A 54,498-nucleotide genomic window follows, 5' to 3' on the forward strand; every position below is an offset into this window, starting at 1 on the left:
CGCGCCATACACAAATCCCCCCAGCGACGAAGCTCAAATGTGGGAGCTGTCGAGCCCCAGCGAGGCTGCGAAGGCGGCGGCACAGGCGAGATATAAGTTGCTTGACCCACCGCTTTCGCAGCCTCGCTAAAGCTCGACAGCTCCCACAGAGGATCTGCTTTGTTGGTTAGATCTCAGTTCGCAGGGCCATCGCGCCATACACAAATCCGCCCAGCAACAAAGATCCAATGTGGGAGCTGTCGAGCCCCAGCGAGGCTGCGAAGGCGGCGGCACAGGCGAGATATAAGTTGCCTGACCCACCTTTTACAGCCTCGCTGGAGTTCGACAGCTCCCACATCGAATTGCTGGGGTTTGAAGTGCGCACTCCCTATTCAGGCAGTACCCGAGGAAACACCAGGCGAAACAAGGTAAAGCCGCCGGGCAGGCTGCGTACGTCAGCCTGCCCCTGGTGCAGGGCCATGATGGATTGCACGATGGCCAGGCCCAACCCGGTGCCGCCTTCGGTGCGGGCGCGGCTGCTGTCGACGCGGTAGAAACGTTCGAACAGGTGCGGCAGGTGCTGCGCCTCGATTCCGGGGCCGGGGTTGCTGACCGACAGCGCAACCTGATTGCCATAGACCTCCACCAGCAGCGAAATATGCGAGGCCGCCGGGCTGTGGCGAATGGCATTGGACAGCAGGTTGGACAGCGCACGTTGAATCATCAGGCGGTCGCCCTGCACCTGGGCATCGCCGCTGAGGGTCAGGGTCAGTTGTTTGTCTTCGGCACTTAAGGCAAACAAATCCATCACGCGATGGGCCTCGTCCGCCAGCGACACGTGGGTAAATGAGCCCCGCGCGGCCGGATGGCTGACCTGGGCCAGAAACAGCATGTCGGAGACGATGCGCGCCAGGCGTTCGAGCTCTTCGGTGTTGGATTCCAGCACCGCTTTGTATTCCTCCGGTGGCCGCTGGCGGGACAGTGTCAGTTGGGCCTTGCCCATCAGGTTGGTCAGTGGCGCACGCATTTCATGGGCAAGGTCATCGGAGAATTGCGACAGCTGTTGCACCCCCGCGTCCAGACGGTCGAGCATCACGTTAAAGCCATGGGCCAATTCGCCCAGCTCATGGGGCAGGTTGTCGATGGATAAACGGTGGGTCAGGTCCTGGGTGGTGACTTTGGCCGCCACATGGCTGAACTGCTTCAACGGCGCGAGCCCGCGTTGCACCAGCCACCAGGCGCCCATGCCGATCAGGATCAGCAGCATCGGCAAGGCAATCAAGGTGGCGCGCAGGTAGGCACTGAGCAACGCTTGATCGTCCATGCGGTCCAGCGACAGCAGCACGCGCACCCGTTCGCCATTGGCCAGGCGCATCAGGCTGGAGGCGCTGAGCACCTGGTTGTCATTGCTGTCGGCCCAATTGAGGTAGCCGAGGGTTTGCCTGGGGGCGAAGTCCGTCAGCAAAGGCTCCTGGGGCTTGGCGCCAATGCTCAGCAGTACGCTTTCATCCGGCGCGGTGCCGACGATGGTCAGGTAGAAATTGTCGTGGCCGATCACCAGGTCCATCAATGAGTGCGGGCGAGCGCGGATGCGGTTGGCATCCAGGCCTTGGGCCAGGCTGTGCTGGATCTGCTCCATCTTGCTTTCCAGGTTCTTGCGCGCCAGCTTTTCCAGCTCGTGGGTCAGCGCCACGTACGCCAGGGTCGCCAGCAACAGCACCAGGCCCGCGCCCATCAGGCTGACGGTCAAGCCCAGGCGCATCGACAAACTGCCGGCTTTCATCCGCGCGCCTCCAGCACATAACCCACGCCGCGAATGGTGTGGATCAGTTTCACCTCGCTCTGGTCATCGACCTTGGCCCGCAAGCGGCTGATGGAGACTTCCACCACATTGGTGTCGCAGTCGAAATTCATGTCCCACACCAGCGAAATAATCTGCGTACGGGTCAGTACTTCGCCGGTCTGGCGCATCAGCACCTGCAGCAGCGCAAACTCCTTGGTGGTCAGGTCGATACGCCGGGTGCCGCGATAGGCTCGATGGCGGCGCGGGTCCAGTTCCAGGTCCGATACGCGGAACACGTCCGGCTGCGGGATATGCTCACTGCGCCGCAACAGGGTACGCACCCGCGCCAGCAGCTCGGGAAACTCGAAGGGCTTGACCAGGTAATCATCGGCGCCCATGTCCAGGCCCTTGATCTTGTCGGCCAGGCGGCCACGGGCAGTCAGCATCATCACCCGTTGCGTGCCATTGCGGCGAAGCTGCTCCAACACCTCCCAGCCATCCTTGCCCGGCAGGTTGACGTCGAGGATAACCAGCTCATAGGCGTGCTGCCCGGCCAGGTGCAGGCCGTCGATGCCATTGGACGCGCAGTCCACTACATAGCCGCTTTCATTCAGGCCCTGTTGCAGGTAGTCGGCGGTTTTTTGCTCGTCCTCAACCACAAGGATACGCATGGGGATTTACCTTTTACTGAGGGAGAAGGGCTCCATTTCCTTATGGAATCAGGTGTTTTGTGAGTAGGAAAAGTCTGAACTGTGAAGTAGCTTCAGGGTCAACTGCGACCATTGGTCGCTGCTAAACCTGCCCGCAAAAAAAAACGCCCCGAGGGGCGTTAAAAATTCATCTCTTTCCAAAGGAGCTACAAAAAAGCTTCTAGAGATGAATGTTGCTCGGTGCAAATAAGTTGATGCGAGTATAGGAACTTCAACTTAACGGGAAGCTGAGCTCAATATTACAGTTTTGATAACTGGCTATTTGTGAACAGATGTTAGTTAACGGCAAGCGAATGTAAGGGGTCACAGTGCAACCAGTGGGTACTCGGCAATCAAGCGAACTTCCTCCAGGTCTGACTCGAACGCACTGGAGCGCACCGTGGCCTGGCGTAAACGCAAGGACAAATCCTTGAGGCTGCCGCTTTGCACCACGTATTTGGCCTCGATATCCCGTTCCCACCGGCGTTGATCGGTCAGCGGGTTACCGGCGGCGTCGCGGCGCATGTATACCGCGTTGGCGTTGCTGTAGTCGGCGCCGGTGCCTTTGGCATAGCGGGTCATGAATGACAGGCCGGGAATACCGAAGGCCTGCATGTCGAGGTCGTAGCGCGCCATCCACGAGCGCTCCTTGGGCGAGTTGAAGTCGCTGTACTGGATCGAGTTATTGAGGAAGATAGAGTCCGACTGGCGCAGGTAGTCGAAGTCGTCATTGCCATTGTTGCGCTGGTGCGAGAGGGCCAGGCTGTGGGCGCCAACCTTGACCCCGAGCCTGGCGCTCCAGATGTTGTTGTTGAATTCGCCGAGCAGTTTTTTGCCTTCGTCCACGGCCTTGTAATAGTTGACGTCGCCGAACAAGGACACGTCGTCGCTCAGCGGGTAACTGGCGTTGGTGCCGACGTAGTACTGGTCCCAGGCGTCCTTCAGGCGGCTGCTATACGCACTGACACTGAGGTGTTTGTTCACCGTGTAGTCGCCGCCGAAATAGCCGATCCAGGGTGAGTCGACCTTGCCTGCATAGAAGGTCGCAAAGCCTTTGTTCATGCCGCTTTCGCTCGGCTGGCTCATGCCGCTCAAGCGCCCGCCTTGCAGGCTTAAGCCCTCAAGGCTGGTGTTCTGCGCGGTGACGCCGCGAAAGCTTTGCGGCAACAAGCGCGAATCGCCAGCGGCAACCACTGGCGTGGCGGGGAACACATCGCCAGCCTTTATCACCGTGTCCAGTACCCGCAGTTTGGCCGCACCGCCGAATTTGCTGTAGCTGCTTTCGGGGTGGTTGTCGCTGTCTACCGGCAACACCGCGAACGAACCCTTGCCGCCGCTGCGACCGGTGCCCGAGTCGAGCTTGAGGCCGTACATGACAAACGCATCCAGGCCAAACCCTACAGTGCCTTGGGTAAACCCGGATTCGAATTTGCCGGTCAAGCCTTGCGCCAGGGCCTCGGAGTAACCGTTACCGGTAGGGCTTGACTGGCCCTTGCGATCATCGCGGTTGAAGTAAAACGTGCGCGCCAGCACGTTCACGCGGCTGCCTTCGATAAAACCTTCGGGCTTGGTCTCTACGGCTACGGCCGCCAGGGGCAGTGCGGCGAGCAAGGAAAAGGGAAGGATATGGTTAGTAATGCGCATGGTTCGCTCCTGGTTATTGGCAGTTTTCAGCTTCTTATAGAGTCGGGCGTTCTTATTGATCTGGCCCGGGCCGATAGTTGCAAACCGTGGATAACGAACTCATTGCGTGAATATTACAATTCTGGAAACTTACGGCCACCTAACAAATAAGTAATGTTTTGGTGAACATTGCGTCAGGGTTGGTTGATTAATCTCGTCACTGAACTTTTCAGACGAGGAACTAATAATGAATGCTTTTAAAGTTGCCCTGGGTGTCTTGGTCGCTGCCCTGTCTTTTGGCGCGTTGGCCGAAGGCGGCGGGGACCGCACTTTTGCCCTGATGATGGAGCGCAATGAAAAGGCCATGGCCGCTTACGCCGAAAAGAAGGGCAAACCCGCGCCCGAGGTGCAGACCTATCGCTATGGCATGGAGTTGGACATTGAGAAGGTAGTCAACGTGACGCCGCCGATCCGCGCCTGCGAGGCGGTGCCGTCGCGCATGACCTATGAAGACTCCACCGGCAAGCTCAATACCCTGGAGTATCAAGTGATGGGCGTGTGTCGAAACAACGGCGGTTAATGGATCCAAAAAACAGTGGGGTGCGGCGAAAAAAAGCGCTTCAGAAAACGCCGGCAGCGCCGATGCAGGTCAGATCCACCTCACCCAATGCCCACCGGTGCCCCATGTTCAATACCCGCCTCAAGCAAGAGCTGTCTGCTCTTCGCGAAGAATTGTCGAGCTTGCAGCAGGTCAAGGAGAGCCTGGAAAGTGAAATGCTGTGCCTGACGCTGGACGCCGACGGCCGGGTGGAGTGGGCCAATGCCAACTTCCTGCAAGAACTGGTTTACCAGGCCAGCAACATCGTGGGGCGTCACATTGATGAGCTGGTGCCGCCGCATGTGCGTCAGGACGAATTCCAGCTGCGCTTTAAAAATGCCTTGGTGCGCGGCGAACACTTCGCCGGCGCCGTGCGCCTGATACGCGGCAACGGCAAGGAAGCGTGGCTGCGCTCGATCGTGCAGCCGGTGCGCAACTCGCAGGGGCACATCAAGCATTTTTCGATTTACTCAAGCGACCTCACCCGCACCATCGAGGCGTCGCGCGAGCACGAAAACCTGATCACTGCGCTGGTGCGTTCTACGGCGGTGATCGAATTCGACCTCGACGGGCATGTACTCACGGCCAATGACCGCTTTCTCGGTGGCATGGGCTACAGCCTGGCGCAGATCCAGGGCAAACATCACCGCATGTTCTGCGAACCGCAGGAGTACAACAGCGCCGAATACCAACAGTTCTGGAAGCGCCTGAACGCCGGTGAGTTTGTTGCCGCACGCTTCAAGCGTATCGATAGCCACGGCCGCACGGTTTGGCTGGAAGCCACGTACAACCCGGTGCTGGACGCCAATGACCGGCTGTACAAAGTGGTCAAGTTCGCTACGGTGATTACCGATCAGGTCAATCGGGAACAAGCCGTGGCCGAAGCTGCCAACATCGCCTACAGCACCTCGCTGCAAACCGACAACAGCGCCCAGCGCGGCACCACTGTAGTGACCCAGGCGGTGGATGTGATGCGTGATCTGGCCAAGCACATGCAACAGGCCGGTGACGGCATCGAGGCGTTGAATGCGCAATCCCAAGTGATCGGCACCATCGTCAAGACCATCAGCGGCATCGCCGAACAGACCAACCTGCTGGCGCTCAACGCAGCCATTGAAGCGGCGCGTGCCGGTGAGCAGGGCCGTGGTTTTGCGGTGGTGGCCGATGAGGTGCGTCAGTTGGCCTCGCGTACCAGCAAAGCCACCGAAGAGATTGTCGGCGTGGTGCGCCAGAACCAGGACATGGCCCGCGATGCGGTCACCTTGATGAACGACGGTCGCCTGCAGGCCGAGCAAGGCCTGGCCCTGGCGGCCGAGGCGGGCACGGTGATTGTGGAGATTCAGGACGGCGCGCAAAAAGTCGTCAGCGCGGTGGGGCAGTTCGCCAATCAGCTGTCGAGCTGACCCGTAGGGCTTATGCTTGAGGTATCGTAGGTTTTTTCTTGCTTGAAGAGCCGACCCTCCATGAGCCCGACCCACCGTCGCCCCGTTCCGCTGTCCAAGGCCTACCGCTTGCTCAACCATGGGCCGACGGTGCTGGTGAGTGCCGCCCACGACGGCAAACGCAATATCATGGCTGCCGCCTGGGCCATGCCGCTGGATTTTGAACCGCCCAAAGTCGCCTTGGTGTTGGACAAGTCCACCTGGACCCGGCAGCTGCTGGAAGGCGCCGGCACCTTCGTGTTGCAGGTGCCCTGTGTGGCCCAGGCCGATCTGGTGCAGACGGTCGGCAATACCAGCGGTTCGGAAACGGATAAGTTCGCCGCCTACGGCCTGCACACCTTCAGTGGCGAACACACCCAGGCACCGCTGCTGGAAGGCTGCGTGGCCTGGCTGGAGTGCCGCTTGCTGCCCGAGCCGCACAACCAGCAGACCTACGACCTGTTCCTCGGCGAAGTGGTCGCCGCCTACGCCGACGAGCGCGTGTTCAGCGACGGGCATTGGCACTTCGAAGGGCATGACGAATTGCGCACCTTGCACCATATCGCCGGCGGCAATTTCCTCAGCATCGGCGCGCCGGTTGTCGGGCGCCAGTTGTAAGCCACGGCTGCAGCGTGCTGCAAGCCAGCTCCCACAGGTTTAATCGCATTTCAGATGGGCCAATCAGCGCCCGAGCATCTTCACCCACCGCGACGGCGGCATGCCGTAGGTGCTGCGAAATTGCCGGGTCATATGGCTCTGGTCGGTGAATCCCGCCGTCAGGGCCGCGTCCACCAGCGATTGGCCTTGGGCCAGCAAGCTGCGCACCAAATCCAGCCGCCGCATGGTCAGGTAGCGGTAGGGGCTGGTGCCGAACAACAAACGAAAGTCTCGCGACAGCGCCCAGCGATCGCGGCCGCAATGGTCGGCCATTTCATCCAGGGTGATGCTGCGGCCCAGGGCGCTGTGGATAAACTCACGGGCGCGCTCGGCGGCCACGTAATCGAAGGATTTGCGGCTGATGATTGCGCCGGATGCCGCGTTCAGCGCGTGTGCCAGGTCGAACAGGGCGTCCTGTTCCTGCATCGGGTCGATCGGGCAGTCCAGGCTTTGCAGCAACACTTCGCTGGCGCGAAACAGGCGCGGGTCAGTCGACAAACCGTTGTGGATAAACGGCAATGGCCGACCACCGAGAATCTGTTGGATCAACGCCGGCTCCACATAAATCATGCGGTACTTGAAACCCTCCACACTGCTGGCGCGGCCATCATGGGATTCATCGGGGTGAATCACCATAGTCCGGCCCGGCAGGCTGTGGGTCATGCAACCGCGGTAGTGATAGCTCTGCACGCCAAACAAGGTGCGCCCGATGGCGTAGGTGTCGTGGCGATGCGGATCGAACGCAAAACCGGCAAAGTACGCCTCGATACGGTCCAGGCCGCTGGCGTGCGGGGCGCGGTGCAGCCAGTCGAGGGTGGAAGTGGGTTGGCCCATGATGACTTGTCACATGTAGTGGTGGAAACACGTTAACCGAGTCTGCAGCGGTTGTCTGCCGGGGTCTTGTACGATTGTGCAAGCGTGAGTCGAGGCCTATGATCCGGGTTCGTGCACTGCGCTGACGGAGCTGGCCCATGGATTTTTTCAACCCCGCCTATGTGGCCCCGTTGGTCTCGCTGGCACTGCTGTGGACGGTTGCTGTGGTGACGCCTGGGCCAAACTTTTTCAACACCGCGCAGTTGGCTGCCAGCTGCTCCAGGCGCCATGGCGTTGTGGCCTCGGCGGGCGTGGCCAGCGGCACGATCATTTGGGGCTTGGCGGGCGGCCTGGGCATCAAGTCGCTGTTTACTGCTGCGCCGATGCTCTACCTGGCGTTCAAGATCATCGGCGGTTGTTACCTGATCTACCTCGGGCTCAAATTGTTCAAACGCTCGGCTCCGGCTGCGGGCCAGGCGGTTCTGCCCGACGCGCCGCGCCGCTCATTGTTCTCTGCGTGGCGGTTCGGGTTACTGGGCAATTTGTCCAACCCCAAGGCTGCGCTGTTCGTCGCCACGGCCTTTGCCTCGACCATGCCGCCATCCCCTTCGCCAGCGCTGCTTACCCTGGCGGTCATCACCATGGCCACCTTGTCGTTCAGTTGGTATTCCAGCGTTGCCCTGGTGTTTTCCAGCGAACGCATGGCCAACCTTTACGCGCGTTCACGCAAATGGCTCGACCGCTTTGCCGGGGGTTGCTACCTGCTGTTCGGCGCACATCTGGTAGCGAATCGCTGACCGCTCATGGTAAGAAGCCTTACTTTCAACAGTGAGGCCGGGTCATGAGCAAGGTGCGGGTAGGTATTATTTTTGGTGGCCGTTCGGCCGAGCATGAAGTCTCGTTGCAGTCGGCGCGCAATATCGTCGATGCGCTGGACCGTTCGCGCTTTGAACCCATCTTGATCGGCATCGACAAGGCCGGCCACTGGCACCTCAACGACACGTCGAACTTTCTGATCAACCAGGAAAACCCGGCGCTCATCGCTCTCAACCACTCCAACCGCGAACTGGCAGTAGTACCGGGCAAGGCCAATCAGCAAGTGGTGGAAACCTCCGGGCAAGGCCTGCTGGAACACATCGACGTAATCTTCCCGATCGTCCACGGCACCCTTGGCGAAGACGGCTGCCTGCAAGGCCTGCTGCGCATGGCCGACCTGCCTTTCGTCGGCTCCGACGTGCTGGGCTCAGCGGTCTGCATGGACAAAGACGTCAGCAAGCGTCTGCTACGCGATGCCGGTATTGCTGTCACACCGTTTATCACCCTGACCCGACGCAATGCAGCGCGTACTTCGTTCGAAACGGCTGTGAATAAGCTCGGTTTGCCAATGTTTATCAAACCCGCCAACCAGGGTTCCTCGGTGGGCGTGAGCAAGGTAGGTAACGAAGCCGAGTACCAGGCCGCCGTAGAGCTGGCCTTGGGCTTCGATGAAAAAGTGCTGGTGGAATCTGCGGTCCAGGGCCGTGAAATCGAATGCGCCGTATTGGGCAATGACAACCCCATCGCCAGCGGCTGTGGCGAGATTGTGGTGAGCAACGGCTTCTATTCCTACGACAGCAAATACATCGACGGGCAGGCGGCCCAAGTGGTGGTGCCGGCCGATATCAGCGTCCAAGCCAGCGAGCGCATTCGCCACCTGGCTATCGAAGCGTTTGAGGTATTGGGTTGCGCGGGTCTGGCACGGGTTGATGTGTTCCTCACCGATGACGGTGAAGTGCTGATCAACGAGATCAACTCATTGCCAGGCTTCACACGTATCAGCATGTACCCGAAGCTGTGGCAGGCGGCGGGGATGAGTTACAGCGAGCTGGTGAGCCGGTTGATTGAGCTGGCGCTGGAGCGGCATGCGGGGCGTAAGGGGCTTAAGATCAGCCGATAATGACCCGACAGCGGACTAGTAACGCCATCAGGCGTTACTAAGCACCTCGCGAAACACGTCTGGTCTTATGGTTGCAATGTGCAACAGTGAACGCGCCGCGCCTGAGGGCGCGCGACGGCCTTGTTCCCACTCTTGAAGCGTTCTTACCGAAACCCCCAAAAGCTCAGCAAATTTGGGTTGCGACAGTCCTGTCTTACTTCTTGCCTCCGCTGCTTGAGTGGTTTCAACGTGATGTACGGCGCCATAGTGTCCCGCTTTCACATCCTGAATGGCAGCCAGCAACTCTTCGCCAATGTTGCGTTTGGCGTCACGTTCCTTCAGTTGTTTCTCAGTGAGTGGCATGGTTCATGTCCTTCGCGATTTTGTTCAGGATGTGCGCTGGAATATTCTCGGTAGCGCCCTTTCCGTAGATCAGTAGAGCTACCAGGGCGCCGCAAGCCAATTGTGTGGTGTAGATGATTCGCACCGCTCCACTTTTTCCACGGCCGTCCTGGCTCCAACGAACCTTGCGGCAGCCAACCGAACCAGGCACAACCGCTCCGACTTCAGGATGGCTGGCTAGAAAAGCCATGAAAACGCCTCTTTCCTCTTCGGTCCAATAGTCGGGCCATAGCTTGCTGAAAAGCGGAGACTCTATGATCGTTAACACGCGAAATACTACGTCTTTGACGTAGCTTCTGGCAAGAAGGAACGAGCCAGAAAATCGCAGGGGAGGGGCGTCTGCTCAAGGGGCTTTTTACCGCAAAAAATGACATGGCACTTTGCGCAGCAACCCTTGAGCGGAATTTGAGAATAGAGGTTGTAGGTTATCTTTCACCGGTCTGTGCGAGCAATCCACGAATAGATCAACGTCTTCGCTTCTTCAGGGTGATGCGTGCGCCTGCGATAGCTGGCGAAAGTGGAGGATGTGCAATACGTACACACTTCACTGACGTCGATCTGCTCACGCTTGAATCCTGCTGCTTGCAGCAACATCACCCCGTAGCCGCTCAAATCAAACCAGGCACTTCCCGTTTGCCTGGCATAGGGCGGGGCAATTTCGGGGTGCAGCAATGGCGCCGGTTGTACGAAGCTCCACGGCGCCCGACCGTCACGCCACAGGTGGCCTTGGTCGGCCTGAAACTGCGCTATAAAGTCCTCGCTCACTTCATAGCAACACGCTTTGATCGACGGTCCGATAGCCACCTGCAACTGCTCCACGGCGATGCCTTCGTCGGCAAATTGCTGCACGGCATTGGCGATGATCCCACCCTGCAACCCCTTCCAACCGCCATGCACCGCAGCGACCCTCGCACCGTCTTCAGCCGCGATGAGAATGGGCAGGCAATCGGCTGTGATCACCGCAATCGGTTGATGCTTGCGCGTAAACACGCCATCGGCCGCCACGCTGTTGGTCGCCAGCTGCGCCTGCCATTCAACCACCGTCGCGCTGTGCACCTGCTTGCAGATGAACACTGCGTCCGGGCGCGCCGGGTCATTGATTGAACAAAAACCATGGTCGACGCCGGGGAGGGCGCCGAGATTATCAGCCTGCTGCACGGCACTCTCTCCGTTCGTAGAACATTCAGTCGCCGACTGCTTCGCCTTCGCGCCGAGGGTCGGCGCCGCCGCTCAGTGTGACCTTGCCTTGAGCATCGCGCGTGCGAACAATGGCCTGGATGCCGCTGGTCATATCGATTTCGCTCAACGCGTGGCCCTTGTCGCGCAGCGCCTGTTTCAACGCAGGGCTGAACAGGCCGGCCTCCAATTCGGTCGCGCCATTGCGGCTGCCGAAGTTGGGCAGGCTGATGGCGGCTTGCGGGTCGAGGTTCCAGTCGAGCATCGCCACCAGGGATTTGCTCACGTACTCGATGATTTGCGAACCGCCTGGAGAGCCTACCGTCGCCAGCAGCTCGCCGCTCTGGCGGTTGAACACCAGGGTCGGGGCCATGGCCGAGCGCGGACGTTTGCCGGGCTCGACGCGATTGGCCACCGGCTGGCCGTTTTCTTGCGGGATAAACGAAAAGTCGGTCATCTGGTTGTTGAGCAAAAAGCCCTGAACCATCACGTGGGAACCGAACGCCGCTTCTACCGTGGTGGTCATCGACACAGCGCCGCCCTGGTCATCCACCGCCACCACTTGCGAAGTGGAGATGCGCAGCGGCGAGCGGTCCGGCGCGTAGGCCACCTGGATGCCCGCCGGCGTGCCCGGCTTGGCAATGCCCATGCTGCGTTCGCCGATCAGGGCGGCGCGCTGTGCCAGGTAGTTGGGTGCGACAAGGCCCGCGACCGGTACCGGGGTGAAGTCCGAGTCGGCCACATACAGCGCGCGGTCGGCAAAAGCCAGGCGGCCCGCCTCGGCGATCAGGTGCACGGCTTCGGGCGTAGGCTCAAGGCCCGCAGGCGATGCACTCTTCACCGGTTTCATCGGCGCGATGGCCTGGCGCGGGTCACGGGCCTCCACCGCCTGCAAGGTGCCGAGGATCTGCGCGACGGCTATCCCGCCCGACGACGGCGGCGGCATGCCGCACACCCGGTATTGCTTGTAATCGGTGCACAGCGGCGTGCGTTCCTTGGCGGTGTAGCCTCGAAGGTCGGCCTGCGAGAGACTGCCCGCATTGCGATTGCCCTGGACCTTGCGCGCGATTTCATCGGCAATCGGCCCCTGGTACAGCGCGTCTGGCCCTTCCTTGGCGATGCGCTTGAACACCGCAGCCAGTGCCGGGTTTTTCAGCAGTGTACCGGTGGCTTTAGGCGAGCCATCGGCGTTCAGAAAGTAGGCCGCCATTTCCGGCGACTGGGGAATGTAGCGGTCGGCAGCAATCAGCGCGTGCAAACGTGGGGAAATTGCAAAGCCTTGCTCCGACAGTCGAATCGCCGGTTCAAACAGCTTGGCCCATTGCAGGTGCCCGGTCTTCTGGTGCGCCATCTGCAGTGCCCGCAAGACGCCCGGCGTGCCGACCGAGCGCCCGCCAATCTGCGCCTCGGGAAACGCCATGGGTGTGCCGTCGGCCTTCAGGAACAAGCGCTCAGTCGCGCCGGCGGGTGCTGTTTCACGGCCGTCATAGGCGTGCACATTTTTGCCATCCCACAGCATGATGAACGCGCCACCGCCGATGCCGGATGACTGCGGCTCCACCAGGGTCAGCACTGCCTGCATCGCAATCGCCGCATCAATCGCCGAACCGCCCTGGCGCAACATCTCGCGCCCGGCTTCAGCCGCCAGCGGGTTGGCGGCGGCGGCCATATGGCGTTCGGCGTGGCGGGTGGTGAGGTCGGTGCGGTAACCCGAGCCCAATTCCGGTGCCGGAGGCTGTTCGTTGACGGGGGTGTGACAGCCGGCCAGCGCGAGCGCTGCGGCAATCATCGACAGTTGACGGCGGGAAATCGAAAACACGCGCTGAACTCCGTTCATTTTGAGAATGATCTGTTGTCCTTGGGTGGTCCTTTTTACAGGTAAATCGTGCCTTGCAGGTAGAGTGCGGCATGGCCTGAAATGATCACGCGGTCGCCATTGAGTTCACACCGCAGTTGCCCACGGCGCTTACCGCCCTGTTCGGCGCTCAACTGCGACTTGCCCAGGCGCTCGGCCCAGAACGGCGCCAGCGAGGTGTGGGCCGAGCCGGTCACCGGGTCTTCATTGACGCCCACGTTCGGGCCAAACCAACGGGAAATAAAATCAAAGCGTGTACTTTTGGCTGTCACGGCTATCCCGCGTTTGGGCAGGCCCTTGAGGCGTGCAAAATCTGGCGCGAGGGCCGCGACCTGGGCTTCGTCTTCAACGAGAACGATATAGTCATCAGTGGCATACACCTCGGCGTGTTCGAGCCCCAGCGCGCTCAACAGGCCGGCTGGCGGCTCGCAACGCTCGGGCTGTTTGGCCGGGAAGTCCATTGCCAGTTCGTCGCCATTGCGCGTCACACGAAGCTCACCGCTGCGGGTGGCAAAGCGCAAGACTTCAGGCGCATTCGGCAGCTTGTGAATCAACACCCAGGCGGCAGCCAATGTCGCATGGCCACACAGGTCCACTTCGACTTCGGGGGTGAGCCAGCGCAACTCATAGATCTCGCCACGGGGCACGAAAAAGGCGGTTTCCGAAAGGTTGTTTTCGGCGGCGATGTGGTGCAGTTGCTCGGTGGGCAACCACTCGGTCAGCGGGCACACGGCCGCGGGGTTACCACCGAACACCTGTTGGCTGAACGCGTCGACTTGATAGATATCCAGTTTCATCACAGGTGCTCCATGTAGGGAAGCAGGACACTAGCAGCGGGTTACCTGGAGCGTCAAAGTACAGATCCTCAGTTTTTTTGTGCGCATGTGTCCTGGTCAGCCCAGGCGCAACACCATCGCCCCGACGGCAATCATGCCGGCGGCAATGATGCGAGTCCGCGTGAGATGCTCTTTGAGCACCCAGGCCGAAATCACTACGCCGAACAGGATTGAGGTCTCACGCAAGGCCGAAACCGTCGCGATAGGGGCGTGTGTCATCGCCCACAGCGCCAGACCGTATGACGCCACAGTGCCTGCGCCCCCGACGGCGCCAAGCCGCCAGTGGTGGGCGACGCAGTGACAGAACGCTGCACGCCGGGCGGCTAAACCCCACGCGGCAAGCGGGATGCCCGTCAGCAAAAATATCCACAGCGTGTAAGCCGCGGGTGCGCCGGACTTGCGCACGCCAAGGCCATCGATCAGCGTATAGCCGGCGATCACCAGAGCGTTTATCAGCGCCAGCACCAGCCCTTTGTTATGCCCGGCCGAGGGCGCTGCGGCCATGCTCAAGATACCCAGGCAGATCACGCCAATGCCAAGCCAGGCATATGCCGACAGCGGCTCGTGCAACACCAGCACACTGACCAGCGCCACCAGCAGCGGCGCCGTGCCGCGCATGATCGGGTAGGTCTGGCTCATGTCGGCAATGCGGTAGGTCGAGGCCACCAGCACGAAATACAGCACCTGCAATACCACCGATGCGCCGATGAAGGGCCAGCTTTCTCTGGCCGGCAGCGCCAGAAACGGGATGGCCGCCAGCGCAATCAAAGAAGCGGCGGAGGCGATCATGCAGGTAGTCAGCAGCTTGTCGACGCCGCCTTTGACCACCGCATTCCAGGTGGCGTGAAGGGCGGCGCCCAGCATGATGATTGCGAATACGCTGAGGCTCATGCGTCACCGTTCACGGGGTTGATCAGCGACGTCAATACATGGTCCGCCCACGCGCCATTGATCTTCAAGTAGGCCCGCGCGTACCCCTCTCGCTCAAAGCCCAACCGCTCAAGCAGGCGTGCACTGCGTTGGTTTTCCGGCCTGTAGTTGGCCATGATTCGATGCAGTTTCATCTCAGCGAACACATAGTCAATCGCAGCGCTCAGTGCCTGGCGCATCAACCCTTGGCCTTGGGCCGTTTCATCAAGTGCGTAGCCAAGATGGCAGGCCTCGAACGCGCCGCGCACGATGTTGTTGAAGTTGCAGCTGCCGATTATCCGGCGGTCGCGCAGTATCAGCAGATGCAAGGCTTCACCGTTGGCGGTTTTCTCGGCCATGGCTTCGAGGCGCTGGGTAATGGCGCTAAGTTCGAAGAAGCCATCATCGCGAGCCGGCTCCCAGGGTTGAAGGTAGGCGCGGTTTTGCACCAGGTGCGCTTGCAAGGCCAAGGCGTGACGAGGGTGAGCGGCGTGCAGTGTCAGCCGTTCGGTGGTGATGCCATTGGTGGGGAAGAGGGGGTTCACGTATCGCCTCCTTGTGGTTGGGGGCGAGTATGCCTGAGGGCTTTTCTGCAGGCATAAAAAAACGGCCTACCTTTCGGTAAGCCGTTTTTAGTACTTGGTGGCTACGCAGGGACTTGAACCCCGGACCCCAGCATTATGAATGCTATGCTCTAACCAACTGAGCTACGTAGCCAAGTGGCGCGCATTATTCGCGTAGAACGCATATGCGTCAAGCGTTTATTTTAAAAATTTATCTACGCTTTCAACTGTTTAAACAGAATAAGGCCAAACGGCGACGAGTGGTGTGGCGAATACGGGTATTTCAACCACGAAGATCCAAGGTGGGGCTTGCTCCCACATGGGCTTTGCGGTGTTGTGCTGACTGTATTGAATGCGTGGTCGCAAGGGTGTGGCGCTGCAGGCCATTTGAGGATGATCTCCAAGGTGCCATCAGGCGCGGCTTGTGATCCGATTTCAGCGTACGAAAAAAGTGTAGTTCGGTTGGGCAGATATCCCTGCCGCCCAACGCTTGCCCCCCAGGGCCAGCTTACGGTTGCGACGGTTTGTGCGTGACGCGTTTCAAGTGTTCGCGCGCACGTGACAGGCGTGAGCGAACGGTGCCGATAGGGATGTCCAGCACGTCGGCGGTGTCTTGGTAACTACCATCGGTTTCCAACGAAGCGTAGAGCGTCTTGCGCATTTCCGCCGGTAAGTGATCGATGGCGCTCAAGGTATTCTCCAGTCGGCGGTTGATCTCGAATTCCCAATCCAGATTCTTGTTTTCCTCTTGACCATGCCACAACGATTCATCGAATTCGCAATGCACCGGTTTGGCATACAGGCGCCGGAAATGGTTGCGCACCAGATTCTGCGCAATGCCGCACATCCAGGTACTGAGGGTGGCCTGGCCACTAAACCGCTCTCGGTTGCGCCAAGCCTCCAGGTAGGTCAGTTGCAGGATATCGTCAGCGTCTTCGGGGTTGAGTACGCGTTTATGAATAAAACGCCGGAGTTTTTTCTGCTGGTCGTCCGTCAGTTGGAGCATGAATTGAGGCGAGTCGCCGACAAGCTGCGCTAAAGCTTCAATAGGGATATTCACGATTTTTTCCTCAGGGTAGACGCTATCGAAATAAGTTCGACGTGAACCCTTTAGCACTGGCTGTGCCAAATGAAAAAATCGCTTAACTTGCTGATTTATATATATAAATATATTGAAATAGTGTGATTTTGCGCAGGTATTTGCAAAGCGGCAGGTGATTTTGTGCGGGTATTTTCAAAGCAGAGAGCGTTTGTGGTTTTGATGGAACTGTATGGCTCGGGGTTGCCACATAGAGACACAAACTCCCTGTCCTGGCATGCCCATGAAAGTCGAATTCAACCCCGATCTGAACCGAATCCAGCGCCTGGAGCCGTCCGTTGCCGAGAAGGTCGCCCCGGCCCGATCGCCGGATGTCGCGCCAGGTCTGGATGCGCTCGCCGGTATTTTCAGCCAGGAAGCCGCCGCTCACAGCACCGCGTTGACCCGACGCGCCATTAGCGGGCCTGTCACACCTGTCGAGCAGCTCGCGCAGATCTATGATCGACTCGGCCATCCCGCCCAGAAAAGCCTGGCAAAGATGGTCATCGTGGCCAGGCAGTATCTGGAGCGCCAGCAGAGTCTCGAAAAGTTAGTCGACCTCACGGGTGGAGACCCTGCACGTACCTATGTCGTGCTTCGTCAGCTGACGGCGCAAGCCGAAGCACTCGTGCGCCAGACCCAGGCAGCGTCGACGCGTGACGCGCAAGTCAAAAGCGAGGCAGCGCTGGCACGTGCTGCGCTGGCCAAGCTGGAGATTCAGTACAAGAGGGAGATCCAGGCGGGCCTCAATATTGCCCTGGCCTTGCAGTCAGGCAGTGATGATCCTGCGCAATGCCAGGCAATACGTACGCTCTACTACGCCAATGTGGTATTGCGCCAATCCCTGGCCAGCATGATGCAGGCGCTTTTGAAAGAGTACGGTGGCGAGCAGTTTGAGGTCGGGCTCAATCTCATGCGCCGGGCGCTGGCGGATGATATTGCGGCGTACGTTTCATCGATTCCCACCGCTAAATTGCGCACGCTTTTGTTGGGGTTACAGAGCTGTGGTCAGTTGGGCGGGGTACTGTCTAATTGCCAAGAACTGGTTCAACGTTTGAACGTTGAACACGACGCCGTTGACCTGTTGCAGCGTCTATTGGGTTATGCCGGCAATGGCATTGCCCCCTCCGAGGTTCAACTGCTGGCGGATGAATTGGCTGGGGATGCGGCGGCTCGCCAGTTGGCCTCGCTCAATGCGCTCTATCCCGTGATCAAGGGTTTGCCTGCGGCCTTATGGCGCGATTCGCGTGGGCGCGAGGAGGCTTTGCATAACTTCCTGCTCGTGATGGATGAGTTCACGCGCCTGGAGAAGGGCCAGGCTGAGCCGAGGGCGTTGATGTGACGGCGCTGGCGTTTATCAACCACTGGCTGCTCAAGGTCGCACAACGTGCTGAAGTCCTTGGTGCTGTAGTGGTACTGGCCATTGTCTTTATCTTCATCGTGCCGCTGCCGACCTGGCTGGTGGATATCCTCATCGCGCTCAACATCTGTATTGCCTGCTTGTTGATCGTTCTGGCGCTTTACCTGCCCGGGCCTTTGGCGTTTTCGTCGTTCCCCTCGATTCTGTTGCTCACCACGATGTTTCGTCTGGCACTGTCGATTGCGACCACGCGGTTGATCCTGCTGGAGCAGGATGCCGGCGACATCGTCGAGGCGTTCGGCAACTTTGTGGTGGGTGGCAACCTGGCGGTAGGATTGGTGATCTTCATGATCCTCACCCTGGTCAACTTTCTGGTCATCACCAAGGGTTCCGAGCGGGTTGCCGAAGTGGCCGCACGCTTCAGCCTGGACGCGATGCCTGGCAAGCAAATGTCTATCGACAGCGACTTGCGTGCAGGGCTGATCGACGGCAATCAGGCGCGGGACAAGCGCGATCAGTTGTCCCGCGAGAGCCAGCTGTTCGGGGCGATGGACGGCGCCATGAAGTTCGTCAAGGGCGATGCTGTTGCAGGTCTGGTGATCGTGCTGATCAACCTGTTGGGTGGCTTTTCCACGGGTATGTTCCAGCATGGCATGAGCGCCAGCGAATCCATTGCGTTGTATTCGGTGCTGACCATCGGTGATGGTTTGATTGCACAGATCCCCGCGCTGCTGATCTCGCTGACGGCGGGGATGATCATCACCCGCGCCGCGCCGGACGGGCGCCGGGGCGTCACTAACATGGGCGCAGAAATCGCTCGTCAGATGACCAGCGAACCCAAGAGCTGGATGATTGCGTCGGTGGGCATGCTCGCGTTTGCGGCGTTGCCCGGTATGCCGACCCTGGTATTTATTCTTATCTCACTGATGACGGGCTCCCTGGGCTATTACCTTGCTCGTCAGCGTCAACGGCAAGAGGCTCCCGCGGCCGAGGTCAAGCAGGCCGTGCGCCCGGAAGAAAACGGTGAAGAGGACTTGCGCGGGTTTGACCCGTCTCGCCCCTATCTCCTGCAGTTTTCTCCCGTATTGCGTGGAACGCCTGAGGTGGTTGATCTGGTTCATGGCCTTCGTCAAACCCGAAATGCACTCGTTGCGAATATCGGGCTGACGCTGCCGCCGTTCGAAGTCGAACTCGACGACTCGTTGGCAGACGACGAAATGCGCTTCTGCGTACACGAAGTGCCGATGATCAAGGCTTCGGTCGTTAAGCAGGTGGCCGTGGAGCGTACAGCCTTGGCGCAGGTACCGGAGCACGCGATACCGGGCCTGGTTGAGCGCGAAGAGCAGGATTGGGTGTGGTTGGCGCCAGATGATCCTCTGCTTGATGATCCCACGCTTGAGCGCTTCACTTCGACGAACCTGATCGTCGAGCGCATGAAGCAGGCGATGATGCTTTCCGGTCCCCAGTTCCTGGGGATCCAGGAGAGCAAGTCGATTCTCAGCTGGCTTGAGCACAACCAGCCGGAACTGGTGCAGGAGCTACAGCGAATCATGCCGCTGTCGCGTTTCTCGGCTGTCCTGCAACGCTTGGCTGGCGAAGGGGTACCGCTGCGTGCCGTGAGGTTGATTGTTGAGTCGCTGATTGAATACGGCCAGCATGAACGAGAGCCGGACGCTTTGGCGGACTATGCGCGTATTGCGCTCAAATCGCAGATTTTCCACCAGTACAGTGAGGACGACGGCCTGCATGCGTGGCTACTGTCTCCACAGACCGAAAACGTGCTGCGCGAATCGCTGCGCCAGACTCAGACCGGGGTGTTCTTCGCCCTTGATAATGACAGCAGCGCGTCACTGATCAACCTGCTCAACCAAGCCTTCGTGACTCGCCCCAAAACCAAGAGCGTGATGCTGGTTGCGCAGGATTTGCGCAGCCCCTTGCGCACTCTTTTGCTCGAAGAGTTCAACCATGTACCCGTGATGTCATTTGCCGAATTGGGAAGCACCTCAAAGGTGAAAGTATTGGGCCGATTTGATCTCGGCCAGACCGATCTGATGCGTGGTACGGCGGCATGAAGACTGCGCCGGTTTCAGCACAGCGGAGCGACCAATAATGTTCGAGCTGCGTGTTCTCGATGGTCTGCACCAAGGCGCTGCGCTGCCGCTGTTCGGTGAGCAGTGGAGCATCGGTGCTCATGCTGAGGCTGACTTGGTGCTGAGTGATCCGGGGATCGCCGAGCAGCATGCGTTGTTGCGGCTGGTCGGTTCCACATGGTCGGTGCAGGCCCAGGCGGGGTTGTTGCAGGGTGAAAAAGGGCAGGTAGTGGCGCAGATCACGCCTCTGGAGTTGGGCGAACAATTTGGTATGGGCGCCATTCGGCTGTATGTCGCCTTGGCCGATCAGCCCTGGCCAGAAACGCCCGCCCCGGCAACGTCAGCCACGGTTATGGCCAAAGAAGCGCCCCGGACGTTCAAATTGTCGGCCCTTGGACACGCGCAGCAAAAGCGCTTGATCAGTGTGGTGCTGGTGGTTGCAGTCATCATCATGTTGGCGGGCATCGCTTCCACCGGGGAGCGTGATCCCCAGGCCTCGCTGATGCCGGCAGTGCCGCAGAAAGTCGAATTGGCCTCACCGTTCGAGGTGCGCCAGCAGTTGCTGAATATGCTCAGTGAGCGTGATTTGATCCAGCGGGTCAGTTTGCAGGTCATCAATGGCCAGGTTGCGCTTAACGGCGATGTTTCCGAGGAGGATCTGGCGTTGGTGACACGCATGCTCGGCCGTTTCGGTGAGCAGTTCGACAGCGTGGTGCCAGTGATCAGCCGAGTGCGTGCGCACGACAACGAGCTGCCGTTCAAGATCGTTCAGATCATTGGAGGGGCGAACGGTCACGTCGTACTGGAGGATGGCACCCGACTGTTTGTGGGCGACCAAGTGGACGACTTGCGCCTGGTGATGATTGACAACAGCAAGGTGGTTTTCGAGGGTGCGCAGCGCTATGAGGTGCGCTGGTGATTACGGACTTGCAGGCGCGCCTCGACACATGGCAACGGCAACAGACCCGGACGCTGGCAGGTTTTGCGCCTGTGACGATGCGCGGGCGCGTGCAGCGTGTGAACGGCATGTTATTGCAATGTCGACTGCCTCAGGCACGCATAGGCGACTTGTGCCAGGTGGAAAAGCAGGGCGATTACATGCTCGCCGAGATTATCGGTTTCGACCAGCAGGACGCGGTACTCAGTGCGCTGGGTAACCTGGAAGGTGTGCGCGTGGGGGCCAGCGTAGAGCGCTTGGGCATCTCCCATCAGGTACAGGTCAGCGAGAAGTTGCTGGGCCAGGTGCTGGATGGATTTGGGCGGCCAATTACCGGAGAAGGCGCCAGCGCTTTTGCGCTGGTCGACTCGCCGGATACCAGTGCGGTCTTGTGCGAAGCGCCGTTGCCCACCGAAAGGCCGCGCATCAACCGCGCGCTGGCCACCGGTGTGCGTTCGATCGATGGTCTGTTGACGCTGGGGGAGGGGCAGCGCGTCGGCCTGTTTGCCGGGGCTGGCTGCGGCAAGACTACGCTGCTGGCGGAGATTGCCCGTAACGTTGAGTGTGACGTGATTGTGTTCGGCCTGATCGGCGAACGAGGCCGAGAACTGCGCGAGTTTCTTGATCATGAGCTCGATGATCAACTGCGCGCCAAAGCAGTATTGGTGTGTGCCACGTCTGATCGTTCGAGCATGGAGCGGGCACGCGCAGCCTTCACGGCGACAGCCTTGGCCGAAGGCTTCCGACGCCAGGGCAAGCGCGTGCTGCTTTTGATCGATTCCCTCACGCGGTTCGCCAGGGCCCAGCGTGAAATTGGCCTCGCCGCCGGCGAGCCTCTGGGCCGTGGTGGCCTGCCACCTTCGGTATACAGCCTGTTGCCGCGGTTGGTCGAGCGCGCCGGGTTGACGCGCGAAGGTGTGATCACGGCGATCTATACGGTGCTGATCGAGCAGGACTCCATGAGCGACCCGGTGGCCGATGAAGTGCGCTCGCTGCTGGACGGCCATATCGTGCTGTCTCGCAAGCTGGCCGAGCGTGGGCACTATCCGGCAGTGGACGTATTGGCCAGTCTTTCGAGGATCTTGAGTAACGTCGCCGAGCCTGGGGATATCCAGGCCGGCACGGCGCTACGACGGCTGTTATCGGCGTACCAGCAGATCGAGCTGATGCTCAAGCTGGGCGAGTACCAGCCGGGTAGCGATGCATTGACCGACTTGGCGGTAGACAGCCGCAGCGCAGTGGACAGTTTCCTGCGCCAGGATTTGCGTGAACCCTCGCCGATGGCGGCAACACTGGAACAACTCAAGGAGCTGACGGCCTATGTCCCATTCTGACGTGTCGATGGCTGAAATCGAGACCCTGCGGCGCCTGCGCCGTCATCGGGCCGACCGTGCTGAACGGGCCTTGCGTGAGGCCAAACGAGCGCGGCAAACCCTGCTGGCACATATCCAGGATGCCCAGCAAACCCTTGAGCAAACCCGTCAGGAGGAGGTTCGGCAAAGTGCGCAGTTGCTCAGCCAGCATCAGGGCCAGGTGCTGACGCTCAAAGCGCTGAAGTCCTGGGGAGTACAAGAACGGTCGTTGTCGGCAAGCACTCAGCGGGACGAAGGCCAGGTGCAGGCACTGCAAGCGCAGCACAAGGACAGGGACATCCAGGTGGACAGTGCCCAGAAACACGCCACGGAATGTTTGCGCCAGGTCGAAAAACTTCAGGAACTGTCCAATTTACTCGCTCAGGATTCGCTATGACACAGGTTTCAAATACCACGCCTGAGCACCGCCGCACGCGTGAGCTACGGCAGGAACGCGAGCCTGGCGTTGGCGGCTACGTTCCCTTGGAGCAAGGGCGACTGTTTGCGCATCTGCTTGCAGGCGGTGCTGCAGAGAAACGTTTTGGGCATTTGCGCCTGGATATCAAGGCCTCAGTCGAGGCAGCCAGGGCCGATGTGTTGATCGAGCAATTAGTGGCACCTATTCAGGCGGGTGCGCAGTGGCCGCTGCAGTTCGTGCTGTGCTTGCCACGCCAAGGCCGGATCAACGCCTTGGTACACCGTGATCAGAACGCCTGGGCCATAGAGTTGGATGCGCAAGACGATGCCACCAACCATTGGCTGCGTGGCGTGCGGCAGCAGTGCCAGGAACGGTGTACGCAAGCCTTGGGGCAAACGGTCAGGTTGTACCTGCCAGGTGACCGTTCGTGATGAAGGTGCCCTTTTTGGCGTTGCCTGTAGTCAAGCAAGACACGGTGGCTGCGCGCCGCAGGCTGGGGCGCGGGCTGCGTTTGCCGTTTCAGGTGGCAGGGCAAGAGGGTGAGTTGCTGATCGAGCCCGGGCGTACGCCTGTTGGCGGGGAAGCACTGTGCTTTGAAACCGCCCTCGGCGTGCTGGCGTTCGCTGAGGCGGGGCCTTTGTTAAGCCTGCTGGGTGAATGCCCTGTGCCATTGGCCAAGGCTGGAAACGACCCTCACTCGTGGTTCTGGGCGCTGTTTGAACACCACCTTAGCCCCCAAGTGAAAGCGCTGTTTGGCTATATGCGATTGCGGGTGACTGCGCGTCCAGTGGGTTTCGGCTGCCGATTCAGCGTGACATTGGGGGACTCTCGGGTCGTGGGCTACATGTGGCTGGCCCACCAGAGCTTTCTGGCGATGTGTGAGGCCGCACCTTGGCGCTCTATCGCCGCGCCGATGCCGGCGCAGTTCAAATTGGCAATTGCCGTGCCCCTTGGGACCGTGCAGCTACCCATCGCACACGTGCGCAGCCTGCGGGTGGGTGATGTGCTGGTGCTCGAACAGGCTTTTTTTCAAGCCCAGGGCAATGGCTACGTGCAGGTTGGCAGGCAGCGCCTGCACGGCTGCATTGACGATGAAACCGGGCCGCTGTGCCTGACCCTGACTTCTATAGAGGACACGAGTGTGGACGAGGACTTTTCAGCATCCTATTACGCTGAGCCGGAAGATGAACCTGTGGCGGAAGTATTCGGGCACGAACCGTTCGATGACTTGAGCATGGCGTTAAGCGTGCGTTGTGGAATGCTGAACCTGACGCTGGGCGAGCTGCGCAATCTGGTTGAGGGTTCAGTATTAGGTATAACCGGTTATGCGCCGGGAATGGCCGGCCTCTATTACGGAGATCGGCCGATCGGCCAGGGGCAGTTGGTGGAAGTGGATGGGCGCCTGGGCCTGCAGGTGACGCGAGTGGTTTTTTCTCGATGAGCATTCAGGGCATAGACCCCTTCGTACTTGCACTCTTCCTGGGGGCATTGTCGCTGATGCCCATGCTGTTGATTGTGTGTACGGCGTTTTTGAAAATTGTCATTGTGCTGATGATTACCCGCAACGCGATAGGCGTGCAGCAAGTACCCCCCAGCATGGCCATCAATGGCATCGCACTGGCGGCGACGCTGTTCATCATGGCGCCGGTGGGTTACGAGATCGCCGAAACCATCAAGGTATCGCCGCTGGATTTGAGCAGTGTGCAGATGGCCCTGCACACCGGCGGGGAGGCGATCAAACCCTTGCGCGAATTCATGCTGCGCAATATTGACCCGGATGTGTTGACGCACTTGCTGGAGAACACTGGGCGCCTATGGCCGGCAGCCATGGCCCAGGAAGTTCAGCGAGAAGACCTGATTCTGTTGGTGCCTGCCTTTGTGCTGTCGCAATTGCAGGCAGGGTTCGAGATCGGCTTCCTCATCTATATTCCGTTCATTGTGATCGACCTGATTGTCTCCAATTTGCTCCTGGCACTGGGCATGCAAATGGTCTCGCCGATGACCATTTCTCTGCCGCTCAAACTGTTGTTGTTCGTGATGGTTTCCGGGTGGTCACGGCTGCTCGACAGCCTCTTCTTTTCTTATCTCTGAGTGGCGTATGGAACCGATCGTGCTGTTCAAGCAGGGCATGCTACTGGTCGTAGTGTTGTCGGCACCGCCGTTGATTGTGGCGGTGGTAGTCGGTGTACTGACCTCTCTTGTACAGGCGCTGATGCAGGTACAGGACCAGACCTTGCCGTTTGGCATAAAGCTGGTGGCAGTGGGGATCACGCTGGTTATGACGGGGCGCTGGATCGGTGTGGAGTTGATTCAACTGATCAATCTGACATTCGAGATGATCTCTCGCTCCGCGCTGAACTGAGGTCTTGCCTGTGCTGCAGTATTTTGACTACCTGCCCAGCCTGTTGATCGGCATGGCGCGAATCTACCCGTGTGCCTTCCTGGTCGCGGCGTTTTGTTTTCAACATATCCGTGGCATGCCGCGTCATACCATTGTGGCGGCACTGGCGCTGCTGCCTGCACCGGGCATCCATGCAACCTTCGCCGACCAGGAATTCTCTACGCTGATGCTCAGCGCGTTAGTGCTCAAGGAGGCGGCCCTGGGGACCTTGCTGGGCGTATTACTGTCGATGCCGTTCTGGTTGTTCGAGGCGGTGGGGGCACTGCTGGATAACCAGCGGGGAGCCTTGGCCGGTGGTCAGCTCAACCCTTCGCTTGGTCCGGATGCGACACCCATCGGGCATTTGTTCAAGGAACTGACGATTTTTTTGTTGATGGCCACCCTGGGGCTTGGGGCACTGACGCAGGTGATCTGGGACAGTTACTCGATCTGGCCGCCAACCGTATGGTTTCCACTTCCGCATGCCAATGGGTTTGGCGTGTTTCTCAACCTGCTCGGCGACACGTTCACCCACATGATGCTCTACGCCGCACCTTTTATTGCGGTACTGCTGTTGCTGGAGTTTGGCATTGCACTGTTGGGGCTTTATAGCCCGCAGTTGCAGGTGAGTACGCTGGCTCCGCCGGTCAAATGCCTGGCGGGTATTGGCATTTTGCTGTTGTACTTTGAATTGTTGCAGGACCTGATCGTCGGCCGCTTAAGCCTGCTGACAGAACTCAGGCACGCCCTTGGGTTGATGTTCAAGGTGGGGATGCCATGAGTGATTCCGGTGAGAAAAAACACCCGGCCAGTGCCAAGAAACTGCGTGATCAACGCAAGAAAGGCCAGGTTGCCCAAAGCCAGGATGTCGGCAAGCTTATGGTGCTGACGGCCATCAGCGAGATCGCGCTATGGACCGCTGACCGCAGCCTGCAGCGGTTTCAGGAAATGCTGCTGTTGCCGATATCGCGCCTCAGCCGTCCCTTTGTGGCAGCCTTGGAAGAAGTGCTGCTCGACGCCATGGTGGTGTTTTTTTCCTTTGCGTTGCTGATGGCTTCAGTGGCGATCGCCGTCAAGCTGATCAGCAGCTGGATGCAGTTCGGCTTGCTGTTCGCGCCAGAAATTCTGAAGTTGGATTTCAAGCGTCTTAACCCCCTTAATCAGCTCAAGCAGATGTTCTCCGCGCAGTCGCTGATGAACCTGCTGATGGGGGTCGCCAAGGCCGTGCTGATAGGTGTGGTGTTGTACTCGGTGATCGGTCCCTCCCTTGGGGCTTTGATCAATTTGGCCAACAGCGACCTGCCCTCCTATATCCTGGCGCTGATCGAGCTGTTTCGCGACCTGCTGCATGCGTGCCTGGGCCTGTTGCTGGTGCTGGCACTTATCGACCTGACGCTGCAGAAGCACTTCTTTGCCAAGCGCATGCGCATGACCCAGGTCGAAGTCGTCAAGGAATACAAGGACATGGAGGGCGACCCCCATGTGAAGGGCCAACGCCGTTCGCTGGCGCAGCAATTGGCTCAGGAAGAGCCGAAGGTCAAGCTGCCCAAGCTGGAAGAGTCCGACATGCTGGTGGTCAACCCAACGCACTTTGCCGTCGCGTTGTATTACCGCCCCGGCACGACGCCGCTGCCTTTGCTGGTGGACAAAGGCACGGATGGCGACGCGCGTGAGCTGATCAAAAGGGCTAAAGCGGCTGACGTGCCGGTCATCCAGTGTGTATGGCTGGCCCGCACGCTCTACACCCATAAGCTGGGTGCCAGTATCCCCCGTGAAACCCTGCAGGCCGTCGCGCTGATCTACCGCACCTTGCGTGAGTTGGATGATGAGGCCAAGCGTGAAACCCTGGAATTGCCCGAGTTGGAACAGCGCTGATCAACGCGTGGCGTGAGCATCCAATGCATCAAGGTTGGCCAGTGACAGCAGGCGGCTGATGGCACTATCAAGCGCGTCGTGTTGAGCTGGCAGCGGGCGCCAGATGAGCAAATTGCCCTGCGCATCGAGATAGACAAAGCAGCCGTCATACCTCACGGCTTGTTCAAAACGTCGTTCCAGTGCCCGTTGCACCTGCCCGGCTTGCAGCGCTTCGCGCGCCACCTGCAAGGCCAACCCCGGGCGGGTGCCGGCTTGCAGCGTACACAGGTGGATACCAGGGAGCAGCTGCAGGTGAGCCGCAACGCCACTGCGCACGTCGGCCAAAAAAGCCTGACGATGCGGTGCATCGTCAGGCTGTGTCGTGAGGCTCATCGTTCCAGGGAAATGGTCTGGTGGTCTGCCCGCTCCCCAGAGGGGCCGGAGTCTACGCGCATCTCTGGCGGCCACCAGACCACCATTTTGTCACGGCTCGATTGCGGGCGCGTGCAGGAGTCGCCCTTGCAGGTTGGCGTGCAACCCGCGGCGCTGAGTGCTGCGCCGATCAGGATAATGCTCAAGATTGCGTGCTTCATGGCTTGGTCTTCAAGGGGGCGGTGAGGAGGGAAGGGCGGGGTACGCCGATGTGTTCATCTTTCACGACGGGCCGCATGGCAATAAACACTTCAGCTTCTTCACCCGGCTTGAGCCAGGCGCGCGGCCAGACAGTGACCGCCAGCGTTTGTGAGTTACTGCATTCTTTTTCATCGATGCGCACGTTGCGTTTGATCTGGTTGCGCAGGACTACCACCGCCACATTGAAGTGTGGGCCGGTGTACCACTGGCTGCGCTCGCTGTTGAGCGCCAACAGATCGCGCGTGGCGCACAGGGTGTTCAACTGCAGAGGCATTGGCCCTGCCTTGAAGCCGTCGGGCACTTCGCCGCTGACCAGGTGCGCCAGGGCGCTGGTGATATCGCTGCGGTTTATGGGCGGCTGATGGGCGGCTTGCCGGCGCGCCAGGGGTTTGAGGGCTGCCTGCAACTGGGCCTGGTCCTCCTGAGGCAAGTAACGCGAAGGGTCAGACTGGTCGCCGATGACCCGTGGGGTGAGGATGAACAGCCGCTCGCGTCGACTGTTCTGTCGTTCTGTCGAGGAGAACAATGCCTTGCCCAGCAACGGAATATCGCCCAGCAGCGGCACCTTGCTTTTTTTGTCCTTGTTGTCTGTGACATGGAAGCCACCGACCACCAGTGAGCGCTTTTCCGCCATCACGGCCTGGGTACTGACCTTGCCGCGACGAACATCGAGGTCATTGGGCTCTGTGCGGGAGTCGTCGAAGTTACCGTCTTCAATATCCACCACCAAATGGATCTGGTGGCCACCACGGCTGGTGATCACCCGTGGCACCACCTGAAAGCTGGTGCCGACGGTCACGGGTAAAATGCTTGGGTTGTCCCGCCCGGCCGTCAGGTACCGCGTACGGTTGAAGTCGATGACCGCCGGCTGGTTTTCCAGGGTGAGCACCGAAGGGTTGGAGACCAGGGTTGCCAGCCCTTGGGCTTCCAGGGCACGTATGTGCGCGTAGAAGCGCCCTGGGTTGCCAATCGACAACTGAGAGGTCGTGCCCGGCGCCACATTGACACCGCCGCGCCAACGGCTGTTTTGAAAACCCCATTCAATCCCGAACTCTTGCAACTTTGTGCGTTCGATGTCGAGGATGATTGCGTCGATCTCCACCAGCTTGCGCGCAACGTCGAGTTGGGTGATCAACTCGCGGTACATCGTTTGGCGCTCAGGCAGGTCGTAGATCAGAATTGCGTTATTGCGCACGTCGGCTTCAACCCGGATTCGGCTGGTAGGGCGTGGGGCGCGGGGGCCAAGTGAGGCGCCCGTCGAAAGAGCATCTGAGTTCCCCGGGTTGGCGAACATCTGCTCCAGCAGCGGATTGTTCAGCCGCGGGACGTTAGGCGTTATCAGGCCTGGCTGTGAGGACGTGCCGGCAGATTGGGTGGCGCTGGCGACTGCGGAGGAACGGGGCTCCAGCAACCCACGCAGCACGCTGGCCACCCCCGCGATGGTCAGCTTCTCCCCGCGATAATCAACGATGCGATCCGCCGCGTTGGCGTACTTGAGCGGGTACGTCAGTACGCTCTGTTTTTCATCCGGGGATCTGCGCTGGCTGCTGAATTGTTTGATCTGCTCGATATAGCGTTTAGGGCCGGAGACGAGTACGACGCCCTCATCCAGTAATTCACCCCAGCCAAATCGGCTGTCGAGCAGGCCGATATCGGTCAGGGCCTTTTTGAGGTCGGGGATCGATTCCGCCGAAACCTCCAGCCGTGCAGACTCTTGTTGATCCAGTGTGCTGATGTACAGGGTGTTGTTGTACAGATACCACTGGAAGCGGTGTTCGACTCCCAGCCTGTCGAGCATGGACTGGGGCGTGTTAGCGCGTATTTTGCCATTGACGACGCCCTCCAGCAGGCCTTCGATTTGCAGTTGGGTGCCGAAGGTCTGGGCGAAGTCTTCAAGCACTTCGCGCACGGGCTTGTACTGGGTCTCATAGGCATATGCCGTGTTTCGCCATTCCGAGGGAATGGCGGCAAGGAGGCTTTGCAGAGGCATCAGCAGGCACGTCAAAACCACTGGAAGACGCCAACCGGCGTGTTTGAATCGCGCACAGGCCGAGCTGATAGACAAGCGTAAACGCTTGTAAACGGGGTTGTTCATACAGGGTTCTCTAGTTAATAAAACTGCGCACGCAGCGGAGTGGGCCCAAGCCTTGGGGGCGTTCCGGCCAGCCGCTTGGCCGTGGAACGCCAGGTGTCGCGCTGATTGAGGAGGGATTCGAGTTGGTTAAAAAGAGCCGCCTGATTGGCTTCTTGCCAGGCGCATTGAAGTAGCCAGAGCTGCCCAGTGGAGGGCTCGACCGAAAGCGCTCCCTGAAAATGCGCAAGGCTTGCCCCACCCAGTCGTAGCCATGTTTCCATTGCTGATTGAGTGGGCGGTGGCTGATGGGTAAGTTGAGCGCATAGCAAAAAACACTGAGGGTAACGACGCAGGGTTATGGCGTCGTCGCCCTCCAGCAGTGTGATGTCTTGCTCTGTCCCCATCAGCCACTGAGTGAGCTGCGCGGTGAAACTCTCAGGTCCCATTGAAAATGATTTTTCCCATCTCGGCCCGATGACCGAGAACCGCTCCGGCGGCCGTTGTCTGTAGCATCAAGTCTTGTTTGAGCCTCAAGTGCTCACCCATCAGCGATGAAAACTCTTTCGAAGATAATTCGTCAGGCACGTCCTGACCGAGCTGTTCGAACTGCCGGTTGTTTTTGCTTAAATCCCTGAAGATTTGCCCGCCCTCGCGTGCGTCGAGTTTCATATGCTGATCTCCGTTGAACGTGTAATTTTTATGTGGTTTGCACTTGGGATCCGTTCCACGATTTTTTAAATATTCGGTAAAAAAATGCAGCAGGTCGGTGGCGAGTTCATTCCTCAGAAGCAAAGTCCGAGTGAGGCACCAACAGCGCATTGATCGAAGATGCCCAGTCGATACGGAAGCTGCCTTCCTCCGCCTCCAGGATCAGCACCTGTGGCTCAATGGACTCGTCACACTGCAGGCGCCAGGGCGCCTCGGTATGTTGAGCCAGCCAATGCTCTACATCGGCCTGATCCTGTGGGTTGCATACCAACTTTGCGCGGATCGCCGGGGCCTGGGCTACGAGCATTTGCTTGAGCATGGCTGACACCCGCTGCGTCGTCGTAGTGTCCTCGAGCAAACTGCGAATTGCGCTGTGGGTGACTGATGTGGCGATGCGTTCGATGTTGTCGAGGATCGCCTGCTGTTGCGCGTGCCACAGGTGCAATTGGCGATTGGCGCGTTGCCAGAACTCATGTTGTGCCTGCAGCAGCAATTGGTCGCGTTGCAAATGGGTCTGGCGCAGGATTTCATCGGCCTGATCCCGGGCACTGTTTAACAATTCAGTATCGCGTGCGCAGTCCGCCAAAGTTTCCAAAGGAATCAACGAACGGGTTTGTGAAGAAAGCGGCTTGCGTAGCTCAATCGTGCGTTTGCACAGCATCGTCCTGGGACTCCTCTGCAAAGGAAAACACCGGCTCATTGTGTGACGCACCGGTGCGCCATATAGCGGCCTTCCAAATAGTTTCGAGCTTGTCGTGGGTATCACCCAGTTGAGGGGTCTGCTCAAGGGCGAGCACCCGGTGGCGGTCAAAGCTCAAACGCAGCCGCTGCCATACGGAGGGTTCTACCCAGGCGCGTAAATAGTGCAGGGGGTCTTCCGTGCTGATTTGCAGGGTGTTGGGCATCAGTGCCTTTGAAAGGCGTACGCACCAGAGTTGCAGGTCCTGGCTCAATGGCGTGGGGGTCTTGATCTGGTAAACACCGCCGACCAGCGCGAGGATGAGATCTCTGCGTTGCGCAGGTTCAAGTACCAGCTGCAACAGTGCTGCAGACGGTTCGACAGGCAGACACGGGTCAATTCCCAATGACGTTGCCATTGCCGCATGCTGGCTCTGGCAGAGTGTTTTCGAATAGGGCAATGAAGGGGGGAAGGGCGGCCAATCGTGCGGCGAGTCGAGCCAGGGGCAGGCCCACCACTTGGCCCAGGTGAGGCTGTCATGCGTCATTTGCATTCGGCTCGGCTTGTTGGGCTGCGCGCACCTTTTTCAGCCAGAACACCGCAGCTGCGCACCCCGCTATCAGGACAATAACGAATAATGTAAGCAGGGTGTGCCAAAAAGCGAGATCACCCGACTTAATCAGAAATGGCCCGAAGTAGGCGAGTTGCTGCTTCTCCTTATAGGCGGTAGCCGGTACGAAGATCACGGTCAATTTTTGCGAGTTTGCAAGGGCCGTTGTCATGCCCGGTATGCTACTGGCGACCATCCGCCGAATGCGCGGCAGCAGGCTGTCAGGTTCCAGCCGTGGATCATGCTTGATGAAGACCGATGCCGAGGCCGGTTGTACCGGCTCTCCCGGTGCGACCCGCTCAGGCAATACCACGTGTACCCTGGCCACGAGAACCCCGTCGATATTGGACAAGGTCGCTTCCAGCTCCTGGGATAACGCATAGATATAGCGGGCACGTTCCTCAAGTGGTGTAGAAATGACACCTTCCTTGCGAAAGACGTCACCCAACGTGGACCGTGCAGTCTTTGGCAACCCGGCGGCCGCAAGCGTGTGGACGGCGGCAGCAATATCTGCTGTGCGCACGCGAACGACCACGCCGTCTTTCTCCAGCTGTTTTTGTGCCCGAATGTGCTTGTCTGCCAATTCAGCGATCACCTCATTGGCTTCCTGCTCGGATAACTTGCGGTGCAGTTCGACGCTTTCACCGCATCCGCTCAGTACCGATAAGAGGGTGAGCCATAAGAGAATAAAGCGGCAGCGGCGCATGGTTTACCTATTGCAGGTTAGTGGCTTTCTCAACGAACGAAGCGCAGTGTTTTATGACCTTGACGCCGATGTTGAGGATTTCTTTTGATTCAATAATGGTCTGTGTGGCATTCGCAATTTTCAGCTCGTTATGGGTCTTGGAATATTCACGCAGCAGCTTGGGGATTTTTTCGTTGTTGGATTTCAACCGCTCTGATTGGTCCACCAGCGACCGACTGTTTCCTGGGGTGGGGGGAACCGACGGGTAAGTGATGTTCTGCTCCAGTGCCGCGTTGAAGAAATGCGCGTCGTGGGCACTATCGATGCTTCTTTCGGCGGGAACCCCAGGGGCACCTGAATAGATTTCCCGCTCTTTTCCAAGCGTTGTGCGCATATACATCTCCCTCAGAAAAATAGGGAGGCTTTCTCGAGTTAATAAACAGGAGAAAGCCTGTGCTACTTATTGTACTTTGTTAATTATCTGGCCCCACTTACTGGCAATCGAGGCGTCTTTATCCAGCTTTGCCATTTCCAGTGTTTCTTTGTTTTTTTCCTCAGTCAGGGCTTTCATTTGACCAAAAAGCTCTTTGCTGCTCATGCCGCCACCGCCGCCGATTGGAGAACTCATACTTTCACCTTTGGTTTCATAAGTTGGTAGGTATTTGCAATAAGCCTTTCGATTAATCGTGCTACATCATTATTCGATAATCGACGCTCGTACACTAAGTGGCGAAGCCTGTGGAAACAGTTCCAACGGCTGATGGTTACTTGTTTCAATGTGTTTCATGGCTTACTGGGCTCCCTGAAACGGTGCGCATGCATTGAGTGCAACACCCAGCTGCTTCATTCGATAATAGAGGGTGCGTTTGGCAACCCCCAACTCCGACGCTACACAATCCACGCTGTAAGTGTGACGATGTAGAGACTCTTCAATGAGTGTTTTCTCAATACGCTGCAGACGGTCTTTCAGGCTCAGTTCCAAAGGTTGGCCAGTCGATGCCGATAAAGGCGGTAGCCCAAGGACAAAACGCTTGGCCGTGGAGCGTAGCTCGCGGACATTGCCCCGCCACGGATGGCACAGCAACTGCTGGAGCAGTTCGCTGGTGGGGTGAGGGACTGTGCAGTTGAAGTGCTCTGCCTCTTGTTTAATCATCTCCAGAAACAACGGTACGATGCGCTCACGTCTGTCACGCAGCGGTGGCAGCTTGATGTTGATCACGTTCAGGCGAAAATACAGGTCCCGCCTGAAGCTGCCTTGCTCAACCATGTCATGCAGCGATTGTTGAGCGGATGCGATGACGCGCATGTCGACCGGGATGAAGCGTGTTGAGCCGAGCCGTTCAACGCCGCGTGATTCGAGCATTCGCAATAGCTTGGCTTGAAGCGAAAGCGGCATGCTGTCGATTTCGTCCAAATACAACGTACCCAGGTGAGCCGCTTCGATAAACCCTGCGCGTGACTGCACAGCCCCGGTATAAGCACCACTGTTAACGCCGAACAATTGGCTTTCGGCGAGGCTTTCCGGGATGGCGGCGCAATTGACAGCAACAAAGTTGCCTCGACGGCCCGACAGGCGATGCACGCGTTGTGCCAGGGTATCTTTGCCGGTGCCGGTTTCCCCGAGCAACAAGATGTCAACATTAAGTGTCGCTGTGCTATTGATCGTATTTTCAATGTCCGAGCCATCAATGAATGGCGTATCGGTTTCGCGTTCTTCGTGATCGGCGGCCGACATCGGATGGGTGCTCCACTCTCGTGATTATTTACGATTAAAAGGCTGTTATTCAGAACGTGCTTGGGCAGAGCGTAAAGTATAAGATTTCTCGTCGAGTATGCAGGTAAGAGTAAGCCAGGCATGCGTAGGAAAAGTCATTAACTTGTCGCTTAACATCATTCGAAACGGTTGAGCTGCTGTTTGCGCAATAAATAGGAAATATCTTAAGTTTTCAAATAAACAACAAGATGGCAATTACCGACGGGCAAACAACCGCCCACAAAAAAGCCGATGCAGTGCATCGGCTTTTTGTTTGCGGCAAAACCGCAGATGGCGCTTATACGTTAAAGCGGAAGTGCATCACGTCGCCATCCTTGACGATGTACTCTTTGCCTTCCAAGCGCCATTTACCGGCTTCCTTGGTACCGGCTTCACCCTTGTACTGGATGAAGTCGTTGTAGGCGATGACTTCGGCGCGGATAAAGCCTTTTTCGAAGTCGGTGTGGATCACGCCGGCGGCCTGTGGTGCGGTGGCGCCGACCTTGACGGTCCAGGCGCGGACTTCTTCGACACCGGCGGTGAAGTAGGTCTGCAGGTTGAGCATTTCGTAACCGGCGCGGATCACGCGGTTCAGGCCAGGCTCTTCCAGGCCCAGGGCCTCGAGGAACATGTCTTTTTCTTCGCCGTCATCCAGCTCGGCGATTTCTGCTTCGATCTTGTTGCACACCGGCACCACAATGGCGCCTTCCTCATCGGCGATGGCCTTGACCACGTCGAGCAGCGGGTTGTTCTCGAAGCCGTCTTCGGCGACGTTGGCGATGTACATCACAGGCTTGGTGGTCAGCAGGTGGAAGCCTTTGATCACGGCTTTCTCGTCGACGCCCATGTTCTTCATCAGGCTGCGTGCCGGCTTGCCTTCGGTGAAGTGCGCGATCAACTGCTCCAGCAGGCCTTTCTGGACCACTGCGTCCTTGTCGCCGCCTTTGGCGTTACGCGCAACTTTTTGCAGTTGCTTCTCGCAGCTGTCCAGGTCGGCGAAGATCAGTTCGAGGTCGATGATCTCGATGTCGCGTTTCGGGTCAACGCTGTTGGAGACGTGAATCACGTTCTCGTCTTCAAAGCAGCGGACCACGTGGGCGATGGCATCGGTTTCGCGGATGTTGGCCAAAAACTTGTTACCCAGGCCTTCACCTTTCGACGCACCGGCCACCAGGCCTGCGATGTCGACGAACTCCATGGTGGTCGGCAGGATGCGCTTGGGATTGACGATCGCCGCCAACGCGTCCAGACGCGGATCCGGCATCGGCACGATACCGCTGTTGGGTTCGATGGTGCAGAAGGGGAAGTTCTCCGCCGCAATACCGGACTTGGTCAGGGCGTTGAACAGAGTGGATTTGCCGACGTTGGGCAGGCCGACGATGCCGCAATTGAATCCCATGGTGTTTCCCCTCGGTAAGAGTCAGGCCTTCTGGCTGTGCAGGTTTTTCATCGCGCGGTTCCATTCACCGGCGAAGATATCCGGCAGCACGCCGAGGGCAAAGTCGATGCTGGCATCGAGTTTTTCCTGTTCGGCGCGTGGCGCACGACCCAGGACGAAATTTGAAACCATACTGGCAACGCCTGGGTGGCCAATGCCGAGCCGCAGACGGTAAAAATTATTCTGATTACCCAACTGCGCGATGATGTCGCGCAGGCCGTTGTGCCCGCCATGCCCGCCGCCGAGCTTGAGCTTGGCAACACCGGGTGGCAGGTCCAGTTCGTCATGGGCCACCAGGATTTCTTCGGGTTTGATCCGGAAGAAGCCCGCAAGCGCCGCGACAGCCTGGCCGCTGCGGTTCATGTAGGTGGTGGGAATCAGCAGACGAACATCCTGACCCTGGTGCGAGAAGCGCCCGGTCAGGCCAAAATACTTGCGATCGGCCACAAGGTTCACACCTTGCGCGTGGGCGATGCGCTCAACAAAAAGGGCCCCCGCGTTATGCCGGGTCTGTTCGTATTCGGCGCCTGGATTTCCCAGGCCAACGATCAGTTTAATGGCAGTCACGACAGGGGCCCTTCCTTTGGAGTTGTGGGTAACATCGCCGACACCTGCGTGCGGCGAAAGTGGACAACAAAAGATCATTTACTCAAGAGTAAACGCCGCGTTATCGCCCGCTTTCTCGCTACGTTCCGGTCCGCGATGTTTCCTCAAGCTCCGGCAATACAGAGTGAATTACTCTGCAGCGCCTTCTTCAGCTTCTGGTGCAACGCGTGGAGCGTGAACGTTTGCAACAGCTTTGTCATCACCGTGAGCCAGTGCAACAAACTCAACGCCTTTAGGGGCTTTGAGGTCGGACAGGTGGATGATGGCGCCGATTTCCAGAGCCGACAGGTCGACTTCGATGAACTCAGGCAGGTCTTTCGGCAGGCAAGTCACTTCGATTTCGTTCAGGACGTGCGAGACTTCGCCGCCTTTCTTGACCGGAGCTTCTTCGCCAACGAAGTGAACTGGAACGATAGCGGTCAGTTTCTGACCGGCAATAACGCGTACAAAGTCAGCGTGCAGCACGTGGCCTTTGGCCGGGTGACGTTGCAGAGCCTTGATGATCACGTTTTGCTTTTTGCCGCCAACGTTCAGTTCGATAACGTGGCTGTAAGCAGCATCGTTTTCGAGCAGTTTGGCGATTTCTTTGGCCAGCATGCTGATGGATTCAGGGGCTTTGTCGCCACCGTAAACTACAGCTGGAACCAGGCTTGCGAGACGACGCAGGCGGCGGCTCGCACCTTTCCCCAGGTCGGAACGCGCTTCAGCATTCAGAGTAAAATCGTTCATGTTGTATCTCCAAAATAACCACATTCGCCCCAGCGTTTGCGACCAGCGCTAAAGGCGATATGGGCAAAAAAGCCCCGCCCCAACAGAATGCTGGGGCGGGGCGCTTTTCGTCAGTGGGATGTTTCGTAAGGTTTGACCCTTATCGGAACATCGCACTGATCGATTCTTCGTTGCTGATGCGGCGAACCGCTTCGGCAACTACCGGTGCGATATCCAGTTGACGGATACGCGAACAGGCTTGAGCTGCTGCGGACAACGGGATGGTGTTAGTCACCACCAGTTCGTCCAGCATGGAGTTCTCGATGTTCTCGATCGCTCGGCCCGACAGCACAGGGTGTGTGCAGTAGGCGAAGACTTTTGCTGCACCGTGCTCTTTCAAGGCTTTCGCCGCGTGGCACAGGGTGCCGGCGGTGTCGACCATGTCATCAACCAGAATACAGGTACGCCCTTCGACATCACCGATGATATGCATCACTTCAGAGTGATTGGCTTTCTCACGGCGTTTGTCGATGATCCCGAGGTCCACGCCCAGGGATTTGGCAACAGCCCGTGCACGCACGACGCCACCAATGTCCGGGGACACGATCATCAGGTTTTCAAAGCGCTGGTCTTCAATGTCATCCACCAATACCGGGGAGCCGTAGATGTTATCTACCGGAATATCGAAGAACCCCTGGATTTGGTCAGCGTGCAGGTCAACCGTGAGAACACGGTCGATACCTACCACGGTCAGCATGTCAGCCACGACTTTCGCGCTGATAGCCACACGTGCGGAACGCGGACGGCGATCCTGACGGGCATAACCAAAGTAAGGGATTACAGCTGTGATTCGAGTCGCTGAGGAGCGGCGGAAGGCATCAGCCATCACGACGAGTTCCATCAGGTTATCGTTGGTCGGAGCGCAGGTCGGCTGAATAATGAAAACATCTTTACCGCGGACGTTTTCATTGATCTCGGCTGTAATTTCGCCGTCGGAGAATTTACCGACAGAGATGTCACCGAGAGGGATATGCAGCTGACGTACGACACGTCGAGCCAGATCGGGGTTGGCGTTCCCCGTAAAGACCATCATCTTGGACACGCGCAGTACCTAGAGGCTGAGGGTAACCTGGATGAGTATTAGAAAATGGCAGGGGCGGCTGGATTCGAACCAACGCATGGCAGGATCAAAACCTGCTGCCTTACCGCTTGGCGACGCCCCTGTATCTGTTGCAACGAGTACCCAGTACTCGGTTCCTTTAGAGCAGACTTTGCAGCTTGCGATGCAACATCGAAACGTTGCTTCCCTTTGCTACAAACCCTGTAAGGGTCTCTGTAAGAAGGGCCGAGACTTTATCAGCTTCAGCTTTGTTTGGGAAGCCCCCAAACACACAACTTCCAGTTCCGGTTAATTTTGCTTCGGTAAATTTACCTAACAAATTCAAAGCGTTACGTACCTCTGGATAACGCCTTGCTACAACCGGTAAGCAGTCATTTCGACTGTTTCCCTTGGGAACGGGGCGCACTTTAATGGGAGGAGAGTTACGTGTCAACAGTGGATCTGAAAAAATTTCTGCTGTACTTACAGATACTTGCGGAACAAGCACGACATACCACGGCTCTTCGGGGTATTCCGGGGTGAGTTTCTCCCCGACGCCTTCGGCAAAAGCCGCGTGCCCACGCACGAAAACCGGCACGTCGGCGCCCAGTGTCAGGCCCAGCGTGGCCAGGCGATCGTGGTCCCAGCCCAGTTGCCACAAGTGATTCAAACCGAGCAGGGTGGTCGCGGCATTTGAGCTGCCGCCACCGATGCCGCCGCCCATGGGCAAAATTTTATCGATCCAGATGTCGATACCGAGCGAGCAACCGGATTGCGCCTGAAGTGTTTTCGCCGCCCTGACAATCAGATTGCTGTCGTGGGGCACGCCTTCGAATTCGGTGTGCAGCTGGATCACGCCATCGTCGCGTACGGCGAAGGTCAGCTCATCGCCGTAATCGAGAAATTGAAACAGCGTCTGCAGTTCGTGGTAGCCGTCTTCACGGCGCCCAAGAATGTGCAGCATCAGGTTGAGTTTGGCGGGAGAGGGCAGCGTCAAGCGTTCTGAGGTCACGTTATTGCCCCAGCTTGCGGGGTTGCCATTCCTTGATCACCAGCGTGACGTCAAGGTCGGTGCCATGCAGTTTGATGCGCTCAGGCAGCCAGTAGCCACTCTGTTCCACGTAGCTCAGGTACTCGACCTGCCAGCCATCCTGCTCAAGCGTGGCCAGGCGGCTGTCGCCGTTGAGGCTCAGGCGGCTTTTGCTGTCCGGCGCGGGCAAGCCGCGTACCCACCACACCAGGTGCGAAACCGGCAGCTTCCAGCCTATCTGCTGTTCCAGCAATTCTTCCGGCGTGGCTGCCTCATAGCGGCCCTGGTTGGCCACTTCCAGGCTCACTTGCCCTGGTCGGCCGGTCAGGCGTGCTGCGCCGCGGCCCAGTGGTCCGGACAGACGAATATCGTAATAGTCCTGGCGTTGCAGCCAGAACAACGTACCGCTGCCGGAATCTTTTGGTGCGCGCACCCCGACTTTGCCGTCGATCTGCCAGCCGTCAATGCTGCTGAGCTGGTCCTTGTGCTGCTGCCATTGCGCCGGGTTGCCCTGGCCTTCAACGGATTCGCGGCTGCCGATGCCCGCGCAACCGGCGAGCAGGGCGATGAAACTGAAAACAATAACGTGGCGCAAGAACATAAGCTTAAAGGGTCTCGGATCCGGTCAGGCGCTTGATGGTGCCGCGCAGGATAGGGCTTTCGGGTTGTTCCTTGAGGAATTTTTCCCAGACTTGTCGCGCTTCGCGCTGTTTGCCATTGGCCCACAGCACTTCACCCAGGTGAGCGGCCACTTCCTGATCCGGGAAGCGTTCGAGTGCCTGGCGCAGCAGGCGTTCGGCTTCGTCCAGGTTGCCCAGGCGGTAATTCACCCACCCCAGGCTGTCGAGCACGGCCGGGTCTTCCGGGTTGAGCTTGTGGGCTTGTTCGATCAGCACCTTGGCTTCGGCGTAGCGCGTGGTGCGGTCCGACAGGGTGTAGCCCAGGGCGTTGAGCGCCATGGCGTTGTCCGGGTCGCGCTTGATGATCAGGCGCAGGTCTTTTTCCATCTGCGCCAGGTCATTGCGTTTTTCCGCCTGCATGGCGCGGGTATACAGCAGGTTCAAATCGTCGGGGTATTGCAGCAAGGCTTGTTGCAGCAATTTCCAGGCGCGTTCGCCCTGCTTGTTGGCCGACAGCGTCTCGGCCTGGATCAGGTACAGCTGGATCGCATAGTCCGGCTCGGCAGCGCGTGCCGCCGCCAGGCGTTTTTCGGCTTCGTCGGTGCGGCCGTTGCTCATCAGGATATCGGCCTGACGCAACTGGGCCGGCAGGTAGTCATTGCCGGGGCCGACCTGGGCGTATTCAAGCAGCGCAGCCTGCGGGTCGTTGCGTTCTTCAGCGATGCGGCCGAGGTTCAGGTGCGCCGAATCCACATGGCTTTCGCGCTCGATCAACTCTTCGAGATATCCCTTGGCCTCGTCCCAGGCCTTGGCTTCCAGGCACACCAATGCCAGCGAGTAACGCAACTCGTCGTCGTCAGGGTATTGCTGGACCAGGTTGGCAAACTGCACTTTGGCGTCTTCCATGCGGTCTTGCTCAACCAGCATGCGCGCATAGGTCAGCAGCAAACGCTTGTCGCCCGGATACTTCTTGATGCTTTTTTCCAGCAGTGGAATCGCTTCCTTGCCGCGATTGAGGTTTTGCAGCAAGCGTGCGCGCAGCAGAATCGGGGCGATCTCGCCGTCTTCCGGCGGGTTCTGCTCCAGCAGCTTGAGGGCGGCGTCGGCTTCGTCATCCTGTTGCAGCAGCAAGGCTTTGCCGAAAATCAGCTGGCTGTTCTTCGGATGTTTTTGCAGCAGGCGGTCAAAACTTTTCATCAAGCCATTGCGCGTGTCCTGGTCGGTGTCGGCCGCCGACAGCGCGAGGAAGTCGAAATGCGTGTCGCCCTTGCCCTGCAGGACTTTCTCCATATAGACCATGGAGTCGTCATAACGCCCGGCGCGGGCCAGTTGCACAGCCGCCGCGCGTTGCGCTTCCAGGTCGTCCGGGGCGTTTTTCGCCCAGATCAGCGAGGTGTCCAGCGCGGCCTGGTCAGCCCCCAGGTATTCGGCGATGCGAAATGCACGCTCCGAAATGCCCGGGTCCTGGGTATTGATGGCCTGGGTCACGTAGTTATCCAGGGCAATATCGAAACGATTGCGCTGGCCGGCGAGTTCGGCGGTCAGCAGGCTATAGATCGTTTCTTCATTAAACGAGGAGTAAACCTTGGGCTTTTCAGGGGCTGGGGTGCTGTCTTCGACCGGCGGCGTACCGTCCGGCGACACGGGTGCCAAGGCCTGGCAGCCGCTGAGGAAGACAAAAGCAAGGAGCAACGCGGAAGATCTATTCATATAGGAAGAGGACGACTAACCTGCGGTCGGATCATCATGACACAAGCCTTCGGCCAAACATAACCGAGTCTCAGTGGGCGCCTTTATAGGCACAAGCTACTAGGACAATAGACGACGGTGGTTGTTCTGGATCTTTCGAAGTAGGACAATTGTCGGCTTCCCGACATCATCAGCGATATTGAATGGCCTTCCTCGCACTCGGTATTAACCACAAGACTGCAACCGTAGACGTGCGCGAGCGCGTGGCGTTTACGCCAGAGCAGTTGGTTGAGGCCTTGCAGCAGCTCTGCCGGCTCACCGACAGCCGCGAAGCTGCGATCCTTTCGACCTGCAATCGCAGCGAGCTTTATATAGAGCAGGAACATCTTTCGGCGGATGTGGTGCTGCGCTGGCTGGCCGATTATCACCATTTGGACCTCGACGACCTGCGCGCCAGTGCTTATGTGCATGAAGAGGATGCGGCAGTTCGTCACATGATGCGCGTCGCCGCAGGGCTCGACTCGCTGGTGTTGGGCGAGCCGCAGATCCTCGGGCAGATGAAATCCGCCTACGCGGTGGCCCGCGAGGCCGGCACCGTCGGCCCGTTGCTTGGCCGTTTGTTCCAGGCCACGTTCAATTCGGCCAAGCAGGTGCGCACCGACACCGCCATCGGTGAAAACCCGGTGTCCGTCGCGTTCGCCGCCGTCAGCCTGGCCAAACAGATTTTCAGTGATTTGCAGCGCAGCCAGGCGCTGCTGATCGGCGCCGGTGAAACCATCACCTTGGTCGCGCGCCACCTGCATGACCTGGGCGTCAAGCGTATTGTGGTCGCCAACCGCACCCTGGAGCGCGCCAGCATCCTGGCCGAGCAGTTTGGCGCCCATGCTGTGTTGCTGTCGGACATCCCGGCCGAGCTGGTGCGCAGCGATATCGTCATCAGCTCCACCGCCAGCCAACTGCCGATCCTGGGCAAAGGCGCGGTCGAGAGTGCATTGAAGCTGCGCAAGCACAAGCCGATCTTCATGGTGGATATCGCCGTTCCCCGCGATATCGAGCCTGAAGTCGGCGAGTTGGACGACGTTTACCTCTACAGCGTCGACGATCTGCACGAAGTGGTCGCCGAAAACCTCAAGAGTCGCCAAGGCGCGGCCCAGGCCGCCGAAGAAATGGTCAGCACCGGCGCCGAAGACTTTATGGTGCGCCTGCGTGAATTGGCGGCGGTCGACGTGCTCAAGGCGTATCGTCAGCAGGGCGAACGCCTGCGTGATGAAGAATTGATCAAGGCCCAGCGTTTGCTGGCCAACGGCAGCAGCGCCGAAGACGTGCTGATGCAACTGGCGCGTGGCTTGACCAACAAATTGCTCCACGCCCCCAGCGTTCAGTTGAAAAAGCTTACCGCCGAAGGCCGCCTCGATGCGCTGGCCATGGCCCAGGAACTCTTTGCCCTCGGTGAGGGCGCGTCAGATAGCTCTTCGGATAAAAAACCGCAATGAAAGCGTCACTGCTCAATAAACTGGACGTGCTCCAGGACCGTTTCGAAGAACTGACCGCCTTGCTCGGCGATGGCGAGGTCATCTCCGATCAGACCAAGTTCCGTGCCTATTCCAAGGAATACGCCGAAGTTGAGCCTATCGTGGCCACCTATAAAAGCCTGATGAAAGTGCAGGCCGACCTCGAGGGCGCCCAGGCGCTGCTCAAAGACAGCGACCCGGACATGCGCGAAATGGCCGTGGAAGAAGTCCGCGAAGCCAAAGAGAAGCTGGTCGAGCTCGAAGGCGACCTGCAACGCATGCTGCTGCCCAAAGACCCGAACGATGGACGTAACGTGTTCCTCGAAATCCGCGCCGGCACCGGTGGCGACGAAGCGGCGATCTTCTCCGGCGACCTGTTCCGCATGTATTCGCGCTACGCCGAGCGACGTGGCTGGCGTGTCGAGATTTTGTCCGAGAACGAAGGCGAACACGGCGGCTATAAAGAAGTCATCGCGCGGGTCGAAGGTGACAACGTCTACGGCAAGCTAAAATTCGAATCCGGCGCGCACCGCGTGCAGCGGGTTCCGGCGACTGAATCCCAGGGCCGTATCCACACCTCTGCGTGCACCGTGGCCGTGTTGCCCGAGCCGGACGAGCAGGAAGCCATCGAGATCAACCCGGCAGACTTGCGTGTCGACACCTACCGGTCGTCGGGCGCCGGTGGTCAGCACGTGAACAAGACCGACTCGGCGATCCGCATTACCCACTTGCCGTCGGGCATCGTGGTCGAGTGCCAGGAAGAACGTTCCCAGCACAAAAACCGTGCGCGGGCCATGTCCTGGCTGTCGGCCAAGCTTAACGACCAGCAGACCAGCGCCGCCGCCAATGCAATTGCCAGCGAGCGCAAGTTGCTGGTGGGCTCGGGCGACCGCTCCGAACGCATTCGCACCTACAACTTTGCCCAGGGCCGGGTCACCGACCATCGGGTCAACCTCACCCTGTATTCCCTCGACGAGATTCTCGCCGGTGGCGTTGACGCGGTAATCGAGCCGTTGCTGGCCGAATACCAGGCTGATCAATTGGCGGCGATAGGTGAATAAATGACCATTATTGCCAGTCTCCTGCGCGCCGCCGACCTGCCAGACTCGCCCACCGCGCGGCTGGATGTGGAGCTGTTGCTGGCCGCTGCCCTGGGCAAATCGCGCAGCTACCTGCACACCTGGCCGGAAAAAATCGTCAGCAGCGAAGACGCGCTGACGTTTGCCGATTACCTGCAGCGTCGTCGCACGGGTGAGCCGATGGCCTACATCCTCGGGCAGCAGGGCTTCTGGAAGCTGGATTTGGAGGTTGCACCGCACACGCTGATTCCGCGCCCGGAAACCGAGTTGCTGGTAGAGGCCGCGCTGGAATTGCTGCCGTCCACGCCTGCCAGGGTTCTTGATCTTGGCACGGGCAGCGGCGCCATCGCCCTGGCCCTGGCCAGCGAGCGCCCGACCTGGCAGGTCACTGCGGTCGATCGTGTGCTCGAAGCCGTGGCCCTGGCCGAACGCAACCGCCAGCGCCTGCACCTGAAGAACGCCTCGGTGTTGAACAGCCATTGGTTCAGCGCGTTGCAAGGCCAGCACTTCGACTTGATCATCAGCAACCCGCCTTACATTGCCGATAACGATCCCCATCTGGTGGCCGGCGATGTGCGCTTTGAGCCCGCCAGTGCCTTGGTGGCAGGCCATGATGGGCTGGACGATTTGCGGTTGATCATCGCCCAGAGCCCGGCCCACTTGAATGCCGGTGGCTGGTTGCTGCTCGAACACGGTTACGACCAGGCTGGGGCGGTACGTGATTTGTTGTCGGGTGAGGGCTTTGATGAGGTCCACAGCCGCATCGACCTCGGCGGCCACGAACGCATCACGTTGGGGCGCCGTCCGTGCTGACCGACCAGGAACTGTTGCGCTATAGCCGACAGATTCTGTTGCAGCACGTCGACATCGACGGCCAATTGCGCCTGAAAAACGCCCGCGCGCTGATCGTCGGCCTCGGTGGGCTCGGCGCGCCGGTCGCGCTTTACCTGGCCGCCGCCGGTGTGGGTGAGTTGCACCTGGCAGACTTCGATACCGTCGACCTGACCAACCTGCAACGCCAGATCATCCACGATACCGACAGCGTCGGGCAGACCAAGGTCGATTCGGCCATGCGTCGTCTGGCCGCCATCAACCCGGAAATCGCGTTGGTCGCCCATCGCACTGCGCTGGATGCCGATTCACTCGCCGCCGCAGTGGCGGCGGTCGATGTGGTGCTCGATTGCAGCGACAACTTCTCTACCCGTGAGGCCGTAAACGCCGCTTGCGTTGCAGCGGGCAAGCCTTTGGTCAGCGGCGCGGCCATTCGCCTGGAAGGCCAATTGTCGGTGTTCGACCCACGGCGCGCCGAGAGCCCGTGCTACCACTGTTTATATGGGCACGGCAGCGACACCGAACTGACCTGCAGCGAAGCCGGTGTGGTCGGCCCGTTGGTCGGGCTGGTTGGTAGCCTGCAAGCACTGGAAGCCTTGAAGTTGCTGGCAGGTTTTGGTGAGCCCCTAGTGGGGCGTTTACTGTTGATCGATGCCTTGACCACGCGTTTTCGCGAGCTGCGCGTCAAGCGCGACCCCGGCTGCAGCGTTTGCGGAACGGCCCATGGTTAAGGACGCGCCCATCGGTGTGTTCGATTCCGGCGTCGGCGGCCTGTCGGTGCTGGATGAAATTCAGCAACTGTTGCCCCATGAGTCGTTGTTATACGTGGCTGACGGCGGGCACATCCCCTACGGTGAAAAATCCCCGGCGTTCATTCTTGAACGTAGCCGTTTGGTCGCCGGGTTTTTCCGCGAAAAAGGCGCCAAAGCCTTTGTGATTGCCTGCAATACCGCAACCGTCGCCGCCGTGGCTGATTTGCGCCAGGACTATCCCGACTGGCCCCTGGTGGGCATGGAACCTGCGGTCAAACCGGCGGCGGCCGCCACCCGCAGTGGCGTGGTCGGCGTGCTGGCCACCACCGGCACCCTGCAAAGCGCCAAGTTCGCCGCGCTGCTCGATCGCTTCGCCACCGATGTGCGGGTGATTACCCAGCCGTGTCCGGGGTTGGTTGAACTGATCGAAACCGGCGACCTCAACAGTGCCGCACTGCGCCAGTTGTTGCAGGGCTATGTCACCCCGCTGCTCAACGCAGGTTGCGACACCATCATCCTCGGCTGCACCCACTATCCCTTCCTCAAGCCGCTTCTGGCACAGATGCTTCCCCCCAGCATCGTCCTGATCGACACCGGCGCTGCCGTGGCCCGCCAGCTCAGGCGTCTGTTGGGCGAGCGTGACCTGCTGTCGCCTGGCAATCCTGAGCCAGCGCAGTTCTGGACCAGCGGCGACGTTGATCACCTAAGAAATATCCTACCGACACTCTGGAAATCTTCTGGCGTTGTGCGTAATTTTGGCTTGTGAAAAATTCGTGAAACATCGCGGTTAGAAGCTGAACTTCTGGCATCGCGCAAGCTTCTATAGCGTTAGCCTGTACAAACCCTACAACTTCGATTTCAAAGGATGTGCTCTTATGAAGCGCTTGTTCTGTTTGGCTGCGATTGCGGCCGCTGTGGTGGGACACTCAGTTTCGGCTCAGGCCGCCGGCCTGGAATTTGGGGTGGGGGGGACCAGCGATTCGACCTTGACCTATCGGTTGGGGCTGACGTCGGATTGGGATAAAAGCTGGTGGCAGAGTGATACGGGCCGACTGACCGGTTATTGGAGCGGCGCTTACACCTACTGGGACGGCGACAAACGCGCGAGTGTCAGCAGCCTGTCGTTCTCGCCGGTGTTTGTGTATGAGTTTGCCGGGGAGAAGGTCAAGCCTTACATCGAAGCGGGTATCGGTGTGGCGGTGTTTTCACGCACGCGGGTTGAAGACAACAACATCGGCCAGGCCTTCCAGTTCGAAGACCGCCTGGGCTTTGGTTTGCGCTTTGCCGGCGGGCATGAAGTGGGCATTCGTGCCACGCACTATTCCAATGCGGGCATCAGCAGCAATAACGACGGGGTAGAGAGCTACTCGTTGCACTACACCTACCCGTTGTAACTCTCAAGCCTGCGCCAAACCATGTGGGAGCTGGCTTGCCTGCGATGCAGACACCTCGGTTTATCAGTTACACCGAAGTGATGCTATCGCAGGCAAGCCAGCTCCCACATTTTATATTCGCCACATTTTGGCTCAGCGATACGCCGTCGCAATGCCTTGGCGCTCTTCAAGGCACTCCGGCGCACCCATCTCGAATTCCCGACAGATCAACGGCCGCCGCTCGTAAATCGTGCACATCATCGTGTCCCGATCCAGGGCCGCGCACCAGCCGTCATCCAGGCGCAGCATCACTTCACCGCCCCAATCGTCGGTATCGATATAGCGCTCCGGCACGCCGGTGTCGGTGATCAGCATGACTTCCAGCTGGCAGCAGCAGGCTGCGCACGTCGAGCAGGTGACGGCGGGTTCGGTGATTTGAGTGTGGGGGATGTTGGTCATAGGCGCGCAGTGTAAGGCAAGCGCGTTGCTTGCGTATGAATGCTCTGACGGACGTCAGTGCCCAAGCTGCCGTGCCACCCAGTGCAATACCGGGAACACCAGCGCCCAGAGCAACGCCAGGCCGATCAGCGTCAGCGTTGTGTCGTAGCCCAAACGCACACCGGCCAATTGGCTGCCGGCGTAATAAGACAGTGGCCCACCCACCGCCCCCAACAGGCTGGCGCGCCACCAGGGTTGTGCACTCCAGGCCAGGCAATGGCGCAGTGTGGTGGCGAGCAGTGCCCAGAGCATGATCAGCCAGAAGGGAATCAGCGGCCCTGGAAAACCGAAGTGAAACACGCCAAAGGTGCGCAACAAGGTATCAACCACGGTGCCCAACAGGGTCACGGCCAGGATCACTTGGCCTTCTTCAGACCATGAACTTGTCCACAGCAGGTGGATGGCCAGCACGCCCGCGCCCACCCACAACCAGCGGCTGTCACCGCCCAGCACACAGGCAAACCAGCCGCACTGGAACAGCACGGCATTGGCCAGGGTTTTAAGCATTGAAACGCCCGAGCAACGGCGGGTTGATCGCCGCAGGCTTGGCCAGCAGCAGCTGCGCGGTACCGATCGTTCGCTCCATAAACCCGCCTTCGCAGTAGCACAAGTAAAATTCCCACAGGCGCAGGAAGTACTCATCGTAGCCCAACTCGGCAAGACGACCATGGGCGCGCCGGAAGTTCTCATGCCACAGGCGCAGAGTGCGCGCGTAGTGCAAGCCGAAGTCTTCCATGTGCAGCAGGTTCATGTCGGTGTCGCGGCTGACGATCTGCAGCATGTTCTGCACAGAGGGCAGGGCGCCGCCGGGGAAAATATAGCGCTGGATAAAGTCGACGCTGTTTTTGGCCTTCTCATAACGCTGTTCACGAATAGTGATGGCTTGCAGCAGCATCAGCCCGTCGCTGTTGAGCAGGTGCGCGCATTGCTTGAAGTAGGTCGGCAGAAAGCGATGGCCCACCGCTTCGATCATCTCGATGGACACCAGTTTGTCGTACTGGCCCGTCAGGTCGCGGTAGTCCTGCAGCAGCAGCGTTACCTGCTCCTTGAGCCCCAAGGCCTCGATGCGTTTTTTGGTGTAGGCGAACTGCTCTTTGGACAAGGTCGTGGTGGTGACCTTGCAGCCATAGTGCTGCGCCGCATACAGCGCCATGCTGCCCCAGCCGGTGCCGATTTCTAGCAAATGGTCGGTGGGTTTGAGCGCGAGCTTCTGGCAGATGCGTTCCAGTTTATTCAGTTGCGCCTGTTCCAGGCTGTCGTCGGGGGTCAGAAACTGCGCCGCCGAATACATCATGGTCGGGTCGAGGAATTCCTCGAACAAGTCGTTGCCCAGGTCATAGTGGGCGGCGATATTTTTCTGCGAGCCCTTGCGGGTGTTGCGGTTAAGCCAGTGCAGGCCTTGGGTGAAGGGTCGCGCCAAGCGCGCCAGGCCGCCTTCCATGGCATCGAGCACATCCAGGTTGCTGACCATCACGCGCACCACGGCGGTGAGGTCCGGGCTGCTCCAGTAACCGTGGATAAACGCCTCGCCGGCGCCGATCGAACCATTGGCCGCCACCAGGCCCCAGACTGCCGAATCGTGGACCTGGATTTCGCCCAACAGATGCGCTTCGCGTGCGCCGAACACTTGGCGTTCACCGTCTTCGATCACCACCAACTGGCCGTGGCGCAGTTGGCTGAGCTGGCGCAGTACACCTTTGCGCAACAGCGCACTGGTCACGCCGTTGACGTTCAGGCGGTTGGTCTTGACCGATAAGCTAGGGGATTTCATGGCGGCGATCCTTGGTATACCCGACTGCGGTGCGAGAGGCGCCATCGGCGGCCTGATGGGAAAAAATCGGTGTGCGTTTGAGCAGCAGGCGCATGGCTTGCCAGTAAATCGCCAGGCAGGTCTTGGCGGTCATCCACGGGAAGCGCCACAGGTAGCGATGCAGGCTGGCGCGGGTCAGCGCTTCTTTTTGCAGGCTCAAGGTGGCGTCGAAGACTTTTTGCGTGCCCTGCCAATCAGCCATGTGCACGCCCAGCCTGTCGGCCGGCGGGCTGAAGCTCATGCGGTATTCCAGGTCGCGGGGTAAAAACGGCGACACATGGAACGCCTTGGCCACGGCGAAGTGCTGGTGTTCCTCGGCGCCGAGCGCCTGGGCCGGCAGCACATAGTGGTAGCGCTCGCGCCACGGGGTGTTGGTCACTTCACACAGGATCGCGGCCAGTTGCCCATCGGCCTCGAAGCAGTAGAAGAAACTCACCGGGTTAAAAGCCAGGCCCCAACTGCGGGCCTGGGTCAGTAGGCAGATAACGCCCCGGGGCTCGCGCCCCAGTGCCTTGCCGACTTCCTGGCGCACGGCATCGCTCAAGCTGATGCCGTGACGCGTAAATTCACGCAGGTAGTCCTGCTGGCGAAAGCCGAAGGGCGCCAGCCGGCTGTTGCCGGCCAGGGGCGAGAGCCCGAGCACTTCGTCTTGTTCGCTCAGGTCCAGGTACAGCAGGCCAATGCGGTAGCGAAAGGCGTGGGCCTTGGGCGCAAACCGGCGATGGGCGATCCAGCCGCTGTACAGGGCGCTGTTCATAGGGTTTCGCCAAAGGCCTGGGCCACGCGCAATGCGCTGGTCACGCCGTCTTCATGAAAGCCGTTGGCCCAGTAGGCGCCACAGTAAAAGGTGTGGCGCGCGCCGTGTAATTCTTCCCAGCGGTTTTGTGCCGCCACCGCTGCCAGGCTGTATTGCGGATGCGCATAGGTGTAGCGCGCAAGGATCTTCAGCGGGTTGATCATCGGCGTCTGGTTGAGGCTGACGCAAAAAGTGGTGTCGCTGTGGATGCCTTGCAGGATGTTCATGTCGTAAGTGACGGCCGCCTGGGTTTGCGCGGTGCCGCTCAGGCGATAATTCCAGCTGGCCCAGGCCAGTTTGCGCTCGGGCAGCAGGCGCGTGTCGGTGTGCAGCACCACGTCATTGTCGGCGTAGGGCAGGGCACCGAGAATGTCTTGCTCGGCCTGGCTCGGGTCGGCCAGTAACGCCAAGGCCTGGTCGCTGTGACAGGCAAACACCACGCGGTCAAAGCGCTCGCTGCCGGCGGGGCTGTGGATAATCACGCCCTCGTCTGTGCGTTCGACTTTATCCACAGGGCAATTGAGACGGATCTGCTCGCGAAAACTGCGGGTCAGCGGTTCGATGTAGCTGCTTGAACCGCCTTCGATCACACACCATTGCGGCCGATTGTTCACCGACAACAAGCCGTGGTTCTTGAAAAACCGCACAAAGAACTGCAACGGGAAACCGAGCATGTCCGCCAGGGACATCGACCAGATCGCCGCGCCCATCGGCACGATGTAATGGCGGATAAAGCGTGGGCCGTATCCACCGGCTTCCAGGTAATCGCCCAGGGTCATGTCGGCACTGATGCGTTGCTTTTGCAGGTCCAGCGGTGCCTGGCGGTTAAAGCGCAGAATGTCGCGCAACATGCCCCAGAATCCCGGCGAGAGAATATTGCGGCGCTGGGCAAACAGGCTGTTGAGGTTATTGCCGTTGTACTCAAAGCCTGCGTGCTGGTCGCACACCGAAAAGCTCATCTCGGTGGGTTTGAACGTCACGCCAATCTGCCCGAGCAGACGGATGAAATTAGGGTAGGTCCAGTCGTTGAACACGATAAAACCGGTGTCCACGGCATAGGGTTTGCCTTCGACCGTGACGTTGACCGTGTGGGTATGCCCGCCAATGCGCTCGCCCGCCTCAAACAGCGTGATGTCGTGGCGCCGGCTGAGCAGGTAAGCGCTGGTCAGCCCGGCGATACCGCTGCCGATGATGGCGATCTTCACAGGTCGTCCTTCTTCGGTGGCGGGCTGCGCAGCATGCGTTTGCCGATAATCAGTTGTGCGCGGTTGGGCAGCTTCGACAATGGCCACAGGGTGGCGATAAACATCGCCGGGAAGGCGATTTCCAGCGGGCGTTTTTCCAGCTTGGCGAAGATATGCCGTGCAGCCTTCTCGGCGGACCAGCTCAGCGGCATCGGGAAATCATTGCGTTCGGTCAGTGGGGTGTCGACAAAGCCCGGGCTTATCACCGTGACGTCGATGTTCTCCGGCGACAGGCTGATGCGCAGCGATTCAAACAGGTAACGCAGCCCGGCCTTGGACGCGCCATAGGCTTCGGCGCGTGGCATTGGCAGGTAGGTCACGGCGCTCGCGACGCCCACCAGATGTGGGGTGAGCCCTTTGCGCAACAGCGGCAGTGCAGCTTCGATGCAATAGCTGCTGGCAAGCAGGTTGGTGCGCACCACGTGCTCGACGATGGAGGAATCGAATTGCCGGGCGTCGACATACTCACAGGTGCCGGCGTTGAGGATCACCGTATCCAATGAACCCCAGACCTCGCCGATGTGTTCGCCGATCTCGCGCACGGTCTGGCTGTCGGTCAGGTCGCCGGCCACCACCAGCACTTGGCCTGGGTAACGCAGGGCGAACGCTTCAAGCGGGCCTTTGCTGCGCGAGCTGAGCGCCACATGCGCGCCACTGTTGAGCAGTTCGACGGCCAGAGCGGCACCGATGCCACTGCTGGCACCGGTCAACCAATAACGGCGGGGCGGTACAAGGCTCATCCCATTCTCCTTTTTAGCCAACTGACCACAGGGCCGACTACCGGCAGGTGTTCATAGAGCAACGCGCCCGCATCGAAATAATCGCGATGGCGGTAGACCTTGTCGCGCCACATCAGGTGCGAGCAACCTTCCACCCGGATCACCTTGCCACTGGCCAGGCGCGGGTGGCAAAAGCTCATTTTCCAGCGCAGGTAGCCTTCACCTTCGGCGACCTGGTCGAAGCCGTGGAAGTCAAAACGCAACTGGCTGATGTTGCTGTACATCTGGGCGAAGTAACTGCGCAAAGCGGGCAGCCCGTGCACTTCGTGCAGCGGATCGGTGAAGGCGATGTCCTGGCTGTACAAGCTGTCGAGCAGGTGCAGGTTGTGCTTGTCCAGCGTGGTAAAGGCCTGGGCGAACCGCTGCAGGAAGTCACTCATGTTCGGCGACCTCCTGGCGTGAAGGCAGGTTGCGAAAGGCGGCGAGTGCACGCTCGCGGGATTTTTTCAGGTCGACAATCGAGCGTGGGTAATCTGCCACGCCGAACAGGCCACCGGCGGCTTCGGGGTTGTGCACTTCCTTCTTGTTCAGCGCCGCCAGCTCCGGTAGCCAGTGCTTGATGAACACCCCTTCGCTGTCGAACTTTTCCGACTGGCTCAACGGGCTGAAAATCCGGAAATACGGCGCCGAATCGGTGCCGGTGGACGAGCTCCACTGCCAGCCGCCGTTATTGGCGGCCAGGTCGCCGTCGATCAAGTGGCGCATAAAGAAGCGCTCACCTTCGCGCCAGTCGATCAGCAGGTTCTTGGTCAAAAACATCGCCACCACCATGCGCAGGCGGTTGTGCATCCAACCGGTTTCCAGCAGTTGGCGCATGGCCGCGTCAATAATCGGCAGGCCGGTGCGCCCTTGTTGCCAGGCGGCCAAGTCCTTGGGCGCATCGCGCCAGGCCAGCGCCTCGGTTTCGATGCGGAACGCACGGTGGCGCGAGACCCGTGGGTAACCGACCAGAATATGTTTGTAGAACTCGCGCCACAGCAACTCGTTGATCCAGGTGATGGCGCCGATATCGCCGCTTTCGAACTCGCCCTGGTTGGTTTGCAGGGCGGCGTGCAGGCACTGGCGTGGTGAAACCACACCGGCGGCGAGGTAGGCCGAGAGCTGGCTGGTGCCGGGTTTGGCCGGGAAGTCGCGTTCGTCTTTGTAGTAGCTGATCTGTTGGTCGGCGAAGGTGTCGAGGCGACGCCGGGCTTCTTCCTCACCCGCCGGCCAGAGGGCGCGCAAGGTGTCGCTGGGTGTTTCGAAGCCTTCGACCTGATCCGGGATGGCGTCGCGGTGCACATCCAGCGGTGCCTGTTGTTGCGGCGTCGCCACCAGGCGCGGCAAGGCGCTGTGCAGGCGGTTGTAACAGACTTTGCGGAACTGACTGAATACCTGGAAGTAAGTGCCGGTTTTGGTCAGCACGCTGCCAGGTTGGAAAAACAACTGGTCGAGGTAACTGTGGAACGTCACCCCGTCAGCCTCCAGAGCTTTGGCCACGGCCACATCGCGACGGCTCTCATGAATGCCGTATTCCTCGTTGACGTGCACCGAGTCCACCGACAGTTCCCGGCACAGTTTGCCCAGCACGGCGGGCGCCTTGTCCCAGGTGTCGGCGGTGCGAATCAGCAAGGGAATGTTCAGTTCGCCAAGGGCCTGGCTCAAGTGCTTGAGGTTGCGCAGCCAGAAATCGACTTTGCAGGGCGCATCATCATGGGCCAGCCATTGCTGCGGCGTGATCAGGTACACGGCGACAACCGGGCCGCGCTGGCAGGCGGCGGCGAGGGCGGTGTTGTCGTGCAGGCGCAAGTCGGTGCGCAACCAGATCAAATGCATTTAGACAATTCCACGCTGGATCAATAACTGGTGGGCCGACAACGGGTCTTCGGCCACGAACAATTCAGGAGTGTCACGGGTTAATACGGCTAACTCGTCCTGGTGGATGCATACCGTTGGTCCGGCAATCAAAATTGGGCAATTGATGCCGCCTAAAAGTTTGCTGAGTGCCGACAGGTGGAGGGCTTTGCTTGAATACAGCAGCACCGCACGCGGTTGCAGGTGTTCCACGGCCAGGGCCAATTCGCCGGTCGGCAAAGGCCAATCAAAAACCTCGACGGGGCAGTCGGCACTGCTGGCCAGCCAGGCGCTGAGCCACAGGTGCGGCTCCAGCGGCACGTCGGACTGGTTGACCAGCAGCAACGGTGCGCCCTGGAGCTGGCGGTTGTTGTGGTAAATGCGCGCGCCGAACTTGCTGCGCAGCCAGGACAGGAAAAACACCCGCTCCATTTGTGCGCCGAACTGGCCCTGCCAGCGTTGCTCCAGCGCGGTGAGCAGCGGCAGCATCAACTGCTCACACAAGGTGCGCGGCGGGTACAGCGCCATGGCCTGGTTGAACAGGTCGTCGACCCGGCGTTCGGCCAGTTCGCTGATTGCGGTGAGCAGTTTATGCCGCAGCACATGCCATTCATTTTCGACGCTGTCGGGGCTGGCCTGGGCGGAATCGATCAAGCCTTTGACCTGGCTGACCGGCACGCCACGGTTGAGCCAGGTCAGAATGGTGTGGATGCGTTGCACGTGTTCGGCGCTGAACAGCCGATGGCCCTTGGGTGTGCGCTGGGGCACGATCAAGCCATAACGGCGCTCCCAGGCACGCAGGGTCACGGCGTTGACGCCGGTCTGGCGCGCCACTTCGCGAATCGGCAGCCAGCCGTCTTCGATGGCTTGGGCGATGTCTTCGACAGGGTCGTCTTGCAGGGCAGGTGTCATGGTCTAGATCGCATTACGCAGGCTGAGGTTTTCCGGATGCGGCTGCAAGTAGGCCTGCTG

60 protein-coding genes, 2 tRNA genes and 2 pseudogenes (1 of these 64 only partly in view) are annotated in these 54,498 nt (G+C 59.3%); 23 read left to right on the forward strand and 41 right to left on the reverse strand.

All coding sequences use genetic code 11. The features are described from left to right. Nucleotides 1-367: 367 nt before the first annotated feature. From AOA59_RS27140 to AOA59_RS27150, 3 genes are all read right to left on the reverse strand, one after another. Nucleotides 368-1,762, reverse strand: coding sequence for a heavy metal sensor histidine kinase (locus AOA59_RS27140; protein WP_099489693.1), 1,395 nt, complete (start codon nt 1,760-1,762; stop codon nt 368-370). After that, nucleotides 1,759-2,433 (reverse strand): heavy metal response regulator transcription factor, encoded by a 675-nt coding sequence (locus tag AOA59_RS27145; protein ID WP_065929701.1) that lies wholly within the window; start codon nt 2,431-2,433, stop codon nt 1,759-1,761. Before AOA59_RS27145 ends, AOA59_RS27140 begins: the two co-directional genes overlap by 4 nt. A 342-nt stretch (nt 2,434-2,775) precedes the next feature. Beyond that, on the reverse strand, nt 2,776-4,095 hold the full coding sequence (locus AOA59_RS27150) for an OprD family porin (protein ID WP_099489694.1): 1,320 nt from the start codon (nt 4,093-4,095) through the stop codon (nt 2,776-2,778). A 226-nt stretch (nt 4,096-4,321) separates the two neighbouring features. Here AOA59_RS27150 and AOA59_RS27155 point away from each other — a divergent pair, with 226 nt between their 5' ends. The 4 genes and pseudogenes from AOA59_RS27155 to AOA59_RS27165 all read left to right on the forward strand — a co-directional run bounded on the left by AOA59_RS27155 (nt 4,322) and on the right by AOA59_RS27165 (nt 6,711). Further along, the gene (locus AOA59_RS27155) at nt 4,322-4,654 is read left to right on the forward strand and encodes a DUF2790 domain-containing protein (protein WP_065929699.1); all 333 of its coding nucleotides are present in this window, start codon (nt 4,322-4,324) and stop codon (nt 4,652-4,654) included. Nucleotides 4,655-4,848: 194 nt separating this feature from the next. Then, nucleotides 4,849-5,535 (forward strand): annotated as a pseudogene (locus AOA59_RS33655) (PAS domain-containing protein); the annotation flags it as partial. A gap of 108 nt (nt 5,536-5,643) precedes the next feature. Next, nucleotides 5,644-6,075: pseudogene (locus tag AOA59_RS33660) on the forward strand (methyl-accepting chemotaxis protein); the annotation flags it as partial. A gap of 60 nt (nt 6,076-6,135) precedes the next feature. Next, nucleotides 6,136-6,711, forward strand: coding sequence for a flavin reductase family protein (locus tag AOA59_RS27165; RefSeq protein WP_099489696.1), 576 nt, complete (start codon nt 6,136-6,138; stop codon nt 6,709-6,711). A gap of 63 nt (nt 6,712-6,774) precedes the next feature. Here the strand turns inward: AOA59_RS27165 and AOA59_RS27170 are convergent, their stop codons facing one another. Further along, nucleotides 6,775-7,584, reverse strand: coding sequence for an AraC family transcriptional regulator (locus AOA59_RS27170; RefSeq protein WP_065929696.1), 810 nt, complete (start codon nt 7,582-7,584; stop codon nt 6,775-6,777). 137 nt (nt 7,585-7,721) lie between these two features. On the opposite strand from AOA59_RS27170, the gene AOA59_RS27175 reads away from it, so the two are divergent. Together AOA59_RS27175 and ddlA are read left to right on the forward strand one after the other, a co-directional pair. Further along, nucleotides 7,722-8,360, forward strand: a complete 639-nt coding sequence (locus tag AOA59_RS27175; protein ID WP_099489697.1) for a LysE family transporter — start codon at nt 7,722-7,724, stop codon at nt 8,358-8,360. A 44-nt stretch (nt 8,361-8,404) separates the two neighbouring features. Next, nucleotides 8,405-9,499 (forward strand): D-alanine--D-alanine ligase, encoded by a 1,095-nt coding sequence (gene ddlA, locus AOA59_RS27180; protein WP_065929694.1) that lies wholly within the window; start codon nt 8,405-8,407, stop codon nt 9,497-9,499. A gap of 27 nt (nt 9,500-9,526) precedes the next feature. Here ddlA and AOA59_RS27185 read toward each other — a convergent pair whose 3' ends face one another. From AOA59_RS27185 to AOA59_RS27225, 9 genes are all read right to left on the reverse strand, one after another. Next, a complete protein-coding gene (locus tag AOA59_RS27185; protein ID WP_065929693.1) occupies nt 9,527-9,841 on the reverse strand; it encodes a DNA-binding transcriptional regulator in 315 nt (104 codons plus the stop codon). Further along, nucleotides 9,828-10,070, reverse strand: a complete 243-nt coding sequence (locus tag AOA59_RS27190) for a hypothetical protein (protein WP_244160683.1) — start codon at nt 10,068-10,070, stop codon at nt 9,828-9,830. The genes AOA59_RS27185 and AOA59_RS27190 overlap by 14 nt, the downstream gene beginning before the upstream one ends. Nucleotides 10,071-10,312: 242 nt before the next feature. Further along, complete coding sequence (gene pgeF / locus AOA59_RS27195) at nt 10,313-11,038, reverse strand: peptidoglycan editing factor PgeF (protein WP_099489698.1); 726 nt, start codon at nt 11,036-11,038, stop codon at nt 10,313-10,315. Between the two features lie 25 nt (nt 11,039-11,063). Beyond that, a complete protein-coding gene (ggt, locus tag AOA59_RS27200; RefSeq protein WP_099489699.1) occupies nt 11,064-12,893 on the reverse strand; it encodes a gamma-glutamyltransferase in 1,830 nt (609 codons plus the stop codon). 35 nt (nt 12,894-12,928) lie between these two features. After that, entirely contained in the window at nt 12,929-13,708 is a 780-nt protein-coding gene (locus AOA59_RS27205; protein WP_099489700.1) for a PhzF family phenazine biosynthesis protein, read from the reverse strand. A gap of 96 nt (nt 13,709-13,804) precedes the next feature. After that, nucleotides 13,805-14,638, reverse strand: a complete 834-nt coding sequence (locus tag AOA59_RS27210; RefSeq protein ID WP_099489701.1) for an EamA family transporter — start codon at nt 14,636-14,638, stop codon at nt 13,805-13,807. Further along, nucleotides 14,635-15,201, reverse strand: a complete 567-nt coding sequence (gene rimJ / locus AOA59_RS27215; RefSeq protein WP_178076305.1) for a ribosomal protein S5-alanine N-acetyltransferase — start codon at nt 15,199-15,201, stop codon at nt 14,635-14,637. Before rimJ ends, AOA59_RS27210 begins: the two co-directional genes overlap by 4 nt. A gap of 95 nt (nt 15,202-15,296) precedes the next feature. After that, nucleotides 15,297-15,373, reverse strand: a tRNA-Met gene (locus AOA59_RS27220). A 354-nt stretch (nt 15,374-15,727) separates the two neighbouring features. Next, nucleotides 15,728-16,279, reverse strand: coding sequence for an RNA polymerase sigma factor (locus AOA59_RS27225; protein WP_065929679.1), 552 nt, complete (start codon nt 16,277-16,279; stop codon nt 15,728-15,730). 262 nt (nt 16,280-16,541) lie between these two features. On the opposite strand from AOA59_RS27225, the gene AOA59_RS27230 reads away from it, so the two are divergent. From AOA59_RS27230 to sctU, 11 genes are read left to right on the forward strand one after another with little or no spacing between them, the layout of a single operon-like run. After that, nucleotides 16,542-17,639, forward strand: coding sequence for a TyeA family type III secretion system gatekeeper subunit (locus tag AOA59_RS27230; protein WP_065929719.1), 1,098 nt, complete (start codon nt 16,542-16,544; stop codon nt 17,637-17,639). Beyond that, nucleotides 17,636-19,729: a type III secretion system export apparatus subunit SctV gene (gene sctV, locus AOA59_RS27235; RefSeq protein ID WP_065929678.1), complete on the forward strand. Its 2,094-nt coding sequence runs from the start codon at nt 17,636-17,638 to the stop codon at nt 19,727-19,729. Before AOA59_RS27230 ends, sctV begins: the two co-directional genes overlap by 4 nt. A 37-nt stretch (nt 19,730-19,766) precedes the next feature. Next, nucleotides 19,767-20,666, forward strand: a complete 900-nt coding sequence (locus AOA59_RS27240; protein WP_065929677.1) for an FHA domain-containing protein — start codon at nt 19,767-19,769, stop codon at nt 20,664-20,666. Beyond that, complete coding sequence (locus AOA59_RS27245; protein ID WP_065929676.1) at nt 20,663-22,018, forward strand: FliI/YscN family ATPase; 1,356 nt, start codon at nt 20,663-20,665, stop codon at nt 22,016-22,018. Before AOA59_RS27240 ends, AOA59_RS27245 begins: the two co-directional genes overlap by 4 nt. Next, a complete protein-coding gene (locus AOA59_RS27250) occupies nt 22,005-22,433 on the forward strand; it encodes a YscO family type III secretion system apparatus protein (RefSeq protein ID WP_099489702.1) in 429 nt (142 codons plus the stop codon). The genes AOA59_RS27245 and AOA59_RS27250 overlap by 14 nt, the downstream gene beginning before the upstream one ends. Further along, complete coding sequence (locus AOA59_RS27255; protein WP_099489703.1) at nt 22,430-22,885, forward strand: type III secretion system HrpP C-terminal domain-containing protein; 456 nt, start codon at nt 22,430-22,432, stop codon at nt 22,883-22,885. The genes AOA59_RS27250 and AOA59_RS27255 overlap by 4 nt, the downstream gene beginning before the upstream one ends. Further along, complete coding sequence (locus tag AOA59_RS27260) at nt 22,885-23,895, forward strand: FliM/FliN family flagellar motor switch protein (protein WP_068931442.1); 1,011 nt, start codon at nt 22,885-22,887, stop codon at nt 23,893-23,895. The genes AOA59_RS27255 and AOA59_RS27260 overlap by 1 nt, the downstream gene beginning before the upstream one ends. After that, the gene (gene sctR, locus AOA59_RS27265; RefSeq protein WP_099489704.1) at nt 23,892-24,545 is read left to right on the forward strand and encodes a type III secretion system export apparatus subunit SctR; all 654 of its coding nucleotides are present in this window, start codon (nt 23,892-23,894) and stop codon (nt 24,543-24,545) included. The genes AOA59_RS27260 and sctR overlap by 4 nt, the downstream gene beginning before the upstream one ends. Before the next feature lie 7 nt (nt 24,546-24,552). Further along, nucleotides 24,553-24,816, forward strand: a complete 264-nt coding sequence (gene sctS / locus AOA59_RS27270; protein ID WP_065929671.1) for a type III secretion system export apparatus subunit SctS — start codon at nt 24,553-24,555, stop codon at nt 24,814-24,816. A 10-nt stretch (nt 24,817-24,826) separates the two neighbouring features. Next, nucleotides 24,827-25,615, forward strand: coding sequence for a type III secretion system export apparatus subunit SctT (sctT, locus tag AOA59_RS27275; RefSeq protein WP_065929670.1), 789 nt, complete (start codon nt 24,827-24,829; stop codon nt 25,613-25,615). After that, the gene (gene sctU, locus AOA59_RS27280) at nt 25,612-26,709 is read left to right on the forward strand and encodes a type III secretion system export apparatus subunit SctU (RefSeq protein WP_099489705.1); all 1,098 of its coding nucleotides are present in this window, start codon (nt 25,612-25,614) and stop codon (nt 26,707-26,709) included. The genes sctT and sctU overlap by 4 nt, the downstream gene beginning before the upstream one ends. On the opposite strand, the gene AOA59_RS27285 is transcribed toward sctU, so the two are convergent. The 18 genes from AOA59_RS27285 to AOA59_RS27370 form a co-directional block, all read right to left on the reverse strand. Beyond that, entirely contained in the window at nt 26,710-27,081 is a 372-nt protein-coding gene (locus AOA59_RS27285) for a transcriptional regulator (protein WP_065929668.1), read from the reverse strand. Beyond that, the gene (hrpT, locus tag AOA59_RS27290) at nt 27,078-27,281 is read right to left on the reverse strand and encodes an HrpT family type III secretion system protein (protein WP_065929667.1); all 204 of its coding nucleotides are present in this window, start codon (nt 27,279-27,281) and stop codon (nt 27,078-27,080) included. The genes AOA59_RS27285 and hrpT overlap by 4 nt, the downstream gene beginning before the upstream one ends. Next, nucleotides 27,278-29,416, reverse strand: a complete 2,139-nt coding sequence (gene sctC / locus AOA59_RS27295; protein WP_099489706.1) for a type III secretion system outer membrane ring subunit SctC — start codon at nt 29,414-29,416, stop codon at nt 27,278-27,280. The genes hrpT and sctC overlap by 4 nt, the downstream gene beginning before the upstream one ends. Before the next feature lie 414 nt (nt 29,417-29,830). Next, nucleotides 29,831-30,064: a hypothetical protein gene (locus tag AOA59_RS27305; protein ID WP_065929664.1), complete on the reverse strand. Its 234-nt coding sequence runs from the start codon at nt 30,062-30,064 to the stop codon at nt 29,831-29,833. 106 nt (nt 30,065-30,170) lie between these two features. Next, complete coding sequence (gene sctL / locus AOA59_RS27310) at nt 30,171-30,764, reverse strand: type III secretion system stator protein SctL (RefSeq protein ID WP_065929663.1); 594 nt, start codon at nt 30,762-30,764, stop codon at nt 30,171-30,173. Beyond that, a complete protein-coding gene (locus AOA59_RS32740; RefSeq protein WP_178076306.1) occupies nt 30,742-31,329 on the reverse strand; it encodes a type III secretion protein in 588 nt (195 codons plus the stop codon). The genes sctL and AOA59_RS32740 overlap by 23 nt, the downstream gene beginning before the upstream one ends. After that, nucleotides 31,319-32,098 carry a type III secretion system inner membrane ring lipoprotein SctJ gene (gene sctJ / locus AOA59_RS27320; protein ID WP_065929662.1) on the reverse strand — a complete coding sequence of 260 codons (780 nt, stop codon included), beginning with the start codon at nt 32,096-32,098 and terminating at the stop codon, nt 31,319-31,321. The genes AOA59_RS32740 and sctJ overlap by 11 nt, the downstream gene beginning before the upstream one ends. Nucleotides 32,099-32,105: 7 nt before the next feature. Beyond that, nucleotides 32,106-32,471 carry a hypothetical protein gene (locus AOA59_RS32145; RefSeq protein WP_141722750.1) on the reverse strand — a complete coding sequence of 122 codons (366 nt, stop codon included), beginning with the start codon at nt 32,469-32,471 and terminating at the stop codon, nt 32,106-32,108. Between the two features lie 66 nt (nt 32,472-32,537). Then, nucleotides 32,538-32,705 carry a hypothetical protein gene (locus AOA59_RS32490; protein WP_158235269.1) on the reverse strand — a complete coding sequence of 56 codons (168 nt, stop codon included), beginning with the start codon at nt 32,703-32,705 and terminating at the stop codon, nt 32,538-32,540. Between the two features lie 162 nt (nt 32,706-32,867). Continuing rightward, on the reverse strand, nt 32,868-33,812 hold the full coding sequence (locus tag AOA59_RS27330) for a sigma 54-interacting transcriptional regulator (protein WP_065929660.1): 945 nt from the start codon (nt 33,810-33,812) through the stop codon (nt 32,868-32,870). 316 nt (nt 33,813-34,128) lie between these two features. Further along, complete coding sequence (ychF, locus tag AOA59_RS27335) at nt 34,129-35,229, reverse strand: redox-regulated ATPase YchF (protein WP_017137643.1); 1,101 nt, start codon at nt 35,227-35,229, stop codon at nt 34,129-34,131. Between the two features lie 21 nt (nt 35,230-35,250). After that, nucleotides 35,251-35,835, reverse strand: coding sequence for an aminoacyl-tRNA hydrolase (gene pth, locus AOA59_RS27340; protein WP_010213318.1), 585 nt, complete (start codon nt 35,833-35,835; stop codon nt 35,251-35,253). 168 nt (nt 35,836-36,003) lie between these two features. Continuing rightward, nucleotides 36,004-36,603 (reverse strand): 50S ribosomal protein L25/general stress protein Ctc, encoded by a 600-nt coding sequence (locus tag AOA59_RS27345; RefSeq protein WP_065929657.1) that lies wholly within the window; start codon nt 36,601-36,603, stop codon nt 36,004-36,006. Between the two features lie 139 nt (nt 36,604-36,742). Then, nucleotides 36,743-37,684: a ribose-phosphate pyrophosphokinase gene (locus AOA59_RS27350; protein ID WP_003208392.1), complete on the reverse strand. Its 942-nt coding sequence runs from the start codon at nt 37,682-37,684 to the stop codon at nt 36,743-36,745. 46 nt (nt 37,685-37,730) lie between these two features. Beyond that, nucleotides 37,731-37,805: transfer RNA gene (locus AOA59_RS27355), tRNA-Gln, on the reverse strand. Nucleotides 37,806-37,841: 36 nt separating this feature from the next. Continuing rightward, complete coding sequence (gene ispE / locus AOA59_RS27360; RefSeq protein WP_218178052.1) at nt 37,842-38,645, reverse strand: 4-(cytidine 5'-diphospho)-2-C-methyl-D-erythritol kinase; 804 nt, start codon at nt 38,643-38,645, stop codon at nt 37,842-37,844. Between the two features lie 49 nt (nt 38,646-38,694). Next, on the reverse strand, nt 38,695-39,312 hold the full coding sequence (gene lolB, locus AOA59_RS27365) for a lipoprotein insertase outer membrane protein LolB (RefSeq protein ID WP_056859137.1): 618 nt from the start codon (nt 39,310-39,312) through the stop codon (nt 38,695-38,697). A gap of 4 nt (nt 39,313-39,316) precedes the next feature. Further along, a complete protein-coding gene (locus AOA59_RS27370; RefSeq protein ID WP_099489708.1) occupies nt 39,317-41,041 on the reverse strand; it encodes a tetratricopeptide repeat protein in 1,725 nt (574 codons plus the stop codon). Nucleotides 41,042-41,223: 182 nt separating this feature from the next. Here AOA59_RS27370 and hemA point away from each other — a divergent pair, with 182 nt between their 5' ends. The 6 genes from hemA to AOA59_RS27400 all read left to right on the forward strand — a co-directional run bounded on the left by hemA (nt 41,224) and on the right by AOA59_RS27400 (nt 46,587). Beyond that, the gene (gene hemA / locus AOA59_RS27375; RefSeq protein ID WP_065929654.1) at nt 41,224-42,513 is read left to right on the forward strand and encodes a glutamyl-tRNA reductase; all 1,290 of its coding nucleotides are present in this window, start codon (nt 41,224-41,226) and stop codon (nt 42,511-42,513) included. Continuing rightward, nucleotides 42,510-43,592: a peptide chain release factor 1 gene (gene prfA, locus AOA59_RS27380; RefSeq protein WP_065929653.1), complete on the forward strand. Its 1,083-nt coding sequence runs from the start codon at nt 42,510-42,512 to the stop codon at nt 43,590-43,592. Before hemA ends, prfA begins: the two co-directional genes overlap by 4 nt. Beyond that, the gene (gene prmC / locus AOA59_RS27385) at nt 43,593-44,423 is read left to right on the forward strand and encodes a peptide chain release factor N(5)-glutamine methyltransferase (RefSeq protein ID WP_099489709.1); all 831 of its coding nucleotides are present in this window, start codon (nt 43,593-43,595) and stop codon (nt 44,421-44,423) included. Beyond that, on the forward strand, nt 44,417-45,172 hold the full coding sequence (locus AOA59_RS27390; RefSeq protein ID WP_099489710.1) for a molybdopterin-synthase adenylyltransferase MoeB: 756 nt from the start codon (nt 44,417-44,419) through the stop codon (nt 45,170-45,172). Before prmC ends, AOA59_RS27390 begins: the two co-directional genes overlap by 7 nt. Beyond that, the gene (gene murI / locus AOA59_RS27395) at nt 45,165-45,959 is read left to right on the forward strand and encodes a glutamate racemase (RefSeq protein ID WP_099489711.1); all 795 of its coding nucleotides are present in this window, start codon (nt 45,165-45,167) and stop codon (nt 45,957-45,959) included. The genes AOA59_RS27390 and murI overlap by 8 nt, the downstream gene beginning before the upstream one ends. A 109-nt stretch (nt 45,960-46,068) precedes the next feature. Then, nucleotides 46,069-46,587 (forward strand): acyloxyacyl hydrolase, encoded by a 519-nt coding sequence (locus AOA59_RS27400; protein WP_065929650.1) that lies wholly within the window; start codon nt 46,069-46,071, stop codon nt 46,585-46,587. Between the two features lie 132 nt (nt 46,588-46,719). On the opposite strand, the gene AOA59_RS27410 is transcribed toward AOA59_RS27400, so the two are convergent. The 10 genes in view from AOA59_RS27410 to AOA59_RS27455 are tightly spaced (at most 54 nt apart) and all read right to left on the reverse strand, a layout consistent with a single transcriptional unit that may run on beyond the window. Next, nucleotides 46,720-47,025: a YkgJ family cysteine cluster protein gene (locus tag AOA59_RS27410; RefSeq protein WP_056859129.1), complete on the reverse strand. Its 306-nt coding sequence runs from the start codon at nt 47,023-47,025 to the stop codon at nt 46,720-46,722. A 54-nt stretch (nt 47,026-47,079) separates the two neighbouring features. Continuing rightward, nucleotides 47,080-47,571 (reverse strand): DUF2878 domain-containing protein, encoded by a 492-nt coding sequence (locus tag AOA59_RS27415; protein WP_069785933.1) that lies wholly within the window; start codon nt 47,569-47,571, stop codon nt 47,080-47,082. Then, the gene (locus AOA59_RS27420) at nt 47,564-48,835 is read right to left on the reverse strand and encodes a cyclopropane-fatty-acyl-phospholipid synthase family protein (protein WP_099489712.1); all 1,272 of its coding nucleotides are present in this window, start codon (nt 48,833-48,835) and stop codon (nt 47,564-47,566) included. Before AOA59_RS27420 ends, AOA59_RS27415 begins: the two co-directional genes overlap by 8 nt. Further along, nucleotides 48,822-49,631: a DUF1365 domain-containing protein gene (locus AOA59_RS27425; RefSeq protein ID WP_099489713.1), complete on the reverse strand. Its 810-nt coding sequence runs from the start codon at nt 49,629-49,631 to the stop codon at nt 48,822-48,824. Before AOA59_RS27425 ends, AOA59_RS27420 begins: the two co-directional genes overlap by 14 nt. Beyond that, nucleotides 49,628-50,875, reverse strand: coding sequence for an NAD(P)/FAD-dependent oxidoreductase (locus AOA59_RS27430; protein ID WP_099489714.1), 1,248 nt, complete (start codon nt 50,873-50,875; stop codon nt 49,628-49,630). The genes AOA59_RS27425 and AOA59_RS27430 overlap by 4 nt, the downstream gene beginning before the upstream one ends. After that, on the reverse strand, nt 50,872-51,654 hold the full coding sequence (locus tag AOA59_RS27435; protein WP_065929645.1) for an SDR family oxidoreductase: 783 nt from the start codon (nt 51,652-51,654) through the stop codon (nt 50,872-50,874). Before AOA59_RS27435 ends, AOA59_RS27430 begins: the two co-directional genes overlap by 4 nt. Beyond that, a complete protein-coding gene (locus tag AOA59_RS27440) occupies nt 51,651-52,073 on the reverse strand; it encodes a nuclear transport factor 2 family protein (protein WP_065929644.1) in 423 nt (140 codons plus the stop codon). The genes AOA59_RS27435 and AOA59_RS27440 overlap by 4 nt, the downstream gene beginning before the upstream one ends. Next, entirely contained in the window at nt 52,066-53,508 is a 1,443-nt protein-coding gene (phrB, locus tag AOA59_RS27445) for a deoxyribodipyrimidine photo-lyase (protein WP_099489715.1), read from the reverse strand. Before phrB ends, AOA59_RS27440 begins: the two co-directional genes overlap by 8 nt. Further along, the gene (locus AOA59_RS27450; protein WP_065929642.1) at nt 53,509-54,438 is read right to left on the reverse strand and encodes a MerR family transcriptional regulator; all 930 of its coding nucleotides are present in this window, start codon (nt 54,436-54,438) and stop codon (nt 53,509-53,511) included. A gap of 3 nt (nt 54,439-54,441) precedes the next feature. Further along, nucleotides 54,442-54,498: the 3' portion of a DUF523 and DUF1722 domain-containing protein gene (locus AOA59_RS27455; RefSeq protein ID WP_099489716.1), read on the reverse strand. The gene runs 903 nt beyond the window's last position; 57 of the gene's 960 nt are visible here — the last part of the coding sequence; its start codon lies beyond the right edge, outside the window; its stop codon occupies nt 54,442-54,444.

The sequence above is a fragment of the Pseudomonas sp. 2822-15 genome, from assembly GCF_002742515.1.
GTDB lineage: Bacteria > Pseudomonadota > Gammaproteobacteria > Pseudomonadales > Pseudomonadaceae > Aquipseudomonas > Aquipseudomonas salomonii.

What these genes read in the sequence shown, in the direction of transcription:
- AOA59_RS27210 (WP_099489701.1), bottom strand. Translation starts at nt 14,638, where the DNA reads ATGAGCCTCAGCGTATTCGCAATCATCATGCTGGGCGCCGCCCTTCAC.
- murI (WP_099489711.1), top strand. Translation starts at nt 45,165, where the DNA reads ATGGTTAAGGACGCGCCCATCGGTGTGTTCGATTCCGGCGTCGGCGGC.
- AOA59_RS27165 (WP_099489696.1), top strand. Translation starts at nt 6,136, where the DNA reads ATGAGCCCGACCCACCGTCGCCCCGTTCCGCTGTCCAAGGCCTACCGC.
- AOA59_RS27440 (WP_065929644.1), bottom strand. Translation starts at nt 52,073, where the DNA reads ATGAGTGACTTCCTGCAGCGGTTCGCCCAGGCCTTTACCACGCTGGAC.
- AOA59_RS27140 (WP_099489693.1), bottom strand. Translation starts at nt 1,762, where the DNA reads ATGAAAGCCGGCAGTTTGTCGATGCGCCTGGGCTTGACCGTCAGCCTG.
- sctC (WP_099489706.1), bottom strand. Translation starts at nt 29,416, where the DNA reads ATGAACAACCCCGTTTACAAGCGTTTACGCTTGTCTATCAGCTCGGCC.
- AOA59_RS27145 (WP_065929701.1), bottom strand. Translation starts at nt 2,433, where the DNA reads ATGCGTATCCTTGTGGTTGAGGACGAGCAAAAAACCGCCGACTACCTG.
- prmC (WP_099489709.1), top strand. Translation starts at nt 43,593, where the DNA reads ATGACCATTATTGCCAGTCTCCTGCGCGCCGCCGACCTGCCAGACTCG.
- AOA59_RS32145 (WP_141722750.1), bottom strand. Translation starts at nt 32,471, where the DNA reads ATGCGCACAACGCTTGGAAAAGAGCGGGAAATCTATTCAGGTGCCCCT.
- sctR (WP_099489704.1), top strand. Translation starts at nt 23,892, where the DNA reads ATGAGCATTCAGGGCATAGACCCCTTCGTACTTGCACTCTTCCTGGGG.
- sctJ (WP_065929662.1), bottom strand. Translation starts at nt 32,098, where the DNA reads ATGCGCCGCTGCCGCTTTATTCTCTTATGGCTCACCCTCTTATCGGTA.
- sctU (WP_099489705.1), top strand. Translation starts at nt 25,612, where the DNA reads ATGAGTGATTCCGGTGAGAAAAAACACCCGGCCAGTGCCAAGAAACTG.
- AOA59_RS27205 (WP_099489700.1), bottom strand. Translation starts at nt 13,708, where the DNA reads ATGAAACTGGATATCTATCAAGTCGACGCGTTCAGCCAACAGGTGTTC.
- AOA59_RS27170 (WP_065929696.1), bottom strand. Translation starts at nt 7,584, where the DNA reads ATGGGCCAACCCACTTCCACCCTCGACTGGCTGCACCGCGCCCCGCAC.
- AOA59_RS27305 (WP_065929664.1), bottom strand. Translation starts at nt 30,064, where the DNA reads ATGAAACTCGACGCACGCGAGGGCGGGCAAATCTTCAGGGATTTAAGC.
- AOA59_RS27255 (WP_099489703.1), top strand. Translation starts at nt 22,430, where the DNA reads ATGACACAGGTTTCAAATACCACGCCTGAGCACCGCCGCACGCGTGAG.
- prfA (WP_065929653.1), top strand. Translation starts at nt 42,510, where the DNA reads ATGAAAGCGTCACTGCTCAATAAACTGGACGTGCTCCAGGACCGTTTC.
- AOA59_RS27230 (WP_065929719.1), top strand. Translation starts at nt 16,542, where the DNA reads ATGAAAGTCGAATTCAACCCCGATCTGAACCGAATCCAGCGCCTGGAG.
- ispE (WP_218178052.1), bottom strand. Translation starts at nt 38,645, where the DNA reads ATGCTGCACATTCTTGGGCGCCGTGAAGACGGCTACCACGAACTGCAG.
- AOA59_RS27450 (WP_065929642.1), bottom strand. Translation starts at nt 54,438, where the DNA reads ATGACACCTGCCCTGCAAGACGACCCTGTCGAAGACATCGCCCAAGCC.
- AOA59_RS27330 (WP_065929660.1), bottom strand. Translation starts at nt 33,812, where the DNA reads ATGTCGGCCGCCGATCACGAAGAACGCGAAACCGATACGCCATTCATT.
- lolB (WP_056859137.1), bottom strand. Translation starts at nt 39,312, where the DNA reads ATGTTCTTGCGCCACGTTATTGTTTTCAGTTTCATCGCCCTGCTCGCC.
- AOA59_RS27400 (WP_065929650.1), top strand. Translation starts at nt 46,069, where the DNA reads ATGAAGCGCTTGTTCTGTTTGGCTGCGATTGCGGCCGCTGTGGTGGGA.
- hemA (WP_065929654.1), top strand. Translation starts at nt 41,224, where the DNA reads ATGGCCTTCCTCGCACTCGGTATTAACCACAAGACTGCAACCGTAGAC.
- sctS (WP_065929671.1), top strand. Translation starts at nt 24,553, where the DNA reads ATGGAACCGATCGTGCTGTTCAAGCAGGGCATGCTACTGGTCGTAGTG.
- AOA59_RS27260 (WP_068931442.1), top strand. Translation starts at nt 22,885, where the DNA reads ATGAAGGTGCCCTTTTTGGCGTTGCCTGTAGTCAAGCAAGACACGGTG.
- AOA59_RS27150 (WP_099489694.1), bottom strand. Translation starts at nt 4,095, where the DNA reads ATGCGCATTACTAACCATATCCTTCCCTTTTCCTTGCTCGCCGCACTG.
- AOA59_RS27415 (WP_069785933.1), bottom strand. Translation starts at nt 47,571, where the DNA reads ATGCTTAAAACCCTGGCCAATGCCGTGCTGTTCCAGTGCGGCTGGTTT.
- AOA59_RS27425 (WP_099489713.1), bottom strand. Translation starts at nt 49,631, where the DNA reads ATGAACAGCGCCCTGTACAGCGGCTGGATCGCCCATCGCCGGTTTGCG.
- AOA59_RS27185 (WP_065929693.1), bottom strand. Translation starts at nt 9,841, where the DNA reads ATGCCACTCACTGAGAAACAACTGAAGGAACGTGACGCCAAACGCAAC.
- AOA59_RS27435 (WP_065929645.1), bottom strand. Translation starts at nt 51,654, where the DNA reads ATGAGCCTTGTACCGCCCCGCCGTTATTGGTTGACCGGTGCCAGCAGT.
- sctL (WP_065929663.1), bottom strand. Translation starts at nt 30,764, where the DNA reads ATGCTGTGCAAACGCACGATTGAGCTACGCAAGCCGCTTTCTTCACAA.
- AOA59_RS32490 (WP_158235269.1), bottom strand. Translation starts at nt 32,705, where the DNA reads ATGAGTTCTCCAATCGGCGGCGGTGGCGGCATGAGCAGCAAAGAGCTT.
- AOA59_RS27175 (WP_099489697.1), top strand. Translation starts at nt 7,722, where the DNA reads ATGGATTTTTTCAACCCCGCCTATGTGGCCCCGTTGGTCTCGCTGGCA.
- AOA59_RS27240 (WP_065929677.1), top strand. Translation starts at nt 19,767, where the DNA reads ATGTTCGAGCTGCGTGTTCTCGATGGTCTGCACCAAGGCGCTGCGCTG.
- AOA59_RS32740 (WP_178076306.1), bottom strand. Translation starts at nt 31,329, where the DNA reads ATGACGCATGACAGCCTCACCTGGGCCAAGTGGTGGGCCTGCCCCTGG.
- phrB (WP_099489715.1), bottom strand. Translation starts at nt 53,508, where the DNA reads ATGCATTTGATCTGGTTGCGCACCGACTTGCGCCTGCACGACAACACC.
- AOA59_RS27285 (WP_065929668.1), bottom strand. Translation starts at nt 27,081, where the DNA reads ATGAGCCTCACGACACAGCCTGACGATGCACCGCATCGTCAGGCTTTT.
- hrpT (WP_065929667.1), bottom strand. Translation starts at nt 27,281, where the DNA reads ATGAAGCACGCAATCTTGAGCATTATCCTGATCGGCGCAGCACTCAGC.
- AOA59_RS27410 (WP_056859129.1), bottom strand. Translation starts at nt 47,025, where the DNA reads ATGACCAACATCCCCCACACTCAAATCACCGAACCCGCCGTCACCTGC.
- AOA59_RS27190 (WP_244160683.1), bottom strand. Translation starts at nt 10,070, where the DNA reads ATGGCTTTTCTAGCCAGCCATCCTGAAGTCGGAGCGGTTGTGCCTGGT.
- AOA59_RS27250 (WP_099489702.1), top strand. Translation starts at nt 22,005, where the DNA reads ATGTCCCATTCTGACGTGTCGATGGCTGAAATCGAGACCCTGCGGCGC.
- ychF (WP_017137643.1), bottom strand. Translation starts at nt 35,229, where the DNA reads ATGGGATTCAATTGCGGCATCGTCGGCCTGCCCAACGTCGGCAAATCC.
- AOA59_RS27345 (WP_065929657.1), bottom strand. Translation starts at nt 36,603, where the DNA reads ATGAACGATTTTACTCTGAATGCTGAAGCGCGTTCCGACCTGGGGAAA.
- AOA59_RS27420 (WP_099489712.1), bottom strand. Translation starts at nt 48,835, where the DNA reads ATGAAATCCCCTAGCTTATCGGTCAAGACCAACCGCCTGAACGTCAAC.
- AOA59_RS27370 (WP_099489708.1), bottom strand. Translation starts at nt 41,041, where the DNA reads ATGAATAGATCTTCCGCGTTGCTCCTTGCTTTTGTCTTCCTCAGCGGC.
- AOA59_RS27155 (WP_065929699.1), top strand. Translation starts at nt 4,322, where the DNA reads ATGAATGCTTTTAAAGTTGCCCTGGGTGTCTTGGTCGCTGCCCTGTCT.
- ddlA (WP_065929694.1), top strand. Translation starts at nt 8,405, where the DNA reads ATGAGCAAGGTGCGGGTAGGTATTATTTTTGGTGGCCGTTCGGCCGAG.
- ggt (WP_099489699.1), bottom strand. Translation starts at nt 12,893, where the DNA reads ATGAACGGAGTTCAGCGCGTGTTTTCGATTTCCCGCCGTCAACTGTCG.